Below are 57,671 nucleotides of genomic sequence, written 5' to 3'. Positions count from 1 at the left end.
TCGCGTTCGACGACATCGACGGAGCGTTCGCGCACATGGAGGCGAACAAGCATCTCGGGAAGATCGTGGTGACGCTATAGGGGCCACCGTCATTCCGGGGCGGTCCGCAGGAACGAACCCGGAATCTCGAGATTCCAGGTTCGCCTTCGGCGCCCCGGAATGACGTGTTGAGTGCTCCTGCAAGTCACTCGCGACTACGGGCTGTGGATCATCGCTTGATGTCCTGCACTGGGCTGCTAAATCCCCGCCATGACCTCCCAGCACGACAAAACCTCGGTCGCCGCGATCTCGATCTTCGCCAGCGGCGGCATGGCGGCGGCCAAGTTCGTGGTCGGCATCGCGATCGGCTCGCTGGCGCTGATCTCCGAGGCCCTGCACTCCTCAATCGACCTGATTGCGACCATCATCACCTGGGCGGTGGTGCGGGTGTCGGACAAGCCGGCGGACGAGGAGCACCATTACGGGCACGGCAAGCTGGAGAGCGTCTCCGCGCTCGGCGTCACCGCCCTGCTCTACGTGCTCGCCGGCGGCATTTTGGTCGAGTCCTATAGCCGGCTGAGCGAGGGAACCCCGCCGCCGACCATTTCGGCCGTGCCCTTCGTCGTGCTGGTGATCGACATCGTCGTCAATCTCTGGCGCGCCCGCGCCCTGCACCGCGCCGCGCGCGAGACGCGAAGTCAGGCGCTGGCGGCCGACGCGCTGCATTTCGCCTCCGACGTGATGGGCTCGCTGGCCGTGATCGTGGGCCTGATCCTCGCCGGCCTCGGCTTCTGGTGGGGCGATGCGGCGGCCGCGGCCGCGGTCGCGGTGATGATCGCAGCCCTCGGCCTGCGCATGGCCGGCGCGACCGTGCAGACGCTGGTCGATCGCGCCCCCGAGGGCGCGCAGGAGAAGGCCACGGCCGCGATCCGCAGCGTGCCCGGCGTGATCGACGTCGAACGCTTGCGCGTGCGCATGGTCGGGGCGACCACCTTCATCGACACCATCGCAAAGGTGCCGCGAACCTATCCGATCGACCGGGTCGAGGAGATCAAGCGCAGGGCGCATGCCGCCGTCGACCAGGCGTTCGGGGATGCCGACCTCTCCTTCACTCCCGTCCCGGTCGCGCGCGACAACGAGACGGTGCGCGACCGCATCATGGTGATCGCGCGCAATTCGGGCCTCGCCATCCATCATGTCACGGTGCACGATCTCGGCGCCAAGCTGATCGTCGGCATCGACCTCGAGGTCGATGGCGGGATGCAGCTCGACGCCGCGCACGAGATCGCCAACACGCTGGAGCGCAATATCCAGGAGGAGTTCGGCGAGGACGTCGAGGTCGACGTCCATATCGAGCCGTTGGAACCGGGGCTTCCTTTCGGGATCGATGCCACGCCGGACCGGGTGCGGACCATCGCCGCCGCGCTGGCGGAATATGCCGCCGGCAGCGAGATCCACGACATCCACAATGTCCGTGTCCGCAACACCGATGCCGGCGAGATCGTCAACTTCCACTGCCGCGCGACGCCATCGATGAGCGTGATCAAGGTGCACGAGCATGTCGACGCGATCGAGCGCGCGCTGCGGCGCGCGTTTCCGAGCGTGAAGCGCGTGATCAGCCACGCCGAGCCGCCGCGCGCGTGACGAAAGAGACGAAGAACGCGCGAGGAGTCACACGTTCCCGTTTCGGACTCCGCGCGTCCGTGAGTTTGCGGACGCGCGATGCACAAACTGCGCGTTGGATAAGAATAATTTCGCGTTAACGATTCGTTGACTCTCGACAGCCCGCGAAAACTGGATTCAAATCAGTGTGATTCGGAAGCGACGTGGGGCTGCTTCCGGACTTCAGTTGCAAGCTGGTTTTCAGGGGGCCGAAGGCATGTCGCGTGCAGACGCCGCGAACGCGTGCGTCCAATCCGATTCAATCAAGGGATTGGCGCAGTCGATCGCGAAACCTGCCTATCATCGGCTCTTGATCGCGGAGCCAGCGCTTCGTCGCGCCGTGCCGACGCTCATCATCGCATTCCTGATCACGATCTGCCTCGGCGCGTTCGTGCAGGTGGTCGACCAGACCCGTCAGAAGCGCCTGGTGATCCGTCACGACATCTCGGCGCTCGCCGATCTGCTCGCCGAACGCATCGACCGCCTCACCTCCGTACGCCAGGAGCGGCTGAGGAACATCGAGAGCCTGCCGACGCTGCTGCCCGATCTGATCCCGTCCTGGGGCACGGCCTCGGGCCGCCATGTCATCGTCACCTCGGCCGGCATCGACCGCCGCATCCTCGCCCGCATCCCGGTCGACAGCGATCCCTCCGGCAACGACCGCCTGCTCGATGCCATCACCACGGCGCAGCTGCTCGCCTCGCCACCGCGCGACGGCGACATCTCCGATATGACGCTGCCGAACGGCAACGCCGCGATGGCGACCTCGCGGCAGATCAAGTCGCTGCCCGGCTTCGTCACCGTGATCCAGGAGCGCAAGGAGCCGATCTGGGGCTCGGACGCCGCGCTCTCGGTGACGCTGTCGGCGACGACAGGCTTCGTCGTCCTGATTCTCGGCTTCGCCTTTCACTGGCAGTCCACCCGCGCCCGCGAAGGCGATCTCATCAACGACGCCGTGCGCGGCCGCATCGACACCGCGCTCAACCGCGGCCGCTGCGGGCTGTGGGACTGGGATCTGTCGCGCGGCCGGATCTTCTGGTCGCAGTCGATGTTCTCGATGCTCGGCCTCGACGGCCGCAACGAGCTCCTCACCTTCGGCGAGGTCAACGCGCTGGTGAAGTCCGACGACATCGACCTGTTCGCGATCGCCGACCAGTTGATCTCCGAGAAGATCGACCATATCGACCAGACCTTCCGCATGCAGCACGTCGACGGCCACTGGATCTGGCTCCGCGTCCGCTGCGAGAAGACCCGCGGCGCGACCGATTCCAGCGTTCACCTGATCGGGATCGCCGTCGACATCACCGAGCAGAAGAGCCTTGCCGAGAGGACGGTGGAAGCCGACCTCCGCCTGCGCGACGCGATCGAGACCATTCCGGAAGCCTTCGTGCTGTGGGATGCGAGCGACCGCCTGGTGCTCTGCAACTCGCACTTCCAGCGCCTGCACAAGCTGCCCGATAGCGCCGTCATCCCCGGCACCTCGTACGAAACCGTGCTGGAAGTCGGCCGCATGCCGGAGGTGCGCACCCGCCACAACGAGACCGCGAGCCAGGGCCCGGGCGCGCGCACCTTCGAGGCGCAGCTCGACGACGGCAGTTGGCTGCACATCAGCGAGCGTCGCACCAAGGATGGCGGTTACGTCTCGGTCGGCACCGACATCACACGGATCAAGGAGCACGAGCAGAAGCTGGTCGACAACGATCTGCGCCTGCGCGCCACCGTCATCGACCTCAAGCGTTCGCAGGCCGCGCTGGAGCGCCAGGCGGTCGAGCTCGCCGATCTCGCCGAGAAATACCAGCGCGAGAAGACCCGCGCCGAGGAAGCCAACCAGACCAAGTCGAAATTCCTCGCCAATATGAGCCACGAGCTGCGCACGCCGCTCAACGCCATCATCGGCTTCTCCGAGATCATGGGCTCGGGCATGTTCGGCGAGCTCGGCAGCGAGAAGTACCAGGAATACTGCCAGGACATCCTGACCAGCGGGCACTATCTGCTCGAGGTCATCAACGACATCCTCGATATGTCCAAGATCGAGGCGGGCCGCATGAAGCTCGACATGGAAGAGCTCGACCTGTCGCGGACGCTGGCGGAATCCTTGCGCGTCGTGACCGGCCGGGCCGAGGACAAGCACATCACGCTCGACGCCGACATCGCAAAATCCATCTCCGTCGTCGCCGACCGCCGCGCCACCAAGCAGATCATCGTCAACCTGCTCTCCAACGCGGTGAAGTTCACGCCCGACGGCGGACGTGTCGTGGTGCGCAGCCGGCAGCTCGACGACAGGATCGTGCTGATGATCGCCGACACCGGCATCGGCATCGCGCCGCATTCGCTGGCACGGCTCGGCCGCCCCTTCGAGCAGGTCGAGAGCCAGCTCACCAAGACCTATCACGGCTCAGGCCTCGGCCTTGCGATCGCCCGCTCGCTGGCGCAGCTCCACGGCGGCTCGATGCGCCTGCGCTCGAAGATCGATGTCGGCACGGTGGTGCGCGTGACGCTGCCGCGCGACGCGGTCAAGGCGGCCGGGATATCGGCTGCGGCTTGAGGCCGCGCGAGCTGCGTGCCTGCGGCCATGCTTCGAGACGTCCGCCTGCGGCGGACGAAGGACGAGGCGCTTGCTCGTCCTATGCCAGCAGGATCTACAATTGCAGCGTTGGCGCGACCTCACGCGCCACATTGACCAGCGCCGCGATCAGCGGCGTCATCGGGTCGCGCTGCGGGATCACCATGCCGATGCTGTAATTGACGTCGGGCTCGACGATCGGGATCGAGCGCACGGTGTCGGAGAGGCCGAGCGTCTCGGCGAGCTTGGCCGGCATAACGCTCGCCCAGCGCCCCGTCTTCACATGCGTGAACAGCACCAAGAGCGAGTTCGAGGTCAGTGTCGGCGTCGCCTCCGCGCCGACCGAGCGCAGCGCGCGGTCGATGATGCGGCGGTTCTGCATGTCGGGCGTCAGCAGGCATAGCGGCACCTGCCCGACCTCCTTCCAGGTCACCGTCTCGCGGTCACCGAACATGGCATCCGGCGCCGTCAAGAGGCGATAGCTCTCGTTGTAGAGCGGAATGGTGCGCACCTTGCCGATCGGCTCGTTCTCGATATAGGTCAGCCCCGCATCGACCTCGAGATTTTCCAAGAGTCCCAGCACCTCGGACGAGGTGGTGGACTGGATGCGGAAGCGCACCTCCGGATGCCTGGCGCGGAACGGCGTCGTCAGCGCGGCGACCATGCCGAGCACGGTCGGGATCGCCGCGATGCGAATCTCACCGGACAGCTGATGCTTCAGCCCGTTGATCTCGTCGCGCATCGCGCGGGCGTCGCCGACGATCCGCCGCGCCCAGTCAAGCGCCCGCTCGCCTTCGGGCGTAAACCCCTGAAAGCGCGAGCCCCGCTGGACCAGCATGACGCCGAGAATCTCCTCGAGCTGCTTGAGCCCGGTCGACATCGTCGGTTGCGTCACGCCACAGGCTTCCGCCGCGCGGCCAAAATGCCGCTCCTTTGCCAGCGCCAGCAGCAGTTCAAGCTTGTCGATCAACCGGTCGTCCCCTCGGATTCTGTCGTGGCATGCAAGCTAGCATGCCGGGCCTGCACCAACACGCAAAAACCCGCAACCGATACAACTTTCATTGGCAATTCGTATCGATCGATCGCGGTTGCAAATCGATCTGAATTCGCGATCGCAGCATGAGACAGCTTTATTGATCTTCGAATGATTCCAAATAGTTTGCGGTGAAGGAACGCTCAGGTTGAGAACCAAGAATGACAGCCACTTACGAGTCTCGTTACGAGCCTTGGGACGAAACGCGCGGCGCCGAGATCATCGCCGAACATGCCGAGCAGGAAGGCGCGACGCTCGTCATCCTGCATGCGCTTCAGGACGCGTTCGGCTACGTGCCGGAGGCCGCCATTCCCATGGTGGCGCAGGCGCTGAACCTCTCCCGCGCCGAAGTGCACGGCGTTTTCACGTTCTATCATGATTTCAGGCACAAGCCGGCCGGCCGGCGTGTGCTGAAGCTGTGCCGCGCCGAAGCCTGCCAGGCTGCCGGCGGTGATGCGTTGGCGGCGCGCGCCGAAGCCAAGCTCGGCGTGTCGCTCGGCAACACCACGCCCGACGAACGCGTCACGCTGGAGCCGATCTACTGCCTCGGCCTGTGCGCGACCGCGCCATCCGCAATGCTCGACGGCCGACTGATCGGCCGGCTTGACCAGAAGCGCCTGGATGCGCTGGTTGCGGAGGCCCAGCGATGAGCATGCGTCTATTCGTCTCACGCGATGCGGGCGCGGTCGCCGTCGGCGCCGACGAGGTGGCGCTGGCGCTGGAGCTGGCCGCGGCCAAGCGGGGCGTCACCGTCGAGATCGTCAGGACCGGCTCGCGCGGGATGTACTGGCTGGAGCCGCTGGTCGAGGTCGCGACCCCGCAGGGCCGCATCGCCTTTGGCCCGGTGACCGAGGCCGATGTGCCCTCTCTGCTCGACGCGCTCGCCAGCAACGCGCCGCATCTGTTGCGGCTCGGCGCGACCGACGAGATCCCCTGGCTGAAGCGCCAGACCCGCCTCACCTTCGCACGCTGCGGGGTGATCGACCCGCGCTCGCTCGACGATTACCGCGCCCATGGCGGCTACAAAGGTTTTGAGCGCGCGCTCTCGCTCGGACCTGATGCGATCCTGAACGAAGTCGCGGCGTCGGGCTTGCGCGGCCGCGGCGGTGCGGGCTTTCCGACCGGCATCAAGTGGAAGACGGTCGCGCAGGCCAAGGCCGACCGCAAGTTCATCGTCTGCAACGCTGACGAAGGCGACAGCGGCACCTTCGCCGACCGCATGATCATGGAAGGTGATCCCTTCCTGGTGATCGAAGGCATGACCATCGCCGGCATCACTGTCGGCGCGACCAAGGGCTACATCTACATCCGCAGCGAATATCCACGCGCGGTCGAGGCGATGAACGCGGCGATCGCGGCTGCGAAGCGCGGCGGCTATCTCGGCGACAGGATCGGCGGCTCCACCACCAGCTTCGACCTCGAGGTCCGCGTCGGCGCCGGCGCCTATGTCTGCGGCGAGGAGACCTCGCTGCTGGAGAGCCTCGAAGGCCGCCGCGGCATCGTGCGGGCCAAGCCGCCGCTGCCGGCACACCATGGTTTGTTTGGCAAGCCGACCGTCATCAACAACGTGCTGTCGTTCGCGGCCGTTCCCTTCATCCTCGCCGAGGGCGCCAAGGCCTATGCGGATTTCGGCATGGGCCGCTCCCGCGGGACGATGCCGATCCAGCTCGCCGGCAACATCCGTTACGGCGGCCTGTTCGAGACCGCCTTCGGCGTGACGCTCGGCGAGCTGGTTGACGACATCGGCGGCGGCACCTTCACCGGCCGCCCCGTGCGTGCGGTGCAGGTCGGCGGGCCGCTCGGCGCCTACTTCCCGCGCGCCCTGTTCGACACGCCGTTCGACTACGAGGCGTTCGCCGCGCGCGACGGCCTGATCGGCCATGGCGGCATCGTCGTGTTCGACGACAGCGTCGACATGCGCAAGCAGGCGCGCTTCGCCATGGAGTTCTGCGCGATCGAATCCTGCGGCAAGTGCACGCCGTGCAGGATCGGCTCGACCCGCGGCGTCGAGACCATCGAGAAGATCATCAACGGCGAGCGCGTCCACGAAAACCTCGCGCTGGTCGAGGACCTCTGCAACACCATGAAATTCGGCTCGCTCTGCGCACTCGGCGGCTTCACGCCCTACCCCGTGCTCAGTGCATTGAAGCATTTCCGGGAGGATTTCGCACCCATCCCGACAACGCTTCAGGCCGCGGAATAGGAGAGCACCGATGTCTCTGATCGAAGAAATCGACTACGGCACGCCACGCTCGAAATCGGAAACGATGGTCACGCTGACCATCGACGGCAATCAGGTCACGGTGCCCGAGGGCACCTCCATCATGCGCGCCGCGATGGACGCCGGCCACCAGATCCCGAAACTCTGCGCGACCGACATGGTCGACGCATACGGCTCCTGCCGGCTCTGCCTCGTCGAGATCGAGGGCCGCGCCGGCACGCCGGCCTCCTGCACCACGCCCGTGATGAACGGCCTCGTCGTCCACACCCAGACCGAGCGGCTGAAGAAGCTGCGCAAGGGCGTGATGGAGCTCTACATCTCCGACCATCCGCTCGACTGCCTCACCTGCGGCGCCAACGGGGACTGCGAGCTGCAGGACATGGCGGGCGCCGTCGGCCTGCGCGACGTACGCTACGGCTATGAGGGTGAGAATCACGTCTTCGCCAAGAGCCACGGCTGCGACAACGACCATTGGATGCCCAAGGACGAGTCCAACCCGTACTTCACCTACGATCCTTCCAAGTGCATCGTCTGCTCGCGCTGCGTCCGCGCCTGCGAGGAGGTGCAAGGCACCTTCGCGCTGACCATTTCCGGCCGCGGCTTCGACAGCCGCGTCTCGCCCGGTATGAGCGAGAGCTTCCTCGGCTCCGAATGCGTCTCCTGCGGCGCCTGCGTCCAGGCCTGCCCGACTGCGACGCTGACGGAGAAGTCGGTGATCGAGATCGGCCAACCCGAGCATTCCGTCGTGACCACCTGCGCCTATTGCGGCGTCGGCTGCGCCTTCAAGGCCGAGATGCGCGGCGAGGAAGTGGTGCGCATGGTGCCGTACAAGGACGGCAAGGCCAATCGCGGCCATTCTTGCGTCAAGGGCCGCTTCGCCTGGGGCTACACCAATCACAAGGAACGCATCCTCAAGCCCATGATCCGCGAGCGGATCGAGGATCCCTGGCGCGAAGTCTCCTGGGATGAGGCGTTCTCCTTCGCCGCCGCCAAGATGCGCGGCATCCAGAAGAAATACGGGCGCGACGCCATCGGCGGCATTACCTCGTCCCGCTGCACCAACGAAGAGACCTATCTGGTGCAGAAGCTGATCCGCGCCGGCTTCGGCAACAACAATGTCGACACCTGCGCCCGCGTCTGCCATTCGCCGACCGGCTATGGCCTCGCCACCACCTTCGGCACCTCCGCCGGCACGCAGGATTTCGACTCGGTCGAGGACACCGACGTCGTCGTCGTGATCGGCGCCAATCCGGCCTCCGCCCACCCGGTGTTCGCGTCCCGCCTGAAGAAGCGGCTGCGCCAGGGCGCCAAGCTGATCGTGATCGACCCGCGCCGCACCGAGATGGTGGAATCGCCGCATGTGAAGGCGCTGCATCTGCCCCTGATGCCCGGCACCAATGTCGCGGTCATGACCGCGCTGGCGCATGTCATCGTCACCGAGGGCCTCGTCAACGAAGCCTTCGTGCGCGAGCGCTGCGACTGGAGCGAGTTCGAGGAATGGGCGGCGTTCGTGGCCCAGCCGAATAACAGCCCGGAAGCCACCGCCATTCTCACCGGCGTCAATCCGAAAGACCTGCGCGAAGCCGCCCGCACCTACGCCACCGGAGGCAACGGCGCGATCTATTACGGCCTCGGCGTCACCGAGCACAGCCAGGGTTCCACCACCGTGATCGCGATCGCGAACCTTGCGATGGCGACGGGCAATATCGGCCGTCCCGGCGTCGGCGTGAACCCGCTGCGCGGCCAGAACAACGTACAGGGCTCCTGCGACATGGGCTCGTTCCCGCACGAGCTGCCCGGCTACCGCCACATCTCCGGCGATGCCGTGCGCGACCAGTTCGAGGCGCTGTGGAACGTCAAGCTCAACCCGGAGCCGGGCCTGCGCATTCCCAACATGTTCGACGCCGCGGTCGAAGGCACGTTCATGGGGATCTACGTGCAGGGCGAGGACATCCTCCAGTCCGATCCCAACACCAGCCACGTGGTCGCGGCGCTGTCAGCGATGGAATGCGTCATCGTCCACGACCTCTTCCTCAACGAGACCGCGAACTACGCCCACGTCTTCCTGCCCGGCTCGAGCTTCCTCGAGAAGGACGGCACTTTCACCAACGCCGAGCGCCGCATCCAGCGCGTCCGCAAGGTGATGACGCCGAAGAACGGCATGGCCGATTGGGAGGTCACCATCGGCCTTGCCAAGGCGATGGGCTTCGAGATGAAGTACAGTCACCCCTCCGAGATCATGGACGAGATCGCGGCGCTGACCCCGACCTTCGCCGGCGTCTCCTACGCCAAGCTGGATGAGCTCGGCTCGGTGCAGTGGCCCTGCAACGACAAGGCGCCGGAGGGCACGCCGGTGATGCATATCGACGGCTTCGTCCGCGGCAAGGGCAAGTTCGTCGTCACAGAATATGTCGCGACCGACGAGCGCACCGGCCCGCGCTATCCGCTGCTGCTCACGACGGGCCGCATCCTCAGCCAGTACAATGTCGGCGCGCAGACAAGGCGCACCGAGAACGTGGTCTGGCATTCCGAAGACCGCCTCGAGATCCATCCGCACGACGCCGAACAGCGTGGCGTGCGCGACGGCGACTGGGTACGGCTGAAGAGCCGCGCCGGCGAGACCACGCTGCGCGCGGAGATCACCGATCGCGTGGCGCCGGGCGTCGTCTACACCACCTTCCACCACCCGGACACGCAGGCCAACGTCATCACGACCGACTATTCCGACTGGGCGACCAACTGCCCCGAATACAAGGTCACCGCGGTGCAGGTCTCGCCCTCGAACGGCCCGTCCGACTGGCAGAAGGCCTATGACGCGCAGGCGCGGCATCCCCGCCGCATCGCGCCGGCCGAAGCCGCGGAGTAACGGCATGCACGTGCCGGTCCAGGCCATCGACCGACAAATCTGGCGCGACGGCGTCGCGTTCGAAGGCACGCGGCTGATCCCGGAGGAGACACCACTGGCGCTGACCTATAATGGCGGCACCTATGCCGTCATGATGGGAACGCCGCAGAACCTGGAGGATTTTGCCGTCGGCTTCAGCCTGGACGAAGGCATCATCAAATCGGTCGACGACATCAAGTCGCTCGAGGTGGTTCGCCTCGACGACGGCATCGAGCTCAGGATGTGGCTGGGGGCGGAAGATGCCGCACTCATCAGCGAGCGTCGCCGCCACATAGCAGGGCCGACCGGGTGTGGCATCTGCGGCATCGAGTCCATTGCCGAAGCCGTGCGCCCCGCCGCGGTCGTACCGCACGGCCAGGCCTTCACGCCGGAGGAGATCATGGCGGCGATGCAGGCCATCGCGCCGCTGCAATCTATCAATTTGCAAACCCGCGCCGTTCATGCTGCGGCGTTCTGGTCCCCTGCCGGCAACATCGTTGCGCTGCGCGAGGACGTCGGCCGCCACAATGCGCTCGACAAGCTCGCAGGAGCGCTCGCGCGCAGCCGCACGGACCCGCGCGGCGGCATGGTGCTGCTGACAAGCCGTGTTTCGGTCGAGATGGTGCAGAAGACTGCCGCGATCGGTGCGCCGGTGATGATCGCAGTGTCCGCGCCGACCGCGCTCGCGGTGCGTACGGCGGAAGCCGCCGGCATCACGCTGATCGCCATTGCCCGCCAGGACGGGTTCGAAGTGTTCTCGCATGGTGACCGGGTTGTCGCCCGCCATGCCACGGAGGTTGCCGATGTCGCCTGACCGCCTGATCTACATGGCCAACCAGATCGGCAAGTTCTTCCAGAGCCAGGGCCAAGACAAGGCCGTAACGGGGATTGCCGAGCACATCAAGAAGTTCTGGGATCCCCGGATGAAGCGCGCGATTTTCGCTCATCTCGATGCCGGCGGCGCGGGCCTGGAGCCCAACGTGCGGGAGGCCCTCACCTCGCTGAAGCAGGCTATGCCCCTTCCAGCAGCGCCCTGAACACGCGCCGCACCTCGCTCTGCGTCTCCTTCACCCGCGCCTCGAGCGAGGAGAAATCCGGCGCATCGCCGGCGCGTGCCATCACGCGCTGCAGATCGTTGCCGGCCGTTTCGGGCTTGAAGCGGTCGCTGACGCAGAGTCGCAGGATCTGCGTCAGGTCGTGATAGAGCCGCGCGGCCGCACGCAAGATCTCGGTCTCCGATTGTCCGAGCACACCGATCCTGCATGCGTTTTCCAGCACCTGCATCGTGTTGACGTCGAGGATCTCGGGCTTGTCGTGCGCGTGCACGAGCTGGAGATATTGCGCGATGAAGTCGATGTCGACCATGCCGCCGGCGGCATGCTTGAGATCCCAGCAATCGGCCTCGCCCTTCTCCTGCGCGATCGCGCGCCGCATGTCGGCGACGTCGTTGGCCGTGATGGCGGGGTCGCGGCGGCGGGGCAAGACGTCGCGGATGACGCGTTCGATCCGCATCCGGAATTCGGGCGAAGCCGACACCACGCGGGCGCGCGTCAGCGCCATGTGCTCCCAGGTCCAGGCCTCATTGGCCTGGTAATCCGCGAACGAGACCAGGCTCGAGGCCACGGGACCGGCGCGCCCCGAGGGACGCAGCCGCATGTCGATTTCGTAGAGCACGCCGTAATTGGTGCGCGTCGTGAACGCGCTGATCAGGCGCTGGGTCAGGCGGGCGAAATAATGCGCGCCTTGCAGCGATTTCGGCCCGTCGGAGTCAGGATTGTCGCTGTCGAAATCGTAGAGCAGGATCAGGTCGAGATCGGACGAGGCCGTCATCTCACGGCTGCCGAGCCGGCCCATCGCGATGATCGCGGTCTCCTGCCCCTTGATCCGGCCGTGCTGGGCGGCGAAGCGGTCGGCGACCAGGCCATGCACGGTATGGACGATGCCTTCGGCAACGTCGGCAAAGGCCGTGCTCGCCTGCTGCGCCGAGACGGTGCCGGACAGGATGCGCGTGCCGATCAGGAACAGGCTCTCCTGGCCGAACAGGCGCAGGCGATCGAGGAACTCCTCGTAGGAGCCGGCGTCCTGGACCGTCGCAGCCAACCGTCCCGACAATTCCTGCCTGTCCGGCATGGCGCCGAAGAAGCGCGGGTCGATCAGGCCATCCATGAGCTGCGGCTGTCGCGCCAGCATCTCGCCGAGCCGCGGCGCGGCGCCCAGCACCAGGGCCACCAGCGCGACCAGCTCGCGGTTCTGGCCGAGCAGCGTGATCAGCCGGCCGCCGCGCTGCAGCGCGCCCAGGAAATGATCGAATGCCACGACCGCGCGATCCGGCTCTTCGGCATGGGCTAGGCCGTCGATCAGGGCCGGCACGAATTCGACGAAGGCGTTCCGCGTCGCCTCGTTGCGGAACACGCGATAGTCGCCGGTGACCCAGTCGCGCACAGTCTGCGCGACGGCGGCAGGCTTCTTGAAGCCGAGGCTCGCCAAATGCTGCAGCAGGCGCGGATCGTCGGGACCGGCGCTGTAGTCGAGCGCCGGCAGCTTGGCCGTGCCGGTTGGGTCGTCGCCCTCGAACAATTTCTCGTAGTGCCCCTGCACGATCTCGAGCTGCCGCAGCAGGTCGCTCGCAAAGGCTTCGCGATCGGGATAGCCGAAGAAGCGGGCAAAACGCTCGACCGCGTCCTTGTCCTCGGGCAGTGCGTGGGTCTGCTCGTCGGCGATCATCTGGAGGCGATGCTCGACCCTGCGCAGGAATTCGTACGCCGTGGTCAGCTCGTCGCGCGCAGCTGGGGTGATCCAGTTGCTGGAGGCGAGAATGTCGAGCGCCCTCAGCGTCGGCCGCACCCGCAACTCCGGATGACGGCCGCCGGCGATCAATTGCTGGGTCTGGGCAAAAAACTCGATCTCGCGGATGCCGCCGCGACCGACCTTGACGTTGTGCCCCTCCACGGCGACCTCGCTCTGGCCGCGATAGGTCTGCATCTGCCGCTTCATGTCGTGGACATCGGCGAGCGCGGCGAAGTCGAGATGCTTGCGCCAGACGAAAGGTGCGATCTCGGCGAGCAATGCCTCGCCCGCCCTGAAATCGCCGGCACAGGCACGTGCCTTGATCATCGCGGCGCGCTCCCAGGTGCGCCCTTCCCGCTCATAATAGTTCAGCGCGGCGTCCCGCGAGATCGCCACTTGCGTCGAGGACGGATCGGGCCGCAGGCGCAGATCGACGCGGAAAACGTAACCGTCATAGGTGCGCTGCTGGAGGATGCGCGCCATTCCCTGCGTGACCCGGACGAAGAACGGCTGCGGCTCGATGTCCGCCGCCAGCGTCGTCGCGTCGGGATCGAAGAACACGATGAGATCGATGTCGCTGGAATAGTTCAGCTCGCCCGCACCCATCTTGCCCATGGCGAGCACGATCAGCCCGCAGCCCTCTTCGGGCGCCTCGGGGTTGGGCGGCGAGATCTTGCCACGTGCGGCTTCCTGCCGCAGCAGGTATTGGAGCGCCGCCTGCACCGAGGACACTGCAACATCGGTCAGCGCAGCCGTCACCCGCATCACCGGCCAGACGCCACCGATGTCGCACAGGGCGGTCAGGAGCGCGGTTTCCGCTTTCATGCGGCGAAGCAGCCGCATCACCTCGGCCTCGTCAGGCGCGGCGAGCACCGCCCCCCTCGCCTCCGCGATCAGCGACGCCAGATGCACATCCGGATCGCATTCGAGCAGCCGGATCAAGCGCAAGGCGTCGGCGCGCACGAGATCGAACAGATAGGGCGAGAATTCCGCAATCCCGGCCAGGATATCCCGCGCGAAAGGATGAGCCAGCAGCGCTTCGATACGGGCCGACTGGGCCGGCTCGAGCTCGGTCAGCCAGCTCTCGAAACGTCGTTCGTCGGTTGTGGAAGCGGCAATATGGGGAGCTTCCGCAAAGCGCGCGGCGAGTCTCTCACCATGCTTGTCCGCGTTTCCCGGCGCGGGATGGTTCATGCCACCTTCTGTGGCACATCCGGTATTGGCGGAGCAACCCTGTCGCCGGCGCGCACGGGGAGCACCAGCGTGGCGACAAGACCGGGCTGGGCGTCGGCCAGTCTCAATTCACCACCATGCAATGTCGCAACCGCCGAGGCGAGGCTGAGACCGAGCCCGGAGCCCGGCAGCGTGCGGCTCGCTTCCAGCCGCACGAATCGTTCCACGGCGTGCGCGCGATCGGCCTCGGGGATACCAGGACCGCGGTCGGTGACGCTGAGCAGCACATGCTCGCCCTCGCGCCTGGCCTCGATCGTGATTTGCCGGGAGTCCATGCTGATCACGGTTCCGCCGGTCTGCGCGACCGGCTTGCCATATTTGATCGCATTCTCGACCAGATTGGCGAGCGCCTGACTGATCAATTCGCGGTTGGCGTGAATCGGTGTCGGGTCGGCCTTCACCTTCAGGGTCATGCCGTCCTCTTCGGCGAGCGGCTCATAGAGCTCGTGGATGCCGTTGGCTACGTCGGCCGCGTCGAAATCATCCATGTTGCCGCGCGCTTGTCCCGATTCGGCGCGCGCAATCATCAGCAGCGCGTTGAAGGTGCGGATGAGACCGTCGGATTCCTCGATGGTACGCTCCAGCGCCGCCCGGTAATCGGCCTCGCAGCCCGATTTCGCCAACGCCTCCTCGGCGCGGTTGCGCAGGCGCGTCAGCGGCGTCTTGAGATCATGGGCGATGTTGTCGGAGACCTCCTTCAGCCCCGCCATCAGCGCCTCGATCCGCTCCAGCATGGCGTTGAGGTTCTCGGCGAGGCGATCGAGCTCGTCGCCGCTGCGCCCGACCGGCAGGCGCTCGCTGAGATCGCCGGTCATGATCCGCTGTGCGGTGCCCGTCATGGCGTCGATGCGTCGGAGCACACGGCGCGCGACGAAGACGCCACCACCGAGGCCGAGCACGACGACGATCAGGACCGACCATTGCGCCGCCTTGGCGACGATGCCGAACAGCCGCCGCCGCTCGGCAAGGTCGCGGCCGATCAGCAGGCGGAAGCCATTCTCGAGCTCGGTGACGCGCACCAACGCACGATGGTCGCGGTCGTCGGCGTCCTCGATGCGCCGGTAGGCGGTCTCCGACCAGCCGCGCGTCGCCATCACGCCGGGCGCCAGCGAGCCGACATTGCCGGCAATCGCCTGCCCGGTCGGCGTGGTCACGAGATAGAGGTTGGCACCCGGGCGCAGCGCCCGATACTCGATCGCGAGCACGAGGCTGCGCAGACCGCGGCGGCCGTAGATCTCACTGATCTCGGAGGTCTCGGCATTCACCGTCTGCGTGATCTCCTCGGTGATCAGCCGCCGCGTATTCCAGGCGAAATAGGCCAGCAGCGAAGCCGCGAACATCGCGAACAGCAGCAGATAGACCAGCGTCAGCCGGAACGCCGTGGTGCGGACGAGTTTACCGAATGCCGTCACGGATCATGTATCCAATTTCAACAACGCGCCTGCCATCACGTGCATGGTAACTCAACGTATTTCGCTTTGTTTACAATAACATAGCCTCGTAAATTGTCACACCTGCGCGCAGGTCGCTTGTGGAACGAGGAACGTGCAAAGCATCCGTGACGACGGGTGATAAGCGGACGAGGAACGTTAAAGGGGCACCCGATCGGAACCAAGTTAATTCCCCGCAAGCTGGGTCCATGGAGACGGGGGAAGCCTGCGGGAGCCGTGATCGGCTGTGGGCCTTTCCTCCCGACCACGCTGAGGAACATCAGCCGCTTCAGGCGGAAGCCCTTGTCGGCGGCAACGAGCGCAATGCCGTCGAATCCGCCGGTTTAAAACACCTCGGCAGGCCGCTGATGAGATTTCGTCCGGCCGGGAAGCTGCCCAGCTCCAATGCCGGCCTTCACCGGGACGTTGGTCCTGGTCTCGGATACCTGGATCTGCGTCCTACATGGGATGCGCGATACCGGGGCGCGCCCTCACACTTCCAGCCATTGCGCGCGAACGCTGCTGTTTGACCTCAATTGCTCGGGCGTACCTTCGAAGACGACACGACCGTGCCCCATGACGTAAACGCGGTTGGAGATCTTCATCGCAATCGACAGCTTCTGCTCGACGAGCAGAATCGCGACGCCGGCCTGCGCAATGCGGGCGATGAGATCGCCGACCTGCTGTACGATCAACGGGGCAAGACCTTCGGTGGGCTCGTCGATCATGATGAGATCGGGATCGCCCATCAAGGTCCGGCAAGTCGTGAGCATTTGCTTCTCGCCGCCCGACAGCACCCCTGCAGGCGTATCGGCCCGCGCGGCAAGATTCGGAAACATGTCGAGCATGTCCTGAAGCTGCCATTTGCCGGGACGTCGCGTATCCTTGATGCCGAGGAGCAGATTCTGGCGGACCGTCAGACTCGGAAAGATGTCCCGATGCTCCGGCACATAGCCGAGACCGAGGCGCGCGATCCTGTAGCTCGGCAGCCCGGCAATGTCCTTGCCTTTGAAGCGGATCGTGCCTTGCGGAGCAACCTCGCCCATGATCGCCTTGACCGTGGTCGAACGTCCGACGCCGTTGCGACCGAGCAGGCTGACGACCTCGCCCGCAGCAACGTCGAGATCGACACCCTGGAGAATGTGGCTCTTGCCATAATAGGCGTGCAGGTCCCTGACCTCGAGCATCAGTGCGCCTCCTCGCCGAGATAGGCTTCCTTGACTTTCGGGTCGCGCCTGATCTCTTCCGGTGTGCCGGAAGCGATGATGTGGCCGTAGACCAGCACCGAAATGCGGTCGGCCAGGCCGAACACGACACTCATGTCGTGCTCGACGATGACCAGGGTCTTGCCCTCGGTCAGGCGCCGGATCAGGGACACCGCGCGGTCGGTCTCGGCGTGACTCATGCCCGCCGTGGGTTCGTCCAGCATCACGACGGTCGCACCGCTGGCGATGGTGATGCCGATCTCGAGCTCGCGCTGCTCGGCGTAGGTCAACAAGCCGGCCGGAACATCGCGACGATGGGTCAGATGGATGTCGTCGAGGATCTGCGCGGTCCGCTCGCGCACTTCCGGCAGGCTATCGACGTTCTTCCAGAAGGCGTAACGGTGACCCGTCGCCCACAGCACCGCACAACGGACGTTCTCCCAGACCGACATGCGCGCGAACACGTTGGTGACCTGGAACGACCGCGACAGGCCACGCCGGTTGATCTCGAACGGCCTCATGCCGGAGATCACATCGCCGTTCAGCCTCACCTCGCCCGAGGTGGGCTTGATATGACCGCTGATGAGATTGAACGTCGTCGACTTGCCGGCACCGTTCGGACCGATGATGGCGTGACGCTCACCTTGCGCGACACTGAGATTGAGATCGCGGATGATGCCGACATTGCCAAAGCGCTTTTCGACAGCGCGGACTTCGATCGCTGCCGTCATGCCAAATCCCCCCGGTCGCGTGCGACCGTCGCCGCGCGGTCCCAAGCATCGCCGACCCGCCGCCAGCTCAGGCGCGCGACGACGAAGCCGCCGGCGACGAGGACCGCCGCACTCGCCCACGTCATCGGCGACGCCGGATTGAACGCAATGCCGAACAGGTTGATCGGGTTGCCCTGACCGCTATGCGTGCGCGCGATCGATTCGATCGCCAGAATCACGCCGCAAGCCAGTGCCATGGTTGGCACCGCTGCGAGCAGATAGGAAGGGACCACGGTCGGCAGAGTTCCGGCGCGAACCAGCGGCCGGTGCATCATCACCAGCCCCGCGATGCCGCCGGGGGACAGCATCACGATGCCGATGAAGATAATGCCGAAATAGAGTTGCCACACACCAGTGACGCTGGTCAGCCCGAGCTGAAGATAGGTCACGAGGATTGCACCCAGGATGGGTCCGAAGAAAAAGGCGACGCCACCAATGAAGGTCGAGAACAGCACGAGGCCGGATTGGATCGCGCCGAGATAGGCGGCGTTGGCGATCTCGAAGTTGATCGCAGCCAATCCCCCTGCCACACCGGCGAAGAACCCGGCAAAACAGAAGGCGATATAGCGGACCACGTGCGGGTCATAGCCGATGAACTGGACGCGCTCGGGGTTGTCCCGCACCGCATTGCTGATCCGCCCCAGCGGGGTCCGCGTCAGCGCATACATCGCGATGGCCGAGATCACCAGCCAGAACGCGATCAGATAATAGACCTGAAGCTGTGGGCCGAAACTCAACCCGAGAAGCTTCGGCAGAGCGGTGCGGTCGGTCGAAATCCCGGATTCGCCGCCAAACACCGATCGCAGGATGAGCGAGGAGGACGCCACCAGCTCGGCAATGCCGAGCGAGATCATCGAGAACACTGTGCCGGCCCGCTTGGTCATCAGCCAGCCGATGATGATCGCGAAGACCAGGCCGCCGAGCCCACCGAACAGTGGTATGAACGGCAGCGGGATCGGCCAGCCGTGCGAGACCACCGCATTCATCATGTGGCACGCGGCGAAGCCGCCGAGGCCGTAATGGACCGCATGGCCGAACGACAAGAGGCCGGTCTGGCCGAGCAGGATGTTGTAGGACAGCGCGAACACGATCGCGATGCCGATCAGGCTGAAGGACGTCAGCGAGCCGCCGGAGGAGAAGATCAGCGGCAGCAGGATCAGCACGGCAATGCCGGCAAGCCATATGCCGTAGAAACGCAGGCCATCGCCCGTCGGCTTCTCTGCGATCGTCGATGTCGATGTCGCCGTCGATGTCGTCTTGGCGTTCATGTCTCGCGCGTCCCCATCAGGCCCATGGGGCGTACGATCAGGATGATCACCAGCAGCAGGTAGGGCACGATCGGCGCCACCTGGGCGATGGTCACGTTCCAGATGTCGGTGAGCACAGAGGGCCCTGCCGACGGATCGAGCGGACCGAAGGCGCTTGCGAGCGAACCGTTCAGCGCCACCGCAAAGGTCTGTATCAGGCCGATGACCAGCGAGGCGATGAAGGCGCCGGGCAAGGAGCCCAGGCCGCCGAACACGATGACCACGAACAGGATCGGTCCCAGCGCCGCGGCCATATCGGACTGCGTCACCAGCGCCGGACCGGCGATCACGCCGGCGATTCCCGCCAGCGCGCTGCCGACGCCGAACACCAGCATGAATATGCGTCCGACATTGTGACCGAGATGCCCCACCATGTGGGGATGCGTCAGCGCGGCTTGAACGATCAGGCCGACCCGCGTGCGCTTGAGCACCATCAGCAGCACGACGAAGATCAGGATCGACACGGCCAGCATGAAGATCTTGTAGGCGGGATAGTTCGTCGAGAAGATCGTGAAGGCCGGAAAGTCGAGCAGCGCCGGCACGCGATAGTCGACGGGGCTCCTGCCCCACATCATCGCCACGATTTCTTCGATCGCGAATGCAAGACCGAATGTCAGGAGCAGCTCCGCCACGTGGCCGTGTTTATGCGTATTGCGCAGGCCGTAGCGCTCGACCGCCATGCCGATCGCGCCGACCAGCAGCGGTGCCAGCAGCAGCGCCGGCCAGAAGCCAATCCATTTCGTGAGCTGATAGCCGAAGAAGGCGCCGAGCATGTAGAAGCTGGCATGGGCGAAGTTGAGCACGCCCATCATGCTGAAGATGACGGTCAGGCCGCTCGACAGCAGGAACAGCAGCATGCCGAACAGCAGACCGTTCAGCGTCGATATAACGATCAGTTCAAGCACAGTATTCACACCTATGGCCGGGACAGAAAAGCCGGCACGCTCGTCGGTCCACCCGCAACAGCGACCTTCCCGCGAGCCGCTGCCGGCCGCGGGAAGGCAAAGCTGGTCCAGCTTACGGCCGGGTCATCTTACAGGTTGTGGGAACCATCGTCTTGGAGGTGTCGACCTTGGAAACCAGGTGCCATCCCCAGCCGGTGCCTTCCTCGTCGAACGGCTCGTTTGCAGCAAGCTTGCCGAAGGAGGAGATATAGATCGGCTGGAAGAACTGGTGATCGTCCTTGCGCATGACGCCCTCTCCACCATCCAGCACCTCGAACTTGAGGTCCTCTAGGGCCGCTGCGACCTTCACGGGGTCGAGCGAGTTGGCCTTCTCGGCCGCGGCCTTGAACATGCGCATCTCGTTGACCGCACGCGGATACCAAAGCGACATGTTGACCTTGGCGCGGAAAGCCTTTTCGAAGTCCATCGCCGGCTGATGGCCAGAATTGGCAAAGCCCTCGGTGATCTGGAACACCTGATGGTCGAGACCGGTCTGCTTGATCGCGGTCGGACCGCCAGCGCCGCCGGCATAGTAGGTGTACCAATTGACCTTCAGGCCGGCATCCGCAGCAGCTTTGAGCAGCAGTGCGATGTCCTGGCCCCAGTTGCCGGTCACGACGCTATCGGCGCCGGAAGCCTTGATCTTGGCGACGTAAGGCGAGAAGTCTGTGATTTTCAGCAGCGGATGCAATTCGTCACCGACGATTTGGATGTCGGGACGCTTGGCGCCCAGCATCTTGCGCGCGTCGGCGCGCACCGACTGGCCGAAGGAGTAATCCTGGTTGATCAGGTACACCTTCTTGATCGCGGCAATATCCTTCATATAGCTGGTGAGCGCCTCCATCTTGATGTCGGAGCTGGCGTCCCAGCGGAAATGCCAGTAGCTGCACTTTTCGTTGGTCAGGCTCGGATCGACGGCGGCGTAGTTGAAGTAGAGCACTTCCTTGCCGGGATTGCGCGTGTTGTTCTTGGTCACGAAGTCGGACAGCGCTGCGGCGACCGACGAGCCGTTGCCTTGCGTGATGAAGCGGGCGCCGGCGTCGATCGCCTTCTGCGCCTGCACCAGGCTTTCCTGCGGGTTGGTTTTGTTGTCGAGCGGCAGGATCTCGATCTTGCGGCCCAGGATGCCGCCCTTGGCGTTGATCTCGTCGGCGAGATACTGGAACGTCTTCAGACCGCCTTCACCGACACTGGCGCCACCGCCGGACAGCGGATCGATGTAACCGAACTTGATGGTTTCCTGCGCGAATGCTGCTCCTCCGACAATCGTCAGCGCTGCCGCCGCAGCAATTACGAGCCTATGCATCCCTGGCTTCTCCCGTTTGTATGTTCTTGTTCCTTGGCGATCGAAGCTGACTCACAACGTCGATCGCGTCACCTTTCGCTACTCCAACATTGAATACTGTGTAAAGTTTTGGTGCAAGAAATAATTGCAACATAAGCATGAAGATTGCCGCGCGCCGCCCGGAATATTGAATTCACAGGCAACTTTTTGAGACCAAGAGCCGCGCTCGATCTGCGGCAGACATGAGGCCCAAACAGGAGAAGGATGAAGATCGCGACCAGGGCCCTCGGATTGGTTGCTTTATACCACCCAGCGACGGGGCTTGAGCCCCGCGAGGAATAGCCGCGAAAAATGATCGGCAATCTGCATCGGAGACCAGCTCCGCTCGCCCCTGAACCAGATCGGGTACCAGTGTCCCATTCCAGTCAGAACGCGTTCCGCGAAGTAAGTGTCGACGCTGCGGAAGTATCCCGCGTCGATCCAGCGCTGATGATTTCTCTGGTCCTGCCGGATCGTTGCAAGCACCTGTCCGACATAGTGCTTGCGGTCGACGTCGTTGAGATAATTGATGTTGTGGTAGGTCGCCTTGGGGCCGCAAGGAGTATCGTGCAGCATCAATAGCAGCCGCACTCTCTGAACGATGTAGTCGAACGCGCCGAGGCCGAAGTCCTGCAAATACTCTCGAATGCCGATCTCACCGGCCAGACCTCTTCGCAAGCAGGCCAGCAAGAGGCGTTCCTTCTCGCGGAAATGATAGTAGATGCCGGCCCGCGTCATGCCTGCCTCCCCCGCGATGCTCTCGAGCGACGTGCCGGACGCGCCCCTTCGGTTGAAACTGTCAGAGGCAATCGAGAGCATCCTGTCCAGCTTCGCGGCGCGCTTGTTCAATTTCGAGCGGGACTGGAGAAACGGCGCCAGGCTCGGCGCTTCGGGCATGTCCGGCAAGGCAATTTCACGCCGATAGACTCCATGCGTGATGATGTCATCGATGGCATCAATCGCCTGCTGGCGCGAATAGTAGTCGCGGTCGGAGAACCAGAACGGAACCCAATCCAGGATGGAAATGAGGGCGACGGCCGTAAGCAGCGGCTCCTCGCAGGCTATCGAGCCGTCGGCAACGCCGCGCTTCAGAATGTCGGCGAGCAGAGCGGCATTCTGCCAGCGCCTGGCGTGCACGTCGTTGCTGTAGGACGCAGCCAGTGCATCGATGTCGGAGAATAGGATCATGCGCTGGCCTTCAGGCCGCAGCCGGGCTCGTACGAAGCGCCTGACGATTTCGAGCCCGTCGATCCCGGGCTCGGCCGCGGTCTCGATTTCATGCCTGTAGATGGCAAGGCCGCGCAGGTAGCAGTGAAAGATCAGGTCTTCCTTGTCGCGGAAGTAGTGGTACAGCGCTCCCGGCACCGATCGAACCGACGCTGCCACCTGTTCCATCGTCACATTCGCATAGCTATGGCGGGCAAAGAGCCTGGAAGCCGACACGAGGATCTCTTCAGCTCGGTCGGACGGGAAGGCGGCGACTTGCAAGCTTGAACACCCTTCCTCATCGTGGACGGATTCATCCAGGTGAGATCCCCCTACCACACATCGGATATTCTTGCCATCGGATGAGGCGGGCTCCGCGCCAGGACTGTCGGCGCGTTTCCCAATCACCTTAATGCTTCGCACCTTTCCGGATCATGCTTTAGACGACCTCGGAACCGTCGACTGTGAGGTGGCACACATCGCGTGAGGCAATCTGGTTGTATCCATGGTGTCGGATGGGCATGGCAGACGGAGATACGCATGAAACGCCTCATGCTCTCGCTCATTGCAACCTTGCTTCTCGCTGGTGCAGCCACCGGCGTGCTCAGATCGCATGGACTGTTCCATGACGGTCGAAGCGGCATGCCGTCCATCCAGGAACTGCAGACAGGTCAGGCCAACAAGCTTCCTGAACAACAGATGCAGGATCGCTCGGTCTTGTTTACGAAAGAAGCGGCACCATAGAGCGGACCGTCCTCTTTCGGGCTCTTCGCGTTACTCGGCCGCCGCGGTCGCAGGTTGAGACTGTCCATCGTTTGGACCGGTTCGTGCCTTCTGCTTGTCGAGCCAGAGGCTATGGTGCTCGCGGGCCCAGTTCACGTCGACCTCGCCCGAGCCCATGGCCTCGAATGCACCTTCCATTCCGATCGTGCCGATATAGATGTGCGCGATCATCGCCGCGATGAACAAAACCGCGACGATGGAGTGGACGATCTGCGCCATTTGCATGCCTTCGATTCCCGTGCCGTAGAATGGGAACATCAGCGCATAACCGCTCGTCGCGACGAGCCCACCGCCGATCACGACGATCCAGTAGATCATTTTCTGGCCGCCATTGAAGCGGTAGGCCGGCGGATGGTCATGTCCAATCAGGCCGCCGCCGCGCTTCGCCCATTCGATATCCACCTTGCTGGGAATGTTACCGCCGATCCACATCAGGAAGATCAGGACGACCCCAAGCGTGAACGGGAAGCTCAGATAATTATGGGCGTATTTCGCCCATTGCGACCATTCGGAGAAGGCCTCGAAGCCGATCAGCGGCAAAAGCAGCGGCCGGCCGAAGGTGATGTTGAGGCCGGAGATCGCCAGGATGACGAAGCAGGTTGCCGTCATCCAGTGCACAAAGCGCTCGAAACCGTTGAAGCGAACGATGGTGCGGCCCGATCGGCCGCTTTCGAGCCGAACCATGCCGCGGGTCAGATAGAAGATCATGATCAGGGCGACCATGCCGAGGATGGCAATGCCGCCGATCCAACGCAGCGTCACATTGCGGAATTCCCGCCATTCCCGCCCCTGTGGCTGCTCGAGCACGCCGGACCGCTGATCCGGGATGCTGACGCGCCCCTGGATCCGGTTCAGCTCCTGGAGAAGCTGCTGCTCCCTCACCGAGCTTGCCGTCGGATTGACCTGCTGGGCAGTCGCGGGCGCCGCCATCACCACGAGAAGCAGCGTGCAAAAGCCGACAGCCAGGCGAATGAACCTTCCTAATGACGCCATCACGTCCTCCCCGGTATTGCGCGCCCTTCTGTTGCCGCGTCAGGACTCGATCGTCTCGCGATAGGCGGTCTTCCAGCCCCATGCGCCCGAGCCGTAGCCGCGCTTCATGACACGCTCCTTGTAGATCTGAGCGATGATCTCGCCGTCGCCCGCAAGCAACGACTTGGTCGAGCACATTTCCGCGCAGAGCGGCAGCTTGCCTTCGGCCAACCGATTCGCGCCGTATTTCTCGTACTCCTCCTTGCTGCCGTCAGCTTCGGGACCACCGGCGCAATAGGTGCATTTGTCCATCTTGCCGCGCGAGCCGAAATTGCCGACCTTCGGGTATTGCGGCGCGCCGAACGGACAGGCGTAGAAGCAATAGCCGCAACCGATGCACAGGTCCTTGGAGTGCAGCACCACGGCATCCGCAGTGGTATAGAAGCAGTTCACCGGGCACACCGCCGCGCAAGGCGCGTCGGTGCAATGCATGCAGGCCATCGAGATCGAGCGCTCGCCCGGCTTGCCGTCGTTGATGGTGACGACGCGGCGACGATTGATGCCCCAGGGTACCTCGTGCTCGTTCTTGCAAGCGGTGACGCAAGCGTTGCATTCGATGCAGCGGTCAGCGTCGCAGAGAAATTTCATCCGAGCCATGTTCGTTGCTCCCTCAAGCCGCGACGATCTGACAAAGCGTGACCTTCGGCTCCTGCATGCCCGTTGCGGGATCGTAGCCGTAGCTCGTGATCGTGTTGGCGCTCTCGCCCAGCACGATCGGATCGGTGCCGGCCGGATAGTTCTTGCGCAGATCGGCGCCGCCGAGCCAGCCACCGAAATGGAACGGCATCCAGGCAATGCCCTTGCCGACCCGTTCGGTCACGAGCGCCTTCATCCTGGCCCGCGAGTTGTTCTCGGCGCCGCTCACCCAGACCCAGCCGCCATCCTTGATGCCGCGATCGGCGGCGTCGGCCGGACTGATCTCGATGAACATGTCCTGCTGCAATTCGGCAAGCCACGGGTTGGTGCGCGTCTCCTCGCCTCCGCCCTCATACTCCACCAGCCGGCCCGAGGAGAGAATGAGCGGAAACTGCTTCGCGATCCCCTTCTCGACCGCGGCCTTCTGCACCGAGAAGCCGATATTGGGCAGACGGAACTGCCTGGCGTCCGGCAGGGTCGGATATTTTTCGACGAGGTCGACGCGCGGCGTATAGATCGGTTCGCGGTGCACCGGAATTGGATCGGGCAGACCGAACGCATTCATGCGCGCCTTGCCGTTGCCGAAGGGCACGCAGCCGTGCTTCAGCGCGACTCGCTGGATGCCGCCCGAGAGATCCGTCGCCCAGGAGACTGCATCCGGATTGGCCGGATTGACCCTCTGGATGGTTGCCATTTCGGCCTCGGTGAGATCCTTGTCCCAACCGAGCTTCTTCAGGCTCGCCAGCGTGAACTCGGGGTAGCCGTCCTCGATCTCCGAGCCCTTGGAAAAGGACTTGTCGGCAAGCAGGCTGACTTTCCGGGTCGTGCCGTCCGGCAGCTTTTCCTCGCGTTCGATGCCGAACCGGGGCCGGAACGCGCCGCCGCCGTCCATCACATGCAGATTGTTGTTGTAGAGCAACGGGGATCCCGGATGCTTCACCTCCGGCGAGCCCCAGCACGGCCACGGCAGACCGTAATAGTCGCCGCCGACTTCCGGATCGTCCTTGGGCGCGCGCATCGTCACCAGATCGAACTTGTTCTGGTTCTTCATGTGCGCCTTGATCCGCTCGGGCGACTGCCCGCAATAACCGGTCGACCAGCTTCCACGGTTGATCTCGCGAAGCACGTCCTCGGCGACGGGAAGATTGTTCTCGACCTTGATGTTCTTGAACATCTTGTCGGCGAAGCCGAACTTCTTCGCCATCAGATAGATGATCTCGAGATCGTCCTTGGATTCGAAGATCGGCTTGACGATCTGCTCGCCCCACTGCATCGAACGATTGGAGGCGACGCGCGACCCCGTGCACTCGAACTGCGTTGCTACGGGCAGGATGTAGACGCCGTCTTTTCGTCCCGCCTCCACTGCCAGAGCCGCCCAGGTCGTCGGGTGCGGATCCGCGATCACCAGCAAATCCAGCGCTTTCAGACCCTTCATCGATTCCGGAATGCGGGTGATGCTGTTGCTGGCGTGGCCTTGGACGAAAACGGCCTTGACGTTGTCCTTCTGTGCGACATCCGCCTTCGGCAACAGCGCGGCATCGAACCAGCGCGTCAGCGGGATGCCTGGCGTCTCCATCTGCTTCTTCTCGTCGAAGCGGGAGACCAGATAGTCGTAATCCACCTCCCAAACTCGCGACCAGTGCTTCCAGGCGCCCTCCGCGAGGCCGTAGTAGAACGGCAGAGTCACGATATCGAGACCGACATCGGTCGCGCCCTGCACGTTGTCATGGCCGCGCAAGATGTTGGCGCCAGCGCCGGACTTTCCGATGTTGCCGGTCATCAGCAGGGCGATGCAGCTCGCCCGCACATTGGCGGTGCCGACCGTGTGCTGGGTCTGGCCCATGCACCAGATGATGGTCGCCGGCTTTTGCGTGGCAAACATCTTGGCAACGCGTTCGAGCTGAGCTGCGGGCACGCCGGTTACGCGTTCGACCTCCTGCGGATTCCATTTCTCGACTTCCTTGCGCAAATCGTCGAAGCCATAGACGCGCTGCGCGATGAACTCCTTGTCTTCCCAGCCATTCTTCAGGATGTGCCACATCATTCCGTAGAGCACGGGAATGTCCGTGCCCGGGCGGATGCGGACATAGTCGGTGGCATGGGCCGCGGTACGGGTCAGGCGCGGATCGAAGACGATGAAGTTCGCCTTGTTGAGTTCCTTGGATTCGAGCAGGTGCTGCATGCTGACGGGATGCGCTTCCGCTGCGTTGCTGCCGATGAACAGCATCGTCTTGGAGTTGCGCATATCGTTGATGCTGTTCGTCATCGCCCCATAGCCCCAGGTGTTGGCGACGCCGGTGACGGTGGTGGAGTGGCAGATGCGGGCCTGATGGTCGGTGTTGTTGGTCCCCCAGAAGGCGCCGAGCTTGCGGAACAGGTAGGAGCCCTCGTTGGTCATCTTGGCCGAGCCGAGCCAATAGACCGAATCGCTGCCCGACTTCTCGCGAACCTGGAGCAGCTTGTCGCCGATCTCGTTCACCGCCGTGTCCCACGACACGCGCGTCCATTGCCCGTTCACGAGTTTCATCGGATAGCGCAGACGGCGATCGCTGTGCACGAGCTCGCGGACCGAAGCGCCCTTGGCGCAATGCGAGCCGCGGTTGATCGGGGAATCCCAGCTCGGCTCCTGCCCGATCCAGACTCCGCGGAGGACTTCCGCGGTGACCGTGCAGCCCACCGCACAATGCGTGCAGATGCTCTTCTTGACAACGGCACCGGCGGCAAGCGGGCCGGCAACGGCCGCTTCAGCCTTGCGTACACTGCCGATCGGCATGGTCCCCAGCGCGGCGAGAGCGCCGCCGGCCAGGCCCGACCTCCGCAGGAAGGTGCGACGATCAAGTCCCCCGCCCTGCGCCGCAAGGGATTCGGCGACGGAACCGCGGTGATCGGAACGCTGGTGTGTTCGCTTGATAAGCACGGGCAGCCTCCCTCTCAGGCCGGATAACGGTTGACGCGGTAGTATGCCTTCACGTGATCGGATTCCTTGTAGCGCGCCTTGCGCTTCTCATCGTTGTTCTCACTGTCCGCCTGCGCGGAGCCGACCAACGGCGTCGCAAGCGTCGCGCCTGCACCGACGGTGCCGATACCGACCTGGCGAAGGAAGTCGCGGCGCCTGACCTTTGCTTTCGTCTCTTCACTCATCGCGTCTCTCCCGGACCGACGTCCGTCGATCAATTGGCGAATGTGAACGCTTCCGTCTCGATCTCGATGAAGGTGCGGCCGAGCGCACCAACCGCCCGATAAAAACGCGCATGATCTGCGCTCTCCATGTCGGCGAAGAGCCGCCCCATCCAGGGCGACACGTGCTTGTCGAAGAAGGCACGCTGAGCCTCGGGCGAGGCATCCAGGCAACCATCGGCAAGGCCAGACATGATCTCGCACAGGATCGCAGCGTGATCCTCGGGCTCGGAATTATTGGCAATCCGCTCGATGCCGAGCGCAGCCATGTCTGTGCGCAGGCGCGACAGCGGCCGTTCGTTGAGAAACCCGGTGAGATAGTAGGACGCGTAGGGAAGCAATTCGCCGCGGCCGAGCCCCACAAACAGATCGAAATATTCCCGCTCCACCTGACTTGGAACCGCGATCGCGGCGGCGTCGGCCAGCGCGGCATGCGCGTGTCCGAGCGGCGTTGCGTCACCAGTCAATGCCGCAAGCTGCTCGATCAACCGTTTCGACGGCGGCGCACACAGCAACGTCGCCAGCAACGCATATTCCTGCCCGCGCGCTGCATCGACGGGGTCGATGGGCCGTGCGGGCACGGCCTGTTCGTAGAGATCGGGCCGCAGGTCGTTGCGAGGAACTCCGGTAGCGCTTTCGACTGCAATCACCCGTTGTGCAGGCACACGGGTCCATGTCGAGACGGAAGGCTGACTGATGCCTATTTTGCGCGCAAGCTGAGCGATGCCGCCTGCGGCATCGATCGCGCGCTCAAGCCCATCATCACGCACGTGGACCTCCCATCCAAGAGTCCCGTCTGCTGATTATTGTCAGTTCTTACAAAGCACTAGACCAAGGGTAGTCTTGGTTCCACGGACCGTCAATCGCGCCCATAGCCGGAGCCTATAGCCTTTTGGTCTATTGTTCAGCGCGGCAGTGCACCACCATGCGTGTGCGGTCTGACAGGTTCGACAAGATCCACAAACTCCTCCGCCACCGCCGGTTTCACTGCAACAGGGATTTTCGGCCATTCCGTCTGAGCCGGCGGCTCCGTGACACCGGATGGCTCTGAAGCCCCGGCTTGATGAAATTCCGCGGAAGAATCCGCTGTTTCAATCGACGCTTCGGAGGAAGACTGCACTGCCTCACGCACGCCGCCGACGATGCGCTCGACCAGTGCGGCCAGTTCCTCAGAGGTGCAATCCAACGACCCAAACCCCGTCATCGCGGTCGGATCGTTGAAGTCCCAGGCATTCTCCGCAAGACCGACGAAGTCGCGGATGGCCGGATCAGCCGCCCAAGCGCGGCGAAGAGCCGCACGGCTCAAGTCCTGTGGAATACCCTTGCGCAGGAACGTGGTGATGTCGGTCGCGGCATCGATTTCGTCGATCGACGGCAGGCTCGACAGATCGAGCTCATTTTCGTCGTCCTTGACCTCGGGCGGCGGCGCGGACTGCGCTGCAGCAGGGTTCGCCGGCTCCGCTCGCGACTCGCGCTTGCGGCGGGGCCAACGGGCAAGGAAATCCTCCTCACTCATTCCTGTCCGCCCTCGTGTTCACGTCGCGCCAGCGCCTCCGGGTCGGCACGGCGCCGCTTGCGCTTGACGAATTCCCGCTCGACATGGTGCTCGGCCACGAAGCTTTCAATTGCCGCGCGCAGCACCTCCGGCATCGGCACGGCCTCGACAAGATTGTCGGCAGCTTCGGTAAAGCTCTCGCCCTCCGCGGGATCGGCGGTCACCGCGGCAACGCTATAGGGCCAGGCGCCTTCCGACGGCGACAGCACGGTCCATATGCTCGGATTGCCGGAGGCGAGATTCTCCCGATAGCGCGCCGTCTCGGATGGATAGAGATCCACGGTCGCACGTCCGGCGTAGAACAGGGTCGAGCCGTCCTGCTCGCGAAGCACGGTCCAAGGGTGTGTGGCCGGCTCGTCCGGCAGGACGGCGATCCCACGCCAGACGAAATCCACCCAGGGCGAATCCGCCTTGCGCCGCTCGACCACGACACCAACCGCAATCGACAACAAGGGGCGTGCCGCAGGGCTCATGTCACCATCTCCAGCCCCTTCACCGGCAGCCCGGTCAGCAAGTTCTGCGGCTTCAACCGGAGCTTCTGGTCCGCCGTCATCGACAAGATCAGGTAGACGGGCTCGTCCCTGACATCGTCAAGCGCGCGGCTTGAATCCGCAAAGGTCAGCCGGAACAGGGCGAGCACCCGATCGGCACTGCGCTGGTCGAGCTCCTCGCCGTGCCAGAGGCAGTCGCCGAGCCGGGTGGAGTCGGCATCGAGCCCGACGTACCAAGTAAGCCTTTCGCCCTGCAAGGCGCGCAACGGCTCGATCATGACGTCGATGCCGAGCAGGTGGGCGATCCAGCGCGTCATTCCCTGCGCCAGCGCGGCCGGTCCGCGTCCGCCAGCCGAGAGATCGAGGGCCATATCGAACTGGTCGCTGCGCTGCCAATATGCCCCGGCATTCTCTTCGCTCAACACGTCGACCACCGCATCGGTGGTGGCTCCCAGCATCGACATCAGGGAGAGAACGGGGGTCGGATTCCGGCCGCCGACGATTTCCTCGTCGCCGAGCAGCACGGCTTGTTCATGCGGCAGGACCCGCTGGATCCGGAAGAACAGCTCGGCCGCGCGCAGCACGAGCGAATCGTCACAGCCGTCGAGTGCATTGCGCAGGATGACGTGAACGAGCTGGTTGACGAACAGCGGCGGCAGGTCACTCGCGCCGGATCGCACGGACGCAAGATAAGCGGCTTCGAGCGTTGGATGCCGCAACAGCAGGTCGCGAAACGCCAGCATGAACTGCCAGTTCTCCCGCGCGTCGGGATCGGCAATCCCCGCAATTTCGTTCGCGCCGACCGACTGACGCGGATTGGCGAGCAGTCCGCGGTGCAGGCGGCGTTCGACCGGGCACGCATCCTCCGGCGGCATCAGCTCGGGACGGGCGAAATAGGCCTTGAGGAACTCGTCGGTGACGCGCAGCCCGCCGCTCTCGTCGAGATCGAGCAGATGATGGCCGCAGGCGAACCAGAAATCGTTCATCTGACGGCTGGTCCCCGGCCGAGATCCGCAAGCCTGAGACTGCCGTCAGGCTCCACCTCATCCTCCATTTCCATGAACGAGAACGCCTTCCCGTGCCGCTGCCCCTCGCGAAGCTGCAGCCGGCGGAAACACTCGCGGACCTCGCCCTCGTTCGCGACCCGGTGCACGGCAACGAGCGAGCCGATTGGATGGCTGCAAAGCGATTGCGCGAACGCCCCCTCGTCTTCGGCCGCCGCTCTCGCGGTCGTCACCTCCGGCGCACCGAAGCGATCGACGAGTTGCCTGGCCAGGAGATCGACCAGGCTGCGGTAATCATCCTCGGTCGCTGGAACGATCTGCGCCAGCGTCGACCAGCCCCAGGATTGCACCCCGAGGAAACCGCCACGAAACGCCGCACGGACCTTGCCCTCGAGCGACGCAGCATCGCAATCCCAGAAGCGGAAGGCTCCGGAAACGGCCCATTCGCCTGGTTCTGCCGCCACGTCAAACACGAACGTGTCGGACGGATCGAGCGCGATGGTACGCAGGAGCTTCACAGCCGCGGCCCTCCAAGTGCCGGATCGAGCCAGGATGGGGTCGCGAGCGCCCGCACGAGGTCGCGACGTGCGACCGCGCCCGCCCCAATCCGGCGCGCGAGGAGATCGCCGCGATCGTCGATGCGCTGGACGGTCTGCCGTTCGCGCGGCATCCGGGAGAGATATTCGCGCGCAACGCCGTCAAAGCCGTCCGCGCGCCAGCCGTCGAATGCCAGCATCAGGTGCCGGGCAAAGCTCTCGGTGATCTGCGCCGCGCCGGTCTCGCCAAAGCCCTCCTGGTCGAGCGCCGAGGCAAGCGGGTGGACACCCGGCTCGTCGTTCATCGCCACCGTCCGGATCATCGCGCCGAACACCACCCATGGCGGCACCTCCTCCTCAGGGGCCGCGAGAGGCCATCCCAAGCGACCGCCGCCAATCAGGCCTCCGTCGATCCTGACCGCGTCCGGCCACCCGATCATGATGGGCTTGCTGGGCGGCGCGTAGGCGCGTAGGGCATCGGTGAGCGCGACCATGCCGGCGTAGAACGCGCGCCGTGCGCTGCGTAACGGCTCGGCCGGCTCGAGCACCACCGCGAACTCAGCGAGGTCAAAGCGGCCGACATAGACAAGCGTCCCGGCGCCACTCTTCTGTGCAATGCGGCATGCATGGGCAAAAGCGTCACCACTCTCGCGGAGCCGCACCAATGTGAACGGCGGCGGCAGGTGGATCGGTTCCGCCACGGACAGTTCGCTGATGGGGGTCGACGGCAGGTCGTCCTCCGCTTTCCTTTTCTTCCCGATCGATAATGTCTATACGAGGCGAAGGGCCGGCGCGAGTCCGCCGTCGTCCGAATGGCGGAGGGATCAACCTGGAGCAGCCATCGAAGACCGTCCTGATCTGCTCGTGCGAAGACACGATGCAGCTCGACATGGCCGCGATCAAGCGCGGATGTTCCAACAGCGACATCAGGAGCTTCCGCCATCTCTGCGGTGCCGAGCTCGATCACTTCCGCAAGATCGCCGCGACCGAGCGCGCGCTGACGGTCGCCTGCACGCAACAGGCGACGCAGTTCTCGGAGGAGGCCGGCGAACGGCCTAATCCGATCAGCTTCGTCAACATCCGCGAAACGGCGGGATGGTCCGGGGACGGCGCCCGCGCCGGTGCAAAGATGGCTGCCCTGCTCGCATCGGCGGCAATCCCGGTGCCGGACTATCCCCTCGTCACCTTGTCGAGCAAAGGCGTGATCCTGATCTACGGGCGCGACGAGGCCGCGATCGAGGCCGGCCGCCTGCTTGCCGATCACCTCGACGTCACGGTGATGCTGAAGCAGATTGGCGAGATGATGCCGCCCGCTGCTACGGTCTTCCCGATCGTGAAGGGCACGATCCGCTCCGCGAAGGGGCATTTCGGCGCCTTCGAGCTTGCAATCGACGATTATGCGCGTCCTCGCCCCTCCTCGCGCGATCGCTTCATGCAGGACGCGCCGCGGAGTGGGGTAACCTCGCGCTGCGACATCGTGCTCGATCTTTCCGCCGGCACGCCGCTCTTTCCTGCCCACGAGCTGCGCGACGGCTACCTTCGCGCGGATCCGAACGATCCCGCGGCGATGCTGCGCGCCGTGCTGAGCGCGCGCGACCTCGTCGGCAGCTTCGACAGACCGAAATATATCGACGTCACGCCCAGTCTCTGCGCGCATTCGCGCTCGGAGCGCACGGGGTGCCATCGCTGCCTCGACCTCTGCCCCACCGGGGCGATCACCCCCGCCGGCAATCATGTTGCAATCGATCCCAACATCTGCGCGGGTTGCGGCCAATGCGCCGCCGCCTGCCCGACCGGCGCGGCATCCTACACGCTGCCGCCCGCCGACACGCAGCTCCATCAGATTCGAGCCATGCTGCTCGCCTACCATGCGGCTGGCGGAACGGATGCTGTGCTGCTCTTTCATGACAGCCCGCACGGTACCCCCCTGATCGAGGCGCTCGCCCGACATGGCAACGGCCTGCCGGCGAACGTGCTTCCCTTTGCCGTCAACGAGCTCACGCAGCTCGGACTGGAGGCGATCACCGGCGCGTTTGCCTATGGCGTATCGGCTGTGCGGTTCCTGCTGCGGGCAAAGCCGCGCCACGACGTGACGGGATTGTTGCAGACGATCGGCATGGCCGAGGCGATCCTCGGCGGCCTCGGATTTGCCGGCCGCCGCCTCGCCACCATCGAAACCGACGATCCCGATGCGCTCAGCGCGCATCTGACGGAGATCGGCCGGCTCGGCGCCGTCGCAACGCCCGCGACCTTCAAGACAGTCGGCAAGCGGCGCGACCTCTTGCGATTTGGACTGAGCGAGCTGCACCGTCTGGCGCCAACTCCCGTCGCCGTGATTGCGTTGCCGCCGGGAGCGCCGATCGGCGCGATCACGGTCGATACGGACGGCTGCACGCTGTGCCTCTCCTGCGTCTCGGCCTGTCCGACCGGCGCGCTTCGCGACGATCCCGACCGCCCGGTGCTGAAATTCATCGAGGACGCCTGCGTGCAATGTGGCCTGTGCCAGAGCACCTGTCCGGAGAAAGTCATCAGCCTCAAGCCGCAGATCGATTTCCGCGCGACCCGCGCGTCAGCCGTGATCCTCAAGGAAGAGGAGCCCGCACTCTGCGTCCGGTGCGGCACGGCTTTCGGCGTGAAGAGCACGATCGATCGCATCGTGGCCAAGCTCGAGGGCCGCCACTGGATGTATCCCGCCGGCGACAAGCGAATCGAGACGCTCAGGATGTGCGCCGACTGCCGTGTCATCGTCACGAGCGAGCAGCAATTCGATCCGTTCAAGGGCGTTCCCGAACGAACGCCGCCGCGCACCACGGACGACTATCTGCGCCAGCGCGAGGCCAAGGACAACAACGGATAATTTCGCGAGGTCGAAAACCAAGGAAGCATCACCATGTCTCGTTTCATCGCAGCTCTCTCGACGTGCATGATCTCGGTTGCTCTCGCCGGCGGATCGGCCGAAGCCGCCGCTCCTCCCCTCACCAAGGCGCAGAAGACCGCCGTGAAGCAGGCGATCATCGCCTGCAAGGCCGAAGCCAAGGGCAAGAAGATCGCCTGGCTGTCGCGCCGGAAATACGTCAATCACTGCGTTGCCGAAGCGCTGAAGGAGCATCCCACCATCGACGTCATTCAGATCCTCAAGCAGCATCCGGAGATGAGGGATCTTCCGATGGACAATTGGGAGTCGATCTGAGAGGCGGCTATCGCGACGTTGCGCGGCCAATGAAGTCGGTCAATGCACGGCGGTCCTCGGCTGAACCGATGCGCTGCTCCGGCATCTTCGTCCCGGGCGTATAGCTGTTCGGTCCGACTTCGAACAGCTTTGCGACCGTCTCCGGCGTCCAGACGATGTCCATCGTCTTCAGCGCGTCGGAAAAGCGATAATCCGGAAGCGATGCGATCCTGCGGCCATACAGTCCCGCAAGCGTCGGTCCCGCACGCTGGCCCTCCTTGTCAGACAGCGTGTGACAGGCAACGCACGCGCGAAACACCTCCGCCCCGTGGTCGCCAGCATAGGCCGCGAGCGGATCGGCGGATTTGCCGGACGGGACAGTGTTCGGCTCGCCCGTGCGCGCATTCCAGCGCCGGATCTTGCCGTCCGCACCACCCGTGATCAGCGTCTCGCGATATGAAAGGAAAGCTACCGACCAGACCGGCAGCCCCGGCCCGATCAACGTACGCAGCAGGCTGCGCGACTTGCGGTCGACGATCGCGACGGTGCCGCCGATGCCGGCCGCAGCAATCAACGTACCGTCCGCCGAGATCGTCACGGCTACCACCGGTGTCGTGACGGCCGCAACCTCGCCGCTGATCTTGCCGTCCGCAGTCAGCATGCGCAGCATGCCATCGACAGCACCCGTGACGATTTCGCCGTCCGGCGCCACGGCCACAGCGTTGAGCGGCGCCGGCAAGGTGATGATATCGGGCTTGCTGTCAGGCAAGTGCCAGATGCGCAAGGTCAGATCATAGCCGACGCTCACGAGTGACTTGCCGTCCGGCGAGAATGCGACGCCGTTGACGTTCTGTGAATGCCCTTCCAGCACGCGCGAGGTCCCGTCCGACAGCGACCACAACCGCACTGTCCGATCCCATGACGCCGATGCGAGACATGCGCCGTCGGGAGAGACCGCGAGCGCGACAATTGGGCCGACATGTCCCTCGAACACTCGCTCCGGCTGCGGCCGGCCCGTCATCCAAACAGCAATCCGTGCATCGGCCCCGGCCGTGACGATGCGGCCGTCCTTGAGAAAGGCGACCGCGTTGACGGCATCCGCATGGTACCGCAGCACTTGCTCCGCCGTGTCCGTCTCCAGCGACCAGCGAATGGCTGCCGTATCGAAGCTGCCGGACAACAGGCCGTTCCCATCGGGAGAAACAGCGAGCGCCCGAACGGGTCCGCCGTGTCCCGCCATGTCAGCGTGCACTGTCGATACCGATACTGGGGACATGACCCACAGGACTGCGGCGCCAACTGCGCAGAAAGGTAACCTCATTGCCCGTCACCGCCCTGGTCGCGTTCACGCCCTGGAGATTGCCAGAACGGCCGGCGGAGATGAATATCCGATCTACTTCGCTGGTGCCGTCGTGACCTTGGATGATCCTTCAGGCGCGGGCTGCATTCCCGGCGGACTCTGCCCCTGGGGACTTTCGGCGGGCGCGCCACCCGAACCGGTATTGATCGGACCGGTCCAGCCTTGCGGTTGGGGCTGGCCCTTCTCCTCCGGAGCAGTTTGCGTGGCAGATGAGTTGGATTGCGCGGGCTGGGCGGAGGCGTTCTCAAAGAGGCAGAGTGCTGCAAGGCACAAACTCGTCGTCAGCAATTTCACGTTCGTTCCTCCGGTTCACGGACCAAACGAGTTGCCTCCGCTTGGGTTCCGGCAGGTGAGCCGCGACAGACTGACCTTACGTGTCGCGCTCAAGTCTCTTGGCCTGATGGGCAACGCGTTCTCTGCTGACCCGATCTTCAAGAGCCCTTGAGATCGCTCGTGCTCTGACGCAACCAACGAGTTGCTCGCCGCTGGCCGTATCGTATAAACATTGGATATCTTGTACGGGAGGCTGCGGATGAAGGCATTTCTTCTTGGCTGCGTCGCGTCCCTGGTGATCGCAGCTGCGGGAATGACGCTCTTGAATCGGGTCCAGGAGCCTGTCGCTCATGCGTTTGCCACGACCGGCGTACGTCTCTGAGGCGGCCAAGTCGCTCGCGAGGCGTAAGGTCCGGAGATCGCGGTGAGATGATCCCAGCTCGACCGTGAACGGCCAAGCAGCCGCAGGATTTGAGAGCGTGGCTTGAAGCGTTACCTGAGGCCCGGAAGCCGACTGCAGAAAGCCCCGCTTAGGGCGGGGCTTTTATTTTGAACGCGCGGCCCAACGAAGCGGTGAGAATCTGGCAATCAAGAATCAAAGCACCTGAAAAATCCCAATAGATTCCGTTTCTTACCTGATCCCGTCACGGATCATGTATCCGGCGCCGCGGATCGTGTGCAGCAGCGGCCGCTCGAAGCCCTTGTCGATCTTGGAGCGCAGCCGCGAGATGTGCACGTCGATCACGTTGGTCTGCGGATCGAAATGGTAATCCCAGACGTTCTCGAGCAGCATGGTGCGCGTCACCACCTGGCCGGCATGCTTCATCAGGTATTCGAGCAGGCGGAATTCGCGCGGCTGCAGCGTCAACTCGTCCTTGCCGCGGGCGACGCGATGGGAGAGCCGGTCGAGCTCGAGATCGCCGACACGGTAGAGCGTGTCCTCGGCAGGTCCGCCGCGGCGGCGCGACAGCACCTCGACCCGGGCCAGGAGCTCGGCAAAAGAATAGGGCTTTGGCAGATAATCGTCGCCGCCGGCGCGCAGACCCTTGATGCGGTCGTCGACCTGCCCGAGCGCGGATAGAATCAGCACGGGCGTGGTGTTGCCCTTGTCGCGCAGCGCGCCAATCAGCGACAGGCCGTCGCGCTTGGGCAGCATGCGGTCGACCACCAGCACGTCGTAATCGCCGCTCTCGGCCATAGCGAGGCCTTCCTCGCCGTCGGCGGCGTGATCGGCAATGTGTCCGACTTCGCGAAACGCCTTGACGAGGTAATCGGCGGATTCGCGGTCGTCTTCGATGATGAGGAGGCGCATCGTGCGTTCGGCGGCGGTCAAGGAGGTCAACCTTCTCTAAACATGGCGCGAGCGGCAATCGCATGCAAGCCGAGTGGGAGACTCTGGCACGGAGAAAAAGGCGGGCGGTGAAGCTGGGGGGACCTCACCGCCCTAGGCCTTCCGACGGAGGGGGGCGTAATTCCACCGGAAGGTAGACAGGGGAAGCGGACGTTACGCTGCTTCCCCGAAGGACGCCGGCGGCGGGGGCGACTGATGCCGGCCGACACCCTTCATCTCAAAAGCCTCCTGAGGCTTATCCCTTGGCGATGGGCACGGCGACGAAGCGCGACTGGCCGCCGCTCTTCACGCGCATCAGGACGCTGTTCTTGTTGTCGGTCCGGGCCGTATTGATGGCATCGCGGACCTCGCCGGCGGTGGCGACGCTCTTGCCGCCCACTTCGAGAATCACGTCGCCTTCCTTGAAGCCGCGTTCGGCCGCGGCACTCTTCGGATCGACCTGGGTGACCACGACGCCTTCCTTGCCGGCACCGGCCACGGAATTGGCGGGCGCAACTGTCATGCCGAGCCTGGGCACGTCGGTGCCGCGGTTCGCACCCTTGCTGCCGCTGTCATCGTCGGTGTCGGCCTTGGCCTCGACCGTGTTCGGCAACTGGCCGAGGGTGAGATTGATGACCTTGTCCTGGCCCTTGTGCAGCACGTTGAGCTTCACGGTCGCGCCGGGCGCCATGCCGCCGATGGTGCGGGCAAGCTCGCGGGCGTCCTTGACGGATTCGCCGTTGACCGACGTGATCACGTCGCCGGACTCGATGCCGGCCTTCGCGGCCGGACCATTGGCCTGAGGCTCCGCCACCAGCGCGCCTTCGGCCTTCTTCATGCCGAGGCTGTCGGCGATGTCGGACGTCACCGGCTGGATCTGCACGCCGATCCAGCCGCGGCTGACCGAGCCCTTGTCCTTGAGCTGGGCGACCACGCTCTTCACGGTGCTCGCGGGAATCGAGAACGCGATGCCGACGCTGCCGCCGGAGGGCGAGTAGATTGCGGTGTTGACGCCCATCACCTCACCATTGGTGTCGAAGGCCGGACCGCCGGAATTGCCCTTGTTCACGGGCGCGTCGATCTGGATGAAATCGTCATAGGGACCATTGCCGATGTCGCGGCCGCTCGCCGAAACGATGCCCGCGGTCACGGTGCCGCCGAGCCCGAAGGGATTGCCGACCGCAAGCACCCAATCGCCGATCCGCGGCTTGCTGTCGGCGAGCTTGGCGAACGGGAAGTTCGAGCTGCCCTCGACTTTGATCAAGGCGAGGTCGGTGCGCTGGTCGGTGCCGATCACCTTGGCGGTGTAGGTCTTGCCGTCGTCGGTGGTGACCTCGACCTTGTCGGCGCCGTCGACCACGTGGTTGTTGGTCACGGCATAGCCATCGGCCGAGATGAAGAAGCCGGAGCCCTGGCCCTGCACGACGCGGCCACGGCCTCCCTTCAGGCCCGGGAAGCCATCCGGACCGCCGAAGCGGCGGAAGAAGCGCTCCATTGGCGAGCCCGGCTGGAACGGCGACTGTGCGTCGTCGCCGTCATCGTTGCTCGCGGTCTTCTCCTTGATGTTGACCTTCACCGAGATCACCGAGGGTTTTACGCGCTCGACGATGTCGGCGAAGCCGATGGGGCGTTCGATCTTGCGAACCTCGTTATTGACCTGCGCATGCGCCGGGCTCGAGAACAGGTCGGCCGGCGAGGTCGATGGGCTGAAGCCATAGACGGCCGCACCAAGACCCGCGACGACCGAAGCCATCAGCGCGAACTTGCGCGCGGAGAACACCGACCGGCACGGTTTCCGGTAGGAGGGGAGGTTCGAGAGGTCGATACGGTCGCTCATGCAGAAATCTCCGGGCCCTTGAAATCCATTCGGTGCCGGATGCCAGCACCTTGCGGACCTGAAGATGGGGTCTTCCGCCTTACCGTGCGCTGGCGGCGGGGTTAAACTTTTGTAATGAAGGCAGGAGGTAGATGCGGCAGTTTAGCGCAGAGCGAAAATTGTGATCTCACAGGAACTTAACCGGGTTCCCGTGACGGCGCAGGCGGCGCGTTTTGGCGCGCTCAACTGGCTCTGACGCTAACGATGAACTCGTCGACTTCGCGTTTCAGGGTTTCAGCCTGCTGCGACAGGTCGACCGCGGAATCCCTGGCTTCGGCGGCCATACGGCCGGTCTCCGCGGAGGTCGAGGTGATCTGGACGATGTGGTTGGAGACGTCGAGGGTGCCGCGCGCGGCGTCTTGGGCGCTGCGCGTGATTTCCTGCGTAGCGTTGCGCTGCTGGGCGGTGTCGACCTCGATGCCGGACATGATGGACGAGATCTCCGACAGCGTGTTGGAGATGCCGTCGATCGCGCCGCGCGTCTCCGCGGTGATGCCCTGGATGCTGGCGACGTGCGAGGTGATCTCCTCCGTCGCCTTGCTGGTCTGATGCGCCAGATTCTTCACCTCGGAGGCGACCACCGCAAAGCCCTTGCCGGCCTCCCCTGCCCGTGCCGCCTCGATGGTGGCGTTCAGTGCCAGGAGATTGGTCTGCGATGCGATCGCTTGCACGAGCTGGACGCCCTCGCCGATCTTGTCGGCGGCATCCGATAGCGTGTGGATGGTGTCGCGGCTCTTCTCCGCCTGCGACGCGGCGCCCTCGGCGCGCTGGGTCGCGTCCGTGACCCGGCGGCTGATCGTGCCGATCGAATTCGTCATCTCGCCGGCAGAGCCTGCGACCGTCTGCACGCTGGCGCTGGCCTGGCTCGCGGCGCTCGCCACCGCATTGGCCTTGCTGCTGGTGTCGTTGGCCGTCCGCGACAGCGTCTCGGCATTGCTCTTCAGATGCACGGCCGACGACGCCACGCTGTCGACGACGCTGGCGACGAGATCGTTGAAGCGCTTGATCCTGTCGTCCAGGAATTTCGATCGCTCGGCCTGGTGCTGCGCTTCATGCAGCTGCCGTTCAGTGAGGTGGCGCCGCTCGAGGCCGTTGGTCTTGAAAACCCCCAGCGCGCCGGCGAGCAGGCCGATCTCGTTGGAGCGGCCGAGCCCCGGAACGGGTGTCTCGAACTTCTGGTCGGCGACCTCGCGCATCGCATGGACGATGGCGGCCAGGGGACTGAGGATGCCGTTGCGCACGGCGAACCAGGTGGTGAGGCAGATCACGGCGGCGAGGACGGCGATCACGCCGCAGGCGGCCAGGAAGTAGGAGAACGCAGCCTGCGCCTGCTGATAGGTCTGCATGGCGTGGTCGCGTGCGGGGCCGCTCAGCGCAGCGAAGTCCGAGGACAGGCTGGTGATCTCGTTGTTGAGATAGAGCACGGCGATGAAGCCGGTACCGCCACCGATGCCCAGCAGAAACAATAATGCAGCGACGACGGCGCCGACCAGGAAGCGGATCGTCAGATTGCTGTTCGCGAACATCGTGAGGGACTCTGAGTCTGGAATCGAATCTTGCGACAAGCTTCCAGACAAAGGTCAATATAGCATGAAGCGCGAGGCGGCCGGCGACTACGTAGCACTGCGTAGCCAGGACGCCGCCTCGCTAGGGAGATTTGGGCTCGTCGGACATCAAGGCCGCGAGCCGCGCCTGTTCATCCGGCGTCAGCGGCGGCGCTGGTACGTCGGCACCGCTGCGCGCGCGGCGCCGGATCTGCAGCCACAGCGCCACGCCGCCCCCGATCAGCAGCAGCGGCCCGAGCAACCACAGCAGCAGGGTCTGACGCTCGAAGCGCGGCTTCAGCAGCACGAACTCGCCATAGCGTGCGACCAGGAAGTCGAGCACCTGCGAATTGCTGTCGCCGGCGCCGATGCGCTCGCGCACCAACAGCCGCAGGTCGCGCGCCAGCGGCGCATCGGAATCGTCGATTGACTGGTTCTGGCAGACCATGCAGCGCAGCTCGCGCGACAGCTCGCGCGCACGAGCTTCCTTGGCAGGGTCCGACATGATCTCGTCGGGTTGCACCGCATGCGCCGCAGGCAAGGCCAGCAGCATCAGCAGGGCGAACGCGGCCATCATCCGGCGCATCGGATCACTCCGCCGGCTGCAGACGCTGCTTGGCCCGCGCCGGCTTCGGCGCGCCGACCCGCAGGCGCCGGTCGGACAGCGACAGCACGCCGCCAAACGCCATTAACACCGGTCCCCACCAGATCAGGAGCACCAGCGGCTTGTGATAGATGCGCACGGCAATGGCGCCCTCGGCCGTGGCGTCGCCGAGCGAGATGTAGAGCTGGCTCGCGCCGCGCGTCAGCAGCGCGGCCTGGGTGGTCGACGAGCCGCGGGTGGTGAAGCTGCGCTTGGAGGGCGTCATGACGCTGAGGGGCTCGCCATCGCGGCTGATGTTGAACTGGGCGATCATCTCGCGGTAGTTGGGCCCCTGACGCTGCAGCAAACCGTCGAGCTTCACGTCGTAGCCGGCGATCTGGGCGACGTCGTTTTGCTTCATTGTCGCGATATATTCGCTGTTCCAGGTGGTCTCGCAGACGATCCCGATCAGCGCCACGCCGAGGCCGGCATGTGCGAGCGCCGTGCCCCAGGCCGAGCGCGGCAGGCCGTGTGCCCGGTGCAGCACCGTTGCGAACGGCAACCGCACGAGGCCGGTCCGCTCGACGATGTCGGTGACGGCGCCGGCGATGACGAAGACGCCGAGCCCGATCGCAAGCGGCGCCAGCGCACTGCCGCCGCGCGCCCAGCCCCAGGCGATGGCGACGGCGACGAGCCCTGCGACGCCGGCCGCGAGCAGGCGCTGCGTCACGCCGAGCAGATCACCGCGCTTCCACGCCAGCATCGGCCCGAACGGCACGGCCAGCAGCAGCAGGGCAAACAGCGGTGCGAAGGTGAGATTGTAGAAGGGCGCACCGACCGACATCTTGAAGTCGGCGAGCATTTCCATCGCCAGCGGATAGAGCGTGCCGAACAGCACGACCGCGCAGGCGACCGTGAGCAGCAGATTGTTCAGGACCAGCGCCCCCTCGCGCGAGATCGGCGCGAATAGGCCGCCCTGCTTCAACGACGTGGCGCGGCCCGCGAACAGCGACAGGCTGCCGCCGATGAACAGGCAGAGGATCAGCAGAATGAACACGCCGCGGGTGGGATCGGTGGCGAAGGCATGCACGGAGGTGATGACGCCCGAGCGCACCAGGAAGGTGCCGAGCAGCGACAGCGAGAAGGTCAGGATCGACAGCAGGATGGTCCAGACCTTCAGCGCATTGCGCTTCTCCATCACCAGGGCCGAATGAAGCAGCGCGGTGCCGGACAGCCAAGGCATCAGCGAGGCGTTCTCGACCGGATCCCAGAACCACCAGCCGCCCCAGCCGAGCTCGTAATAGGCCCAGTACGAGCCCATGGCGATGCCGAGCGTCAGGAAGATCCAGGCGACCAGTGTCCACGGCCGCACCCAGCGCGCCCAGGCGGCGTCGATCCGTCCCTCCATCAGCGCCGCGATCGCGAAGGAGAACGAGATCGAGAAGCCGACATAGCCGAGATAGAGCATCGGCGGATGCACGGCGAGGCCGATGTCCTGAAGCACCGGATTGAGATCGCGTCCCTCGATCGGCGGGCTCGCGATGCGCAGGAACGGGTTCGAGGTCACGAGGATGAAGAGATAGAACGCGCTGGCGACCCACGCCTGGACGGCGAGCACGTGCGCGCGCAGCGACAGCGGCAAATTGTTGCCGAAAGCCGCGACCAGCCCGCCGAACAGCGCGAGGATCGACACCCACAAGAGCATCGAGCCTTCATGATTTCCCCAGACCCCGGTGATCTTGTAGAGCAGCGGCTTCATCGAATGGGAGTTCTCGTACACATTGGCGACGGAGAAATCCGAGTTCACGTGCAGCATCACCAGGGCGACGAAGGAGCCGCCGACGAACAGGAGCTGCGCCAAGGCGGTGGAGCGCGCCACGTTCATGAGCGCGGCATCGCGCAGGCGCGCGCCGATCAGGGGCACGACGGATTGGATCAGTGCGAGCCCAAGCGCCAGCACCAGCGCGTAATGTCCGGATTCTGCGATCACCGCACCGCTCCTTGCGGATTGCCTTGCGCGGTCGTCGCCGCGGGCTTGCCCGCATCAGACGTCTTGCCGCCGTCGGAAGGCTTGCCGCCGTAATCGTCCTTCCAATGCCCCTGCTTCTTCAGGGCATCGGCGACGTCCTTGGGCATGTAGGTCTCATCGTGCTTGGCAAGCACGGTATCGGCCTTGAACACACCATTGGCATCGAGCGCGCCTTCGGCGACGACGCCCTGCCCCTCGCGGAACAGGTCGGGCAGGATACCCTTGTAGGCCACCGGCAGCTTGGCGTTGCCGTCGGCGACCTCGAAGGTCACCGCGAGGTTGTCGCCGCGCTGGAGCGAGCCGGGCTGCACCAACCCGCCGAGGCGAAACCGCTTGCCGGGCGCGACGTGCTTCTCGGCGACCATTGTCGGCGTCGAGAAGAACACGATGGAGTCGCGAAGTGCGTTGAGCACCAGCGCGGCCGCGAGCGCGAGCACGGCGAGCGAGCCGCCGATGATGGTCATACGTCGCTGCTTGCGCGTCATGGCGTATCCGTTCTCCGCTTCGCTCGTCCCGGCATCGTCATCCGCCGAGCCCGAGTGTCCTGAGGCCTTCATTGAGCTGGCGAAGCCGCTCGGAATCGCCGGCAACGGCCTGCCGCGCATCGGCCGACGCTCCCATCGCCTTGTCCCGTTCGCCCATCACGAGATAAGCGCGCACCAGGCGCAGCCATCCATCGACGTCGCCGCCGTTCTGCTTCAATCGGGTCGCCAGACGCTCGACCATGCCGCGCACCATCGCGTTGCGATCGCCCTCGGCCATGTCCCTGGAAGCGGCGATCGTCTCGTCCGACAGTGCCGGCATCGTGCCGCCGCCACCGACCCGGCCCAGCGAGGACTGCACCAGGGCACGCCACGGCGCGTCCGCCGGCGCCTTCGCAAGCAGTGCGCGCCAGATATTGGCAGCGTCGTCCTTGCGGCCATCCTGCTCGGCGGCAAGCCCCAGGAAATAGTTGGCCTTGGGATCGTCGGCGTCGAGCGCATGTGCGCGCTCGAACTCTGTCTTGGCCTCGGCGGTCACCACACCACCGGCGGCGGCCGAGATCGCCTCGCCGAGATCGGCACGGCGCTCCGAACTTTCACCATTGTAAGTGAGCGAATTGCGATAGGCGCGCGCTGCCTCGTCGAAACGGCCGAGCCGCTGCAGCACCGGCGCGAGCACGTTCCAGCCGCGCCCGTCGGTCGGATTCTTCTCCAAATGCTCCTGGACCTGCGCGACGAGATTCTCGAGCGACTGCGCCATGCCGGCCCCGGATCCGCGCTCCCGCTGCGCCAACGGAAAGTCCTGAAGCCGGGGCGAGCCGAGTGGCATGTAGACGCCGATCACAACGAGCGGCAGGCCGGCGAGCGCCAGCACGGCCGCCACACGGCGCCATTTCAGATTCGAACTCGGCGCGACAGCGGGTTCGCTCGCGGCCGCGGCGAGCAGCCTGCGGCTGATCTCGACGCGCGCCGCCTCGGCTTCAGGGGCGGCAATCAGTCCCGCACCGAGATCGCGCTCGATCTCGGCCAATTGGTCCTTGTAAACCGCGACCTCGCTACCGCCGTCTTGCGCGCGTTCCTTGCGGCCAAGCGGCCAGAGCACGGCGAAAATCGCCGCGACCGTCATCAGCGCGAACACGAACCATAGCGTCATCTGGCAAGCTTCCGGCAGCGCACGAACAGCGCCCATAGGTGCCTTTACACCACGGCCGGACAAGGCGGCAATTGACAATTGTCAATTCGGCGCGACCACGCGCGGCCCCGAAACGTTGAAAAGCCAACGGCTTAGCCGATCTCGAAATCCGCGCTTTGCGCGGCGTCCTCGCCGCGCCCATTGAAGGCCTTCAGGAAGTATGTTCCCGGGTTGATGACATCCGGCAATCTGATGCGCAGCGCGCCGACCGGAACCGGAGATGAAACCCTGGTGCAGGTCTCGGACAATTGCCGACCGCTTGCCTTCTCGACCAGCACCACCTTCGCGCCGACCATCAGTCTCTGATACTTGGCAACGACGATGCGGTTCTCAACTTCGATCGAGCTGATAACGGGTTTCATGCGCACAAGTAGAAATTCTCCGGACTTGCACGCGAACCGTACGGCGCGCCACCGACAGCGTCAACCAGAAATTGTGATCACGAAAATATGCGCTTGAATCAGCTGGCGCGCGACGATTTGCGCTCGCCCGTAGCGGCGTTCTCAGCGGCGCGGCTCATCAGCGAGGCATAATCATCGCCAAACAGCACGCGGCAGAAGCGAATCGCGGCCTGCACCTGCTGCTGCCGATAGGTCCGGACCTTGTGATCAGCCGCGCGCAGAGATTGCACCAGCTGCTCGGTCGAGCGTTCGACATATTGCTGGAGGTCGGAATAGGTGCGCAGCGTCACCTCGTTGATCGCAAGCTCGCTCGCATAGTTGCGGCAGGTTGCGACGAAATCGATCAGCGCCACGGTCTCCTCCACCTCGGTGCTGTCGATCCGCGCGCCCGGCGGAATGTCCTTCTCGGGGCGCTGGCGCAGGATGCGGCGGACGCGGCCCGGAACACTGTCGATCTCGGATTGCAGCGCATTGGAGATGTCGGCCCGGATCGAGGTCAGCTGCTTGCCCCAGGCGGAATCGTTGCGCAGGTCGAGCTCGGTGCGCAGGCCGCGCACGCCGTCGTGCAACGCCTTGAGATTGCCGGCCACGTTGTCGAAATGACCGCGCTTGATGTCCATGCGCAGGGTGGCGGCGACACAGGACAGATCGTGCAGCGCGATCGTGACGGCGACGCCATAGGGCGTCGCCGCGACGCGGATCTCGTCGTCGGAGGCGGCAATCTTGATGGCAAGGCGAATGATCTGCCACGGCGCGGTCATCCGCTGCACCACGATCGACAGCGCGAAGGGCAGCATCTGCGGGGTCTGAAGCACCGGAATGTTGAGCGCCGACGTCACCGAGGCGATCTGGGAATCGCCGAAAGCGCGCAGGAAGCGCGGCAGCTTCTCGTTCAGGCCGGCGATGGCCTCCCGGACCTGAAGCACCGCTCCGATCGAATAGAGGTCCTCGATCACGTTGGGCGCGCCGACCCGAGCCAGCGCGCGCGACTTGTCGCCGCCGCCGGGCCCCGTCAGCTCGAGAATGGCGTCCGCAGCCACCGCCTGGAGCTTCTGCGCCAGGGCCTCGATCTGCCCCGTACTGTCGGCCGGCATGCGCGCCAGCGCGGTCTCGAATTCGTTCACCTTGTCCGGTGCGCCGTCACGGCCGAGCCATTGCCAGATCGGCTGGAGCGAGGAGCGTCGGATCTGACCGACCCGCATCGGGACGCCCGCTTCGACAAGGAACGGTTCCAGCACCTGGAACAACAGCCGCGACAGATCGTCCGTGCGCGGCGGCGGGGCCTCATCGGCTTCGGCCTTGCGGACGATCTTGCGCAACTGCTCGAGCACGAGGGTCGCCACGGCCGTGTCCTGGCCGCGCTCGAGCGCACGCTCGAACTCCCGCATCAGCAGCGCCTGCGACTGCGGCGGGAGCTGCGCGAGATATTCCCTCAGCCGCTCGATCGATGTCTGGCTCATGCGCCCGGGTAATGCACGGTAAAATGGCGGACATGGGATGCGTCCGGCCCGATCATAGGAGGCCCCACTTAAGAAGCCGTTTAGGAAGCGGGAGCGAATCCCCTTGGACAACTCTTGCCAAGCCTCGGCAGAGACGAAAAGGTCAGCGGGAACAAGAGATTAAACTCCAGGCAAGACCAGTTCGGCCCGCAGGCCGCCGGTCGGCGCACTGCCGAGCGAGAGGCTGCCGCCATAGAGTGCGGCGAGATCGACCACGATGGACAGGCCCAATCCCGATCCCGGCTTGGCCTCGTCGAGCCGCTGGCCGCGCCGGGAGACCTGCGCGCGCTCTGATTCCGACAGGCCGCGGCCGTCGTCATCGACAATGATCCGCAGCCGCGGGCCCGCCCCCGCCTGAGGCGGCGTCTCCACCAGGACCTCGATGAAGACGCGCGAGGCCGCCCATTTGCAGGCATTATCGACGAGATTGCCGACCATTTCCTCCAGATCCTGGCGCTCGCCGCGAAACTTCGCCGACGGATCGGCCTTGGCCTCGACCACGATGCCGCGGTCGCGATGGATCTTCTCCATGGTCCGCCGCAGCGCCTCGATGGCGGGCGCCACCTCGGTCACGGTCGCGACCACCGAGACCCGCGCTGCGATGCGCGCACGCTCCAGATGGTGGGCGACCTGGTCGCGCATCACGTCCGCCTGCTCCATCACCTTGGCCGCGAAGGGATCGGCGATGTGGGCGCCGGCCTCGTTGACGATGACAGAGAGCGGCGTCTTGATCGCATGGGCGAGATTGCCGACATGGGTGCGCGCGCGCTCGACGATCTCGCGATTGGCGTCGATCAGCGCGTTGGTCTCGCGCGCCAATGGCGCGATCTCGACCGGGAATTCGCCCTCGAGCCGCTCCGCCCGACCGGAGCGGATGTCGGCAATGGATTCCGAGATGCGTTTGAGCGGCGCCAGGCCGAAGCGGACCTGGAACACCGTCGTCAACAGCAGCACGATGCCGAGCGCGGTGAAGGTGCCGCCGAGGTAATAGTCGAAGCTGCGCGTCTCGTCGAAAATCTCGGTGTCGTCGCCGGCGACGCTGACGAGAAATTTGCCGTCGGCGCCGAGATCGACCGGCCGTTCCACCATGCGCAGATTCTGCCCCTCGGGTCCGTCGACATAGGCGAGGCGAATGCCGGCGGCGGTGAGCTCGGCGCCCTGCTCCTCCAGCTTCGGCAGCTTCTTGTCCCAGAGCGAGCGCGAAGAGCGCACCTCGGGCTTTTCGGTGTCGGTCCGCGTGATCTGCCAGTACCAGCCGGACAGCGGCAGCTCGAACAAGGGCTCGCCGAGCGACTGGAACTGGCGGTCCGGCGGCTCGTCGGGGGTGGCGACCTCGGCGATGAGGGTGCGCAGATAGAGATTGAGCCGGCGGTCAAAGGCGCGCTCGGTGGCGTTCTTGTAGACTGACGACAGCACCACGCCGGTAATGGCCAGGATCACCACGAGCCAAGCGGTCGCCGACAGGAACAGGCGATTCGCAAGCGAACTAGCGGCCATCGGAATGGTCCCGGGAGGCGCAGGATGGCAGGGCGTCGGAGCTCATGTCCGGACCAAGGGCCCTGGCGGGCTGCCCGTCAAGCCCCGGAACACGTCACGCGGCCGGCGGGGTCAGGAGATAGCCGAGGCCGCGGACGGTCTGGATGATGTCGACGTCGAGCTTCTTGCGGATACGGCCGACGAAGACCTCGATCGTGTTGGAGTCGCGGTCGAAATCCTGGTCGTAGAGGTGCTCGACCAGCTCGGTGCGCGAGACCACCCGCCCGGAATGGTGCATCAGGTAGGCCAGAAGCCGATATTCGTGCGACGTCATCTTGACGGGATTGCCGGAGACGCTGACCCTGCCGGTCCGGGTATCGAGCGTGACCGGGCCGCAGCTGAGCTCGCTCTGGGCGTGGCCGGTGGAGCGACGCAGCAGCGCACGGATGCGCGCCAGCACCTCCTCCAGGTGGAACGGTTTTGCGACATAGTCGTCGGCGCCGGCATCGAAGCCCTGCACCTTGTCGCTCCAGCGGTCGCGTGCGGTGAGGATGAGGACCGGCATGGTGCGGCCGTTGCGGCGCCAGGCCTCCAGCACCGAGATGCCGTCCTTCTTCGGCAGACCGATGTCGAGCACGACGGCATCGTACGGCTCGTTGTCGCCGAGATAATGCCCCTCCTCCCCGTCGAAGGCCCGATCGACGACATAGCCGGCGTCGGTCAGCGCCTTGGTGAGCTGGCGATTGAGATCGGGGTCGTCCTCAACAACGAGCAGGCGCACGTTTCTCTCCAGAAATAGACCGCGACAACACCGCGCCAGATGAGCAATTCCGGCGTGAACTGAATATGAACGCCGGGAACCGGCGCGCGTTACTTTTTGGTCATATACGACCTGTCGCCGGACAATGCGACTGCGCCCGCCCTGCCGCCAGGTGATCCGGCGGCAGGGCGGGCGCAGCGGTCAGGAAGGTCCGAATCCGGCCGTCAGGTGCGGAAGAACACGAACCAGATGACGGCGAGGATCAGGATCGCCAGCCCGGTCGAGATGGCGAGCAGCGCCGCCACCGACGGCCCGGGCTCGCCCTGGCGCGCCTCGGTCGGAGTTTCCACGATCCGGTCCTGCTCTCGTGTGGCTGCCATGGTGACCTCAATCTCTGGCTGGCTGTCGCGTCGGCTCGCCGCGACCTCCTCGCGGCCATGAAGTGTCGGGGCAACGCCTGATCATCCGCGATGTTCCGGATCATTGGCCCGCATGGCCAAGGCCTCGGGCCGGCGATTAACGCCGTTGGACGATTCCGCGCCGGCGGTTGCTATGATTCGCTCCAAGGCGATGTTATCCTGGAGGCTTGTCCCTGTTGCGTTTGGAGTAGCCCATGGCCCCCCGCGCCAATTGGAAGGGTTTTCTGCGTTTGTCGCTCGTGACCTGTCCGGTCGCGCTCTATCCGGCCACTTCGGATACAGAGAAGGTTTCCTTCAACCAGATCAATCGCAAGACCGGCCACCGGATCAAGTACCTCAAGGTCGACGCCGAGACCGGGGACGAGGTGACCTCCGAGGACATCGTCAAGGGCTACAAGGTCGACACCGACACCTATATCGAAGTCACCAAGGACGAGCTCGACGACATCGCGCTGGATTCCACGCACACGATCGAGATCGACGAGTTCGTGCCGAAGACCGACATCGACAACCGCTACCTGATCCGCCCCTATTATCTCGTGCCGGACGGCAAGGTCGGCCACGACGCCTATGCCGTGATCCGCGAGACCATCCGCAGCATGGACAAGGTCGCGATCGGCCGCGTGGTGCTGACCAACCGCGAGCACATCATCGCGCTGGAGCCGCTCGCGAGCGGGCTGATGGGCACGCTGCTGCGCTATCCCTACGAGGTCCGCAGCGAGACGGAATATTTCGACGACATCCAGGACGTGAAGCTCACCAAGGACATGCTCGACCTCGCCAAGCACATCGTCGAGAAGAAGTCCGGCGCGTTCGAACCCGAGCTGTTCGAGGATCATTACGAGACCGCCCTGATCGATCTCATCAACAAGAAGCGCTCGGGCATGCCGATCGCGGCCAAGGCGACGCCGAAGAGCGGCGGCAATGTCATCAATCTGATGGACGCGCTGAAGAAGAGCATCGCTAACGAGAAGGATGGCGCGCCTGCGGCGAAGGTTGCCAAGGAGGCCGCCAGGGCCAAGAAGCCGAAAAAGCGCGTCGAGGGCCAGCGCGAGATGCTGCTGCCGATCTCGGGCAAGGGCGGCAAGGACGCGGCGGCGAAGGCTGCGACCCCCCCGAAGAAGGCCGCCGACAAGCCGGTGCGCGCTCCGGCGCGGGCGAAGAAGGCCGGCTAGCCGCGTCACTCCCGCAATCGCGCCGTGATGCCCCTCCTCGCGGATCAGGCGGCCTGACATGCCCTGGTCGACGGCGTTCGACGATCCCGTACGCGTGAGCAACAAGCGCGCGCTGCTCACGCTGCAAGAGGCGGCGGACTACATCATGCAGCTGCCCGAGGACGCCCAGCACGAGGCGCACTGGCAGACCGCCATCGAGACCTTGATCAATGCGGCCGAGACGGGCGGCGGCTGGGTGATGTTCGCCCGTATCGCCATGTTGCGCGCCCTGAATGCGGCTAACCGGCGCCCATGAGCGCGATGGCCCGGCGAACAGCGTCAACGATCCGTTAAGGGGCACTCCCTCCCCGATGCCACCGTCTGGCGCTCGACCGCCCCCGAGGGCCAGCCGATTTGAATCCATTTGGACGGAGCGTCGGAACATTAATTTAATGAATGCTGTCGTATGAGCGGAGGCGCGCTCGCCCGGGCATAATTCTTTTGCCGCGCACAAAGACTTATTCGATCTATTTGTGAATTCGATGACGACGCGACCAGACGTTGGATCGGATGAACAGGAGTTGGCAATGCGTCTGCTTATGTCTTTCCTTGCCGATGAGAATGGTGCGACCGCCATCGAGTACTGCCTCATTGCCGCAGGGATCGCCATGGTCATCGTGACGGCCGTGAACAACACTGGCGGCGCCCTCCTCAACAACAAATTCGTCGCGATCAGCACGGCGATCAAGTAGCGCCCGATCCCTGATTTGGCCGGTCGACACGGTGATCTTGCCACGGCATCCGGTCCCTCTCCGTCATGTCCGGACCGGCACGCCTGCAACAGCGCGAAGGCGTGACGGCACGCCCATGCCTGCAGCCGCGCGCCGGCCATGATCTGGGTCAAAAGCATCTGCACTGCGACGTCTAAGCATGAAGGCCTGACTTTCTCGCTGCCGGCCTGTCCATGCATCCAGACCTTCCGCACTCCCAATTGAAGATCCGCCGCGTCCGGCTCGATACCGGCCGCGAGAACGTCGTCGTCCTCTCCAGGCAGTCGAAAGCGCTGCGCGCCGAGATCTTCCGCGGCTTCAGCCGTGTCGAGCTTCGTCACGGCGACAAGGTCCTGCTGGCGACGTTGCTGATCACGGATGACGATACGCTGGCGGCTCCGGAGGAGATCGGGCTCTCCGAGCCGGCTTTCCGGCGCTTCGCGCAAGGTGCCGGCACCCTGGTCACGGTCAGGCCCGCCTCGCCTCCGGAGAGCCTGGAAGCGGTGCGCGCCAAGATCCACGGACGAACCTTGAGCCAGGCGGAGATCGGCGCGATCATCAACGACCTCGCACATTATCGCTACTCGGACATGGAGATCGCCGCCTTCCTGATCGGCTCCGCGAGCTTCATCACCAGCGACGAGCTGCTCGCCCTGACCGGGGCAATGGCCCAGGCCGGCACGCAGTTGGTGTGGCCGACGCCTGTAGTCGTCGACAAGCACTGCATCGGAGGCATTCCCGGCAACCGCACCTCGATGGTCGTGGTGCCGATCGTCGCCGCCCACGGCCTGCCAATCCCCAAGCCCTCCTCGCGCGCCATCCCCTCGCCAGCCGGCACCGCCGACACGATGGAGGTTCTGGCGCGCGTCAATGTCGGCGTCGAGGAGATGAAGGCGATCGTCTCGGCCTGCAACGGCTGCCTGATCTGGGGCGGACACGTGAACCTGTCGCCGGCCGACGACGTCCTGATCTCGGTCGAGCGTCCGCTGAGCCTCGATACCCGCGAGCAGATGGTCGCCTCCATCATGTCCAAGAAGATCGCGGCAGGCTCGACGCATCTGTTAATCGACATTCCGGTCGGGCCGACTGCGAAAGTCACCAGCGGTGTCGAGGCGATGCGGCTGGGCAAGCTGTTCGAATTCGTCGGCGACCGCTTCGGCCGCTCGGTCGAGGTGATCATGACCGACGGAAGCCAGCCGATCGGCAACGGCATCGGGCCGGTGCTCGAAGCCAATGACGTCATGGCCGTGCTCGGCAACGACAAGGATGCGCCGCGCGATCTGCGCGAGAAGTCGCTCCGGCTCGCCGCCCATCTGCTGGAATACGATCCGAAGCTGCGCGGCGGTGCCGGTTACGCGAGGGCGCGCGAATTGCTCGACAGCGGCGCGGCGTTGAAGCAGATGCAGAAGATCATCGACGCCCAGGGCCCATCGACCTCCAGCAACGAGCTGGGCCCGCTCAGCTTCGACGTCAGGGCGGCGCATGACGGCACGGTGTCCGCGATCGACTGCCTGCGTCTGAACCGCCTCGCCCGCACCGCCGGCGCGCCGCTCGACAAGGGCGCCGGCATCCGCCTGTTCAAGAAGATCGGCGATCGCGTCGAGCAGGGCGAGCCGCTCTATCGCGTCTACACGTTCGACCGCCCCGAGCACGATCTCGCGGCCGATGCCGCCACTGAAGAGACCGGTTACGTCGTCAACGGTCACGCGGCCCCGCAGGACAAGCCGGTGTCGTGAGCACGATCGCGCTCCAGACACTGCCCAGCGGCAGCGATGCGGCGAAGCGGCTTTCGGCGCAGCTCGGGCTGTCCTGCGCCGCGATCGCCGTGCATCGCTTTCCGGACGGCGAGCTGCGCGTCGCCGTCGCGCCGGCGACCGACACCACGATCCTCTATGTCCCGCTCGATCAACCGAATGACAAGCTGATCACGCTGCTGTTCGCTGCGGAGGCGCTGCGGCGTGACGGCGCGACACGGCTGGTGCTGGTCGCGCCCTATCTCTGCTATATGCGGCAGGATGCTGCGTTTCATGCGGGCGAAGCGATCAGCCAGCGTGCCATGGGGAATCTGCTCGCAACGACCGTCGACCGCGTCGTCACCGTGGATGCGCACCTGCATCGGACCTCCGCCATCGGATCCGTATTTCCGGGGATCGAAGCGGAGAACCTGTCCGCCATGCCGGCGATCGCGAACGCGCTGGCGACGGGCGGCATCGACCCCGCGACAATCGTGATCGGACCCGACATGGAGTCCGAGCCCTGGGTCAGCGATATCGCGAGCCGGCTGCGGCTGCAGCACACGGTGGCGAAAAAGACCCGGGACGGCGATCGTTCGGTTGCGATCAGCTTTGCAGATCCCGGCCTGCTCTCGGGACGGCCCGCGCTGCTGGTGGACGACATCGTTTCCTCGGGGACGACGCTGATCGCCGCGGCGAAAGCGCTGACGGCGATGGGCGCGACCGCCGTCGATGCGGTCGTGACGCACGCGCTATTCCCGCCCGCGATGATCCCTGCATTCACTGAAGCCGGCATCCGGTCGATCCGCTCGACCGACAGCGTGCCGCATCCAACCAATGCGATTGCGCTCGACGAGACTCTTGCGGCCGCCTTGCGGTCCGAATTGACAATGCCCCATCTTCCGGAGACGACGCCATGAGCATCACCGTTCGATTTTGCGGTGCCGCCCGCACCGTGACCGGCTCGAGCTATCTGTTCCAGACCGCAGGCGGCCGCTTCCTGGTCGATTGCGGCCTGTTCCAGGGCCAGAAGACGCTGAAGGAGCTCAACTACGGCGCCTTTCCGTTTCGTCCCGCCGATATCGATACGGTGCTGCTCACGCATGCCCACATCGACCATAGCGGGCTGTTGCCGAAGCTCGTGCGCGCCGGCTTCGAGGGCCCGATCCTGGCGACGCGCGGCACGATCGATCTGTGCTCCTACATGCTTCCCGACGCCGGCAGCATCCAGGAATCGGAAGTCGCGCAGCTCAACCGGCGCAACGCTTCGCGCGGGCGCAGGGAGGTGCAACCGATCTACACGCAGGCCGATGCGATCGCATCGCTGCAATCGTTTCGCGCGGTCGACTATGAGCGCTGGACCGACGTGATCCCGGGCGTCCGCGCGCGCTACTGGAACGCCGGCCATCTGCTCGGATCGGCCTCGATCGAGCTCGAAATCGCCGAGCCGGGCGCGCCACGGCCGCTGCGCGTGCTGCTCTCCGGCGACGTCGGGCCCGAGGCCAAGCTGCTCCAGCCCGATCCCGAAGCGCCGACCGACCTCGACTACGTCATCTCCGAAGCTACCTATGGCGACCGGATACGCGAGCCCACGACGCCTGCGCTCCGGCGCAAGCACCTGGCAGCCGAGGTGCGCGATGCCGCGGCGGCGGGCGGCGCGCTGCTGATGCCCGCCTTCGCGGTCGAGCGCACCCAGGAGCTGATCGTCGATCTCGTTGACCTGATGGAGCACGGCGAGATTCCGACCGCGCCGATCTTCCTGGATTCGCCGCTCGCGATCCGTGCCACCGAGGTGTTTCGCCGGCATGCCGCGAGCCTTGACCCATCCGTGGATGCCACGCGCCTGCTCAACTCGCCGCATCTCAAGTTCACCGAGACCGCGGACGAGAGCAAGGCGATCATGCGCCTGTCCGGATTCCATATCATCATCGCCGCGAGCGGCATGTGCGACGCCGGCCGCATCCGCCATCATCTGAAGCGCTGGCTGTGGAACGAGCGCGCGACCGTGCTGCTCGCCGGCTTCCAGGCCAACGGCACGCTCGGCCGCTTCCTGCAGAACGGAGCCAAGGCCGTACGAATCCAGGGCGAGGAGATCAAGGTCGCGGCCCGCATCCGCATGATCGACGAATATTCGGGCCATGCCGACGGCGCCGGCATCGCCAGCTGGATCGCGGCGCGCCGGCCGATCTCCCGCGGGCTGTTCCTGGTACATGGCGAGGAAGACGCCATCGCGGGACTTGCCGAACGCGTCGCCGAGCGCATCATTCCGGCAGCCAGGGTCTACCAGCCGATGCTGGACGACGTCTACGAGCTCGCCGCGCCCGAACCGCGCGTGCTCGACGTCGATCATCGCCGGCGGCTCGCGCCGGAGGCCGTGACCCGTCTCGACTGGCACAACGAGATGTCGGAGCTCGTGCTCGACATCAACGACAGGATCGGCGCGGCCGCCGACGACCGCGCCCGCGGCGTCATCATCCGACGGCTCCGCCGCGCGCTGGAGGAGAAGGCGTAGCGGGGCGCCGACCGGAGTATGACAGCAAAGCGTCCCCGCAATTTGTCATTGCGAAGAGCCCTTTTGCGATGAAGCAATCCGGAGTCTTTTCCGCGGAGGACCATCGACCGAGCGCTGGCGTGTTTTGCCCGTCGGGCAACACAACGGATTGCAGGCGCATCGGCTGATGCGACCGCGAAACACGGCCCCGTGAACGGCCGTTGCGCCGCCTCTCCCGAAAATCAAGCGGTTCTCAAGAAAAACAGGACGCCGTCGAAAGCCCCTCCTCAAGCGGGAACTGGCGTCCCGGCCTACAGACGAGATCGTCTGCCGTTCCCCGGCATCGCGAAGAGCGTCACGATCCCGCCGCACGGCCTATTTCGATCACGTAGAGCGAGAAGCGCACATGGCTGTCACAGCGAATTTTTCCGCCGGAATTCTCACCGTCTTTGGCGACGGTCACAACAACACGGTCGCGTTGGGCCGAAATGCGGCCGGGACGGTCGTCGTCAACCATGGCGCGGTCGCGATCAAGGGCGGCCCCGCGACGGTCGCCAACACCAAATTGATCCAGGCCTTCGGCCTCGACGGCAACGACATCATCACGATCGACGAGAGCAACGGCGTCATGCCAGCGGCGAACCTGTTCGGCGGCGCCGGCAACGATACGCTGACCGGCGGATCCGGCAACGACATGCTGTTTGGCCAGTCCGGCAATGACACGCTGTTCGGCAAGAGCGGCAATGACCTCTTGTTCGGCGGCTCGGGCAATGACGTGCTGGTCGGCGGCGACGGCAACGACCAGATGTTCGGCGAGGCCGGCAATGACCGCATGATCTGGAACCCCGGCGACGACAGCGACCTGATGGAAGGCGGCGAAGGCATCGACACCGCCGAGGTGAACGGCGGCAACGGCAGCGAGACCTTCGCGATCACGGCCAACGGCACGCGCGTGCGCTTCGACCGCGTCGATCCCGCGCCGTTCTCGCTGGACATCGGCACCACCGAAAACCTCGTGGTCAATGCCGGCGGCGGCGATGACATCATCACCGCCACCGGTAATCTCGCCGCGCTGATCAATCTGACGATCGACGGAGGCGCCGGCAACGACACCATCCGCGGCGGCAATGGCGCGGACCGCCTGCTGGGCGGCGATGGCAACGACTTCATCGACGGCAACCAGGGCAACGACATCGCGCTGCTGGGCGCCGGCAACGACATCTTCCAGTGGGACCCCGGCGACGGCAGCGACAAGGTCGACGGACAGGCCGGCACCGACACCCTGCTGTTCAACGGCTCGAACATCAGTGAGGACATCGTCCTGTCCGCCGCCAGTGGCGGACGCGCGCTGCTGACCCGCAACGTCGG

The 57,671-nt window shown here is 64.9% G+C and carries 51 protein-coding genes (2 of these 51 cut by a window edge); 19 read left to right on the top strand and 32 right to left on the bottom strand.

Annotated features, from left to right (window positions below):
• The 3 genes from X268_RS09845 to X268_RS09835 all read left to right on the top strand — a co-directional run.
• Positions 1 to 80 carry the 3' portion of a zinc-binding dehydrogenase gene (locus X268_RS09845; protein WP_128924757.1) on the top strand. It extends 889 nt beyond the left edge of the window, so only the last 80 of its 969 coding nucleotides appear in the window; its start codon lies beyond the left edge, outside the window; the stop codon is at positions 78 to 80.
• Positions 81 to 249: 169 nt separating this feature from the next.
• Positions 250 to 1,623, top strand: coding sequence for a cation-efflux pump (locus X268_RS09840; protein ID WP_128924756.1), 1,374 nt, complete (start codon positions 250 to 252; stop codon positions 1,621 to 1,623).
• Positions 1,624 to 1,858: 235 nt separating this feature from the next.
• The gene (locus X268_RS09835) at positions 1,859 to 4,186 is read left to right on the top strand and encodes a PAS domain-containing sensor histidine kinase (RefSeq protein WP_128924755.1); all 2,328 of its coding nucleotides are present in this window, start codon (positions 1,859 to 1,861) and stop codon (positions 4,184 to 4,186) included.
• 94 nt (positions 4,187 to 4,280) lie between these two features.
• Here the strand turns inward: X268_RS09835 and X268_RS09830 are convergent, their stop codons facing one another.
• Entirely contained in the window at positions 4,281 to 5,174 is an 894-nt protein-coding gene (locus X268_RS09830) for a LysR family transcriptional regulator (protein ID WP_128924754.1), read from the bottom strand.
• Between the two features lie 224 nt (positions 5,175 to 5,398).
• Here X268_RS09830 and X268_RS09825 point away from each other — a divergent pair, with 224 nt between their 5' ends.
• From X268_RS09825 to X268_RS09805, 5 genes are read left to right on the top strand one after another with little or no spacing between them, the layout of a single operon-like run.
• The gene (locus X268_RS09825; protein ID WP_128924753.1) at positions 5,399 to 5,887 is read left to right on the top strand and encodes a formate dehydrogenase subunit gamma; all 489 of its coding nucleotides are present in this window, start codon (positions 5,399 to 5,401) and stop codon (positions 5,885 to 5,887) included.
• The gene (locus X268_RS09820) at positions 5,884 to 7,440 is read left to right on the top strand and encodes a formate dehydrogenase beta subunit (RefSeq protein WP_128924752.1); all 1,557 of its coding nucleotides are present in this window, start codon (positions 5,884 to 5,886) and stop codon (positions 7,438 to 7,440) included. The genes X268_RS09825 and X268_RS09820 overlap by 4 nt, the downstream gene beginning before the upstream one ends.
• A 10-nt stretch (positions 7,441 to 7,450) precedes the next feature.
• Positions 7,451 to 10,324: a formate dehydrogenase subunit alpha gene (gene fdhF / locus X268_RS09815; RefSeq protein WP_128924751.1), complete on the top strand. Its 2,874-nt coding sequence runs from the start codon at positions 7,451 to 7,453 to the stop codon at positions 10,322 to 10,324.
• Between the two features lie 4 nt (positions 10,325 to 10,328).
• Complete coding sequence (fdhD, locus tag X268_RS09810) at positions 10,329 to 11,156, top strand: formate dehydrogenase accessory sulfurtransferase FdhD (RefSeq protein ID WP_128924750.1); 828 nt, start codon at positions 10,329 to 10,331, stop codon at positions 11,154 to 11,156.
• Positions 11,146 to 11,379, top strand: a complete 234-nt coding sequence (locus X268_RS09805; RefSeq protein WP_164937634.1) for a formate dehydrogenase subunit delta — start codon at positions 11,146 to 11,148, stop codon at positions 11,377 to 11,379. The genes fdhD and X268_RS09805 overlap by 11 nt, the downstream gene beginning before the upstream one ends.
• On the opposite strand, the gene X268_RS09800 is transcribed toward X268_RS09805, so the two are convergent.
• The 8 genes from X268_RS09800 to X268_RS09765 all read right to left on the bottom strand — a co-directional run bounded on the left by X268_RS09800 (position 11,354) and on the right by X268_RS09765 (position 22,956).
• The gene (locus tag X268_RS09800) at positions 11,354 to 14,323 is read right to left on the bottom strand and encodes a bifunctional [glutamine synthetase] adenylyltransferase/[glutamine synthetase]-adenylyl-L-tyrosine phosphorylase (protein ID WP_128924748.1); all 2,970 of its coding nucleotides are present in this window, start codon (positions 14,321 to 14,323) and stop codon (positions 11,354 to 11,356) included. The genes X268_RS09805 and X268_RS09800 overlap by 26 nt on opposite strands.
• A complete protein-coding gene (locus X268_RS09795; RefSeq protein ID WP_128924747.1) occupies positions 14,320 to 15,774 on the bottom strand; it encodes a sensor histidine kinase in 1,455 nt (484 codons plus the stop codon). Before X268_RS09795 ends, X268_RS09800 begins: the two co-directional genes overlap by 4 nt.
• A gap of 509 nt (positions 15,775 to 16,283) precedes the next feature.
• Positions 16,284 to 16,979, bottom strand: coding sequence for an ABC transporter ATP-binding protein (locus X268_RS09790; RefSeq protein ID WP_128924746.1), 696 nt, complete (start codon positions 16,977 to 16,979; stop codon positions 16,284 to 16,286).
• Positions 16,979 to 17,728 carry an ABC transporter ATP-binding protein gene (locus X268_RS09785; RefSeq protein ID WP_128924745.1) on the bottom strand — a complete coding sequence of 250 codons (750 nt, stop codon included), beginning with the start codon at positions 17,726 to 17,728 and terminating at the stop codon, positions 16,979 to 16,981. Before X268_RS09785 ends, X268_RS09790 begins: the two co-directional genes overlap by 1 nt.
• Complete coding sequence (locus X268_RS09780) at positions 17,725 to 19,035, bottom strand: branched-chain amino acid ABC transporter permease (protein WP_128924744.1); 1,311 nt, start codon at positions 19,033 to 19,035, stop codon at positions 17,725 to 17,727. Before X268_RS09780 ends, X268_RS09785 begins: the two co-directional genes overlap by 4 nt.
• On the bottom strand, positions 19,032 to 19,979 hold the full coding sequence (locus X268_RS09775; protein ID WP_128924743.1) for a branched-chain amino acid ABC transporter permease: 948 nt from the start codon (positions 19,977 to 19,979) through the stop codon (positions 19,032 to 19,034). The genes X268_RS09780 and X268_RS09775 overlap by 4 nt, the downstream gene beginning before the upstream one ends.
• Before the next feature lie 112 nt (positions 19,980 to 20,091).
• Positions 20,092 to 21,324, bottom strand: coding sequence for a branched-chain amino acid ABC transporter substrate-binding protein (locus X268_RS09770; RefSeq protein WP_128924742.1), 1,233 nt, complete (start codon positions 21,322 to 21,324; stop codon positions 20,092 to 20,094).
• A gap of 279 nt (positions 21,325 to 21,603) precedes the next feature.
• Positions 21,604 to 22,956, bottom strand: a complete 1,353-nt coding sequence (locus tag X268_RS09765) for a TetR/AcrR family transcriptional regulator (protein WP_164937633.1) — start codon at positions 22,954 to 22,956, stop codon at positions 21,604 to 21,606.
• A gap of 132 nt (positions 22,957 to 23,088) precedes the next feature.
• On the opposite strand from X268_RS09765, the gene X268_RS09760 reads away from it, so the two are divergent.
• Positions 23,089 to 23,292, top strand: a complete 204-nt coding sequence (locus tag X268_RS09760) for a hypothetical protein (RefSeq protein WP_245477837.1) — start codon at positions 23,089 to 23,091, stop codon at positions 23,290 to 23,292.
• Positions 23,293 to 23,322: 30 nt separating this feature from the next.
• On the opposite strand, the gene X268_RS09755 is transcribed toward X268_RS09760, so the two are convergent.
• The 10 genes from X268_RS09755 to X268_RS09710 form a co-directional block, all read right to left on the bottom strand.
• A complete protein-coding gene (locus X268_RS09755) occupies positions 23,323 to 24,324 on the bottom strand; it encodes a formate dehydrogenase subunit gamma (protein WP_128924740.1) in 1,002 nt (333 codons plus the stop codon).
• 39 nt (positions 24,325 to 24,363) lie between these two features.
• Positions 24,364 to 24,960 (bottom strand): formate dehydrogenase FDH3 subunit beta, encoded by a 597-nt coding sequence (gene fdh3B, locus X268_RS09750; protein ID WP_027571966.1) that lies wholly within the window; start codon positions 24,958 to 24,960, stop codon positions 24,364 to 24,366.
• A 13-nt stretch (positions 24,961 to 24,973) separates the two neighbouring features.
• Complete coding sequence (locus X268_RS09745) at positions 24,974 to 27,916, bottom strand: formate dehydrogenase subunit alpha (RefSeq protein WP_128924739.1); 2,943 nt, start codon at positions 27,914 to 27,916, stop codon at positions 24,974 to 24,976.
• Between the two features lie 14 nt (positions 27,917 to 27,930).
• Entirely contained in the window at positions 27,931 to 28,140 is a 210-nt protein-coding gene (locus X268_RS09740) for a twin-arginine translocation signal domain-containing protein (protein WP_128924738.1), read from the bottom strand.
• 29 nt (positions 28,141 to 28,169) lie between these two features.
• Entirely contained in the window at positions 28,170 to 28,946 is a 777-nt protein-coding gene (locus X268_RS09735; protein ID WP_128924737.1) for a molecular chaperone TorD family protein, read from the bottom strand.
• A gap of 134 nt (positions 28,947 to 29,080) precedes the next feature.
• Positions 29,081 to 29,692, bottom strand: a complete 612-nt coding sequence (locus X268_RS09730) for a DUF3306 domain-containing protein (RefSeq protein WP_128924736.1) — start codon at positions 29,690 to 29,692, stop codon at positions 29,081 to 29,083.
• Positions 29,689 to 30,204: a DUF3305 domain-containing protein gene (locus tag X268_RS09725; RefSeq protein ID WP_128924735.1), complete on the bottom strand. Its 516-nt coding sequence runs from the start codon at positions 30,202 to 30,204 to the stop codon at positions 29,689 to 29,691. Before X268_RS09725 ends, X268_RS09730 begins: the two co-directional genes overlap by 4 nt.
• Positions 30,201 to 31,208, bottom strand: coding sequence for a DUF6352 family protein (locus X268_RS09720; RefSeq protein ID WP_128924734.1), 1,008 nt, complete (start codon positions 31,206 to 31,208; stop codon positions 30,201 to 30,203). The genes X268_RS09725 and X268_RS09720 overlap by 4 nt, the downstream gene beginning before the upstream one ends.
• Positions 31,205 to 31,744, bottom strand: a complete 540-nt coding sequence (locus tag X268_RS09715; protein WP_128924733.1) for a DUF6505 family protein — start codon at positions 31,742 to 31,744, stop codon at positions 31,205 to 31,207. Before X268_RS09715 ends, X268_RS09720 begins: the two co-directional genes overlap by 4 nt.
• The gene (locus X268_RS09710) at positions 31,741 to 32,463 is read right to left on the bottom strand and encodes a biotin/lipoate--protein ligase family protein (protein ID WP_245477835.1); all 723 of its coding nucleotides are present in this window, start codon (positions 32,461 to 32,463) and stop codon (positions 31,741 to 31,743) included. The genes X268_RS09715 and X268_RS09710 overlap by 4 nt, the downstream gene beginning before the upstream one ends.
• Positions 32,464 to 32,639: 176 nt before the next feature.
• Between X268_RS09710 and X268_RS09705 the strand changes: the two genes are divergently transcribed.
• Positions 32,640 to 34,619 (top strand): 4Fe-4S binding protein, encoded by a 1,980-nt coding sequence (locus X268_RS09705; protein ID WP_128924731.1) that lies wholly within the window; start codon positions 32,640 to 32,642, stop codon positions 34,617 to 34,619.
• A 33-nt stretch (positions 34,620 to 34,652) separates the two neighbouring features.
• Entirely contained in the window at positions 34,653 to 34,952 is a 300-nt protein-coding gene (locus X268_RS09700) for a hypothetical protein (protein ID WP_245477832.1), read from the top strand.
• A gap of 7 nt (positions 34,953 to 34,959) precedes the next feature.
• Here the strand turns inward: X268_RS09700 and X268_RS09695 are convergent, their stop codons facing one another.
• Positions 34,960 to 36,207: a c-type cytochrome gene (locus X268_RS09695; protein WP_245477831.1), complete on the bottom strand. Its 1,248-nt coding sequence runs from the start codon at positions 36,205 to 36,207 to the stop codon at positions 34,960 to 34,962.
• On the opposite strand from X268_RS09695, the gene X268_RS09690 reads away from it, so the two are divergent.
• Positions 36,206 to 36,736, top strand: a complete 531-nt coding sequence (locus X268_RS09690) for a hypothetical protein (protein WP_128924729.1) — start codon at positions 36,206 to 36,208, stop codon at positions 36,734 to 36,736. The genes X268_RS09695 and X268_RS09690 overlap by 2 nt on opposite strands.
• Before the next feature lie 459 nt (positions 36,737 to 37,195).
• Here X268_RS09690 and X268_RS09685 read toward each other — a convergent pair whose 3' ends face one another.
• From X268_RS09685 to X268_RS39315, 12 genes are all read right to left on the bottom strand, one after another.
• A complete protein-coding gene (locus X268_RS09685) occupies positions 37,196 to 37,876 on the bottom strand; it encodes a response regulator transcription factor (protein ID WP_126256145.1) in 681 nt (226 codons plus the stop codon).
• Between the two features lie 274 nt (positions 37,877 to 38,150).
• Positions 38,151 to 39,731, bottom strand: a complete 1,581-nt coding sequence (locus X268_RS09680; protein ID WP_128924728.1) for a Do family serine endopeptidase — start codon at positions 39,729 to 39,731, stop codon at positions 38,151 to 38,153.
• 221 nt (positions 39,732 to 39,952) lie between these two features.
• Positions 39,953 to 41,296, bottom strand: coding sequence for a methyl-accepting chemotaxis protein (locus X268_RS09675; RefSeq protein ID WP_128924727.1), 1,344 nt, complete (start codon positions 41,294 to 41,296; stop codon positions 39,953 to 39,955).
• 121 nt (positions 41,297 to 41,417) lie between these two features.
• Entirely contained in the window at positions 41,418 to 41,900 is a 483-nt protein-coding gene (locus tag X268_RS09670) for a cytochrome c-type biogenesis protein (RefSeq protein ID WP_128924726.1), read from the bottom strand.
• 4 nt (positions 41,901 to 41,904) lie between these two features.
• Positions 41,905 to 43,887, bottom strand: a complete 1,983-nt coding sequence (locus X268_RS09665; protein WP_128924725.1) for a heme lyase CcmF/NrfE family subunit — start codon at positions 43,885 to 43,887, stop codon at positions 41,905 to 41,907.
• The gene (ccmE, locus tag X268_RS09660) at positions 43,884 to 44,411 is read right to left on the bottom strand and encodes a cytochrome c maturation protein CcmE (protein ID WP_128924724.1); all 528 of its coding nucleotides are present in this window, start codon (positions 44,409 to 44,411) and stop codon (positions 43,884 to 43,886) included. Before ccmE ends, X268_RS09665 begins: the two co-directional genes overlap by 4 nt.
• A 37-nt stretch (positions 44,412 to 44,448) precedes the next feature.
• Positions 44,449 to 45,561: a c-type cytochrome biogenesis protein CcmI gene (gene ccmI / locus X268_RS09655; RefSeq protein WP_128924723.1), complete on the bottom strand. Its 1,113-nt coding sequence runs from the start codon at positions 45,559 to 45,561 to the stop codon at positions 44,449 to 44,451.
• Positions 45,562 to 45,692: 131 nt separating this feature from the next.
• Positions 45,693 to 45,962 (bottom strand): hypothetical protein, encoded by a 270-nt coding sequence (locus X268_RS09650; protein ID WP_128924722.1) that lies wholly within the window; start codon positions 45,960 to 45,962, stop codon positions 45,693 to 45,695.
• Positions 45,963 to 46,060: 98 nt separating this feature from the next.
• Entirely contained in the window at positions 46,061 to 47,461 is a 1,401-nt protein-coding gene (locus X268_RS09645; protein ID WP_128924721.1) for a hypothetical protein, read from the bottom strand.
• 159 nt (positions 47,462 to 47,620) lie between these two features.
• On the bottom strand, positions 47,621 to 48,997 hold the full coding sequence (locus tag X268_RS09640) for a sensor histidine kinase (RefSeq protein WP_128924720.1): 1,377 nt from the start codon (positions 48,995 to 48,997) through the stop codon (positions 47,621 to 47,623).
• A gap of 94 nt (positions 48,998 to 49,091) precedes the next feature.
• Positions 49,092 to 49,757, bottom strand: coding sequence for a response regulator transcription factor (locus X268_RS09635; protein WP_018315821.1), 666 nt, complete (start codon positions 49,755 to 49,757; stop codon positions 49,092 to 49,094).
• Positions 49,758 to 49,960: 203 nt separating this feature from the next.
• Positions 49,961 to 50,116 carry a hypothetical protein gene (locus X268_RS39315; protein ID WP_164937631.1) on the bottom strand — a complete coding sequence of 52 codons (156 nt, stop codon included), beginning with the start codon at positions 50,114 to 50,116 and terminating at the stop codon, positions 49,961 to 49,963.
• 233 nt (positions 50,117 to 50,349) lie between these two features.
• Here X268_RS39315 and ku point away from each other — a divergent pair, with 233 nt between their 5' ends.
• From ku to X268_RS09600, 7 genes are all read left to right on the top strand, one after another.
• Entirely contained in the window at positions 50,350 to 51,330 is a 981-nt protein-coding gene (ku, locus tag X268_RS09630; RefSeq protein WP_128924719.1) for a non-homologous end joining protein Ku, read from the top strand.
• A 58-nt stretch (positions 51,331 to 51,388) separates the two neighbouring features.
• Positions 51,389 to 51,625 (top strand): hypothetical protein, encoded by a 237-nt coding sequence (locus X268_RS09625; protein WP_128924718.1) that lies wholly within the window; start codon positions 51,389 to 51,391, stop codon positions 51,623 to 51,625.
• A gap of 271 nt (positions 51,626 to 51,896) precedes the next feature.
• The gene (locus X268_RS09620; RefSeq protein WP_128924717.1) at positions 51,897 to 52,061 is read left to right on the top strand and encodes a Flp family type IVb pilin; all 165 of its coding nucleotides are present in this window, start codon (positions 51,897 to 51,899) and stop codon (positions 52,059 to 52,061) included.
• Between the two features lie 212 nt (positions 52,062 to 52,273).
• Positions 52,274 to 53,815, top strand: coding sequence for a thymidine phosphorylase family protein (locus X268_RS09615; RefSeq protein ID WP_128924716.1), 1,542 nt, complete (start codon positions 52,274 to 52,276; stop codon positions 53,813 to 53,815).
• Positions 53,812 to 54,732 carry a ribose-phosphate pyrophosphokinase gene (locus X268_RS09610; RefSeq protein ID WP_128924715.1) on the top strand — a complete coding sequence of 307 codons (921 nt, stop codon included), beginning with the start codon at positions 53,812 to 53,814 and terminating at the stop codon, positions 54,730 to 54,732. Before X268_RS09615 ends, X268_RS09610 begins: the two co-directional genes overlap by 4 nt.
• Entirely contained in the window at positions 54,729 to 56,324 is a 1,596-nt protein-coding gene (locus X268_RS09605; protein ID WP_128924714.1) for an MBL fold metallo-hydrolase, read from the top strand. The genes X268_RS09610 and X268_RS09605 overlap by 4 nt, the downstream gene beginning before the upstream one ends.
• 385 nt (positions 56,325 to 56,709) lie before the next feature.
• Positions 56,710 to 57,671: the 5' end (the start) of a beta strand repeat-containing protein gene (locus X268_RS09600; RefSeq protein ID WP_128924713.1), read on the top strand. Its footprint extends 1,792 nt past the window's final position; 962 of the gene's 2,754 nt are visible here — the first part of the coding sequence; its start codon is at positions 56,710 to 56,712; its stop codon lies off the right edge, out of view.

Origin of the sequence: Bradyrhizobium guangxiense (assembly GCF_004114915.1) — a bacterium.
In the GTDB taxonomy this organism is placed as follows: Bacteria; Pseudomonadota; Alphaproteobacteria; order Rhizobiales; family Xanthobacteraceae; genus Bradyrhizobium; species Bradyrhizobium guangxiense.
Note: the sequence above shows the minus strand (reverse complement) of the source record. Positions and strands in the feature narration are given on the sequence as shown.

Coding starts and splice junctions, on each gene's coding strand:
- X268_RS09840 (WP_128924756.1), top strand. CDS start 250: ATGACCTCCCAGCACGACAAAACCTCGGTCGCCGCGATCTCGATCTTC.
- X268_RS09835 (WP_128924755.1), top strand. CDS start 1,859: ATGTCGCGTGCAGACGCCGCGAACGCGTGCGTCCAATCCGATTCAATC.
- X268_RS09825 (WP_128924753.1), top strand. CDS start 5,399: ATGACAGCCACTTACGAGTCTCGTTACGAGCCTTGGGACGAAACGCGC.
- X268_RS09820 (WP_128924752.1), top strand. CDS start 5,884: ATGAGCATGCGTCTATTCGTCTCACGCGATGCGGGCGCGGTCGCCGTC.
- fdhF (WP_128924751.1), top strand. CDS start 7,451: ATGTCTCTGATCGAAGAAATCGACTACGGCACGCCACGCTCGAAATCG.
- fdhD (WP_128924750.1), top strand. CDS start 10,329: ATGCACGTGCCGGTCCAGGCCATCGACCGACAAATCTGGCGCGACGGC.
- X268_RS09805 (WP_164937634.1), top strand. CDS start 11,146: ATGTCGCCTGACCGCCTGATCTACATGGCCAACCAGATCGGCAAGTTC.
- X268_RS09800 (WP_128924748.1), bottom strand. CDS start 14,323: ATGAACCATCCCGCGCCGGGAAACGCGGACAAGCATGGTGAGAGACTC.
- X268_RS09790 (WP_128924746.1), bottom strand. CDS start 16,979: ATGCTCGAGGTCAGGGACCTGCACGCCTATTATGGCAAGAGCCACATT.
- X268_RS09785 (WP_128924745.1), bottom strand. CDS start 17,728: ATGACGGCAGCGATCGAAGTCCGCGCTGTCGAAAAGCGCTTTGGCAAT.
- X268_RS09780 (WP_128924744.1), bottom strand. CDS start 19,035: ATGAACGCCAAGACGACATCGACGGCGACATCGACATCGACGATCGCA.
- X268_RS09770 (WP_128924742.1), bottom strand. CDS start 21,324: ATGCATAGGCTCGTAATTGCTGCGGCGGCAGCGCTGACGATTGTCGGA.
- X268_RS09760 (WP_245477837.1), top strand. CDS start 23,089: ATGAAACGCCTCATGCTCTCGCTCATTGCAACCTTGCTTCTCGCTGGT.
- X268_RS09755 (WP_128924740.1), bottom strand. CDS start 24,324: ATGGCGTCATTAGGAAGGTTCATTCGCCTGGCTGTCGGCTTTTGCACG.
- fdh3B (WP_027571966.1), bottom strand. CDS start 24,960: ATGGCTCGGATGAAATTTCTCTGCGACGCTGACCGCTGCATCGAATGC.
- X268_RS09740 (WP_128924738.1), bottom strand. CDS start 28,140: ATGAGTGAAGAGACGAAAGCAAAGGTCAGGCGCCGCGACTTCCTTCGC.
- X268_RS09730 (WP_128924736.1), bottom strand. CDS start 29,692: ATGAGTGAGGAGGATTTCCTTGCCCGTTGGCCCCGCCGCAAGCGCGAG.
- X268_RS09725 (WP_128924735.1), bottom strand. CDS start 30,204: ATGAGCCCTGCGGCACGCCCCTTGTTGTCGATTGCGGTTGGTGTCGTG.
- X268_RS09720 (WP_128924734.1), bottom strand. CDS start 31,208: ATGAACGATTTCTGGTTCGCCTGCGGCCATCATCTGCTCGATCTCGAC.
- X268_RS09705 (WP_128924731.1), top strand. CDS start 32,640: ATGCAGCTCGACATGGCCGCGATCAAGCGCGGATGTTCCAACAGCGAC.
- X268_RS09700 (WP_245477832.1), top strand. CDS start 34,653: ATGTCTCGTTTCATCGCAGCTCTCTCGACGTGCATGATCTCGGTTGCT.
- X268_RS09690 (WP_128924729.1), top strand. CDS start 36,206: ATGACCCACAGGACTGCGGCGCCAACTGCGCAGAAAGGTAACCTCATT.
- X268_RS09695 (WP_245477831.1), bottom strand. CDS start 36,207: ATGTCCCCAGTATCGGTATCGACAGTGCACGCTGACATGGCGGGACAC.
- X268_RS09685 (WP_126256145.1), bottom strand. CDS start 37,876: ATGCGCCTCCTCATCATCGAAGACGACCGCGAATCCGCCGATTACCTC.
- X268_RS09680 (WP_128924728.1), bottom strand. CDS start 39,731: ATGAGCGACCGTATCGACCTCTCGAACCTCCCCTCCTACCGGAAACCG.
- X268_RS09675 (WP_128924727.1), bottom strand. CDS start 41,296: ATGTTCGCGAACAGCAATCTGACGATCCGCTTCCTGGTCGGCGCCGTC.
- X268_RS09670 (WP_128924726.1), bottom strand. CDS start 41,900: ATGCGCCGGATGATGGCCGCGTTCGCCCTGCTGATGCTGCTGGCCTTG.
- ccmE (WP_128924724.1), bottom strand. CDS start 44,411: ATGACGCGCAAGCAGCGACGTATGACCATCATCGGCGGCTCGCTCGCC.
- ccmI (WP_128924723.1), bottom strand. CDS start 45,561: ATGACGCTATGGTTCGTGTTCGCGCTGATGACGGTCGCGGCGATTTTC.
- X268_RS09650 (WP_128924722.1), bottom strand. CDS start 45,962: ATGAAACCCGTTATCAGCTCGATCGAAGTTGAGAACCGCATCGTCGTT.
- X268_RS09645 (WP_128924721.1), bottom strand. CDS start 47,461: ATGAGCCAGACATCGATCGAGCGGCTGAGGGAATATCTCGCGCAGCTC.
- X268_RS09640 (WP_128924720.1), bottom strand. CDS start 48,997: ATGGCCGCTAGTTCGCTTGCGAATCGCCTGTTCCTGTCGGCGACCGCT.
- X268_RS39315 (WP_164937631.1), bottom strand. CDS start 50,116: ATGGCAGCCACACGAGAGCAGGACCGGATCGTGGAAACTCCGACCGAG.
- ku (WP_128924719.1), top strand. CDS start 50,350: ATGGCCCCCCGCGCCAATTGGAAGGGTTTTCTGCGTTTGTCGCTCGTG.
- X268_RS09625 (WP_128924718.1), top strand. CDS start 51,389: ATGCCCTGGTCGACGGCGTTCGACGATCCCGTACGCGTGAGCAACAAG.
- X268_RS09620 (WP_128924717.1), top strand. CDS start 51,897: ATGCGTCTGCTTATGTCTTTCCTTGCCGATGAGAATGGTGCGACCGCC.
- X268_RS09615 (WP_128924716.1), top strand. CDS start 52,274: ATGCATCCAGACCTTCCGCACTCCCAATTGAAGATCCGCCGCGTCCGG.
- X268_RS09605 (WP_128924714.1), top strand. CDS start 54,729: ATGAGCATCACCGTTCGATTTTGCGGTGCCGCCCGCACCGTGACCGGC.